Genomic DNA, 53,106 nt, shown 5'->3' on the forward strand with positions numbered 1-53,106 from the left:
GCTTTCCGCGCGCATCAGGTCGGGGTAGGCCTGGCCCATCTCGCGGACCAGCGCCCAGACCAGACGATGCATCAGCGGCTCCTTGGCACCGAGCAACTGCGCATGGCGCATCGCGCGGCGCATGATCCGGCGCAGCACGTAGCCGCGGCCCTCGTTCGAGGGCAGCACGCCGTCCGCGACCAGGAACGCCGAGGAGCGCAAATGGTCGGCGATGACGCGGAACGAGGCCACGGTCTGCTCATTCGGCCCGCTCCCGAGCGCGGACGAGGTCGCATCGATCAAATGACGGAACAGGTCGGTCTCGAACACGCTGTCGACGCCCTGCATGATGCAGGCCATGCGCTCGAGGCCCATGCCGGTGTCGATCGAGGGACGCGGCAGATCCACGCGCTCCTCCTTCGTCACCTGCTCGTACTGCATGAACACGAGATTCCAGAATTCGAGGAAGCGGTCGCCATCCTCTTCCGGCGAGCCCGGAGGTCCGCCCCAGATGTGATCACCGCGGTCGATGAAGATCTCCGAGCACGGGCCGCACGGGCCGGTGTCGCCCATCGCCCAGAAATTGTCCGAGGTCGGAATGCGGATGATGCGGTCGTCGGAGAAGCCCGCGATCTTCTTCCAGAGCCCGTGCGCTTCGTCGTCGGTGTGGTAGACGGTGACGAGCAGCTTGTCCTTGTTGAGCCCGAAGTCCTTCGTGATCAGCTTCCAGGCGAGCTCGATCGCGCGCTCCTTGAAATAGTCGCCGAAGGAGAAGTTGCCGAGCATCTCGAAGAAGGTGAGATGGCGCGCGGTGTAGCCGACATTGTCGAGGTCGTTGTGCTTGCCGCCGGCGCGCACGCATTTCTGCGACGTGGTGGCGCGCTGATAGGGCCGCTTCTCGACGCCGGTGAAGACGTTCTTGAACTGCACCATGCCGGCATTGGTGAACATCAACGTCGGATCGTTGCGCGGCACCAATGGCGAGGACGACACGATCTCGTGGCCGTTCTCGGCAAAGAAGTTCAGAAAGGTCGACCTGATCTCGTTGACGCCGCTCATGTTCATCCAATCGGGTGTGCTTGGACCCGCTATAGGCCATCCAAACCTGACATTTAGGCTGATATCTGCGGGCCACAGCGCTTTTAGACAAGGCCAGCTTCGCTGTCCAGAAACTGTGCAAGGAGATCAGAGGGTTGCCGCAGGCGCTCAATCCCCTTTGCAATCCCGTTGATAGGGCAAGCGGACGCGTTGACAGGCTTGGCCGCCCTGTGGTCTGTACCCATCTGTATCGTACGGCCACGTCGGGAGAGACCGGCTTTAGGCAGCCGGCGCCGAAGGAGCAACCGCCCCGGAAACTCTCAGGCAAAAGGACCGCGTGGCTTTGACAGCATCTGGAAAGAGGCGCCGACGGGTTTAGACCCGGATGGCTCCCGCCGACGGGATAATACTCTCAGGCACAGCGACAGATGGGGCTTCGACTGGTGTCCTCAGGGAATCGTCCCGGGGGAACCGCCGAGGGCCCCTGTGATGCTAGCGCGCGACGACCAAGATTCCCTGAAACGTACGCCCCTTCATGGGCTTCATGTCTCCCTGGGCGGCAAGATGGTGCCGTTCGCGGGCTATGACATGCCCGTGCAATACCCCGCAGGCGTCCTGAAGGAGCACCTCCATACCCGCAACGCAGCCGGCCTGTTCGACGTCTCCCATATGGGCCAGATCGCGCTCAGGCCGAAATCCGGCAGGGTCGAGGACGCCGCCCGCGCACTGGAACGGCTGGTGCCACAGGATATCGTGGCGATTGCACCGGGACGGCAACGCTACGCCCAGTTCACCAACGCCGATGGCGGAATTCTGGACGACCTGATGGTCGCCAATTTCGGTGATCACCTCTTCCTGGTCGTCAACGCCGCCTGCAAGGAAGCCGACGAGGCGCATCTGCGCGCGAATCTCTCGGGTGACTGCGGCATCGATTCCCTCACAGACCGTGCGCTGATCGCGCTGCAGGGGCCGAGGGCCGAGGCGGCGCTGGCGAAATTGTGTGCAGAGGCGCCCGCCATGAAGTTCATGGATTCCGGTCCCCGCAAGGTTGCCGGCCTCGACTGTTTCGTCTCACGCTCCGGCTACACCGGCGAGGACGGTTTTGAAATTTCGGTTCCCGCGGCCGATGCCGAACGTCTCGCCAAAGCGCTGCTCGAAAACCCCGACGTGCTGCCGATCGGCCTGGGCGCCCGCGACAGTCTGCGGCTGGAAGCCGGGCTCTGCCTCTACGGCCACGACATCGACACCGCGACCACGCCGGTCGAGGCCGCGCTGGAATGGTCGGTGCAGAAGAGCCGCCGCAGCGGCGGCGCGCGCGCCGGCGGCTTTCCCGGTGCCGAAAAAATCCTCGCCCATTTCGACAACGGCGCGGCCCGCCGCCGCGTCGGCCTGCTCGCCCAGGGACGCGCGCCGGTGCGCGAGGGCGCGCTGCTGTTTGCTGACAGCGCGGGCGGCGAGCCGATCGGACAAGTCACATCGGGCGGTTTCGGCCCAAGCCTGAATGCGCCGGTCGCGATGGGCTATGTGCCCACCGCATCGAGCGCGCTCGGCACACAACTCTTCGCCGAGGTGCGCGGCCAGCGTCTGCCGGTCGCTGTCGCGGCCATGCCCTTCGTCAAGAACACCTACAAACGCTGAGGATTCGAGAATGACCACGACGCTGTACACCTCCGACCATGAATGGCTCGCCATCGAGGGCGACGTCGCCACCGTCGGCATCACCGATTACGCCCAGCAGCAGCTCGGCGACGTCGTGTTCGTCGAACTGCCCAAGGTCGGCCGCGCGCTGAAGAAGGCGGAAGCCGCCGCCGTGGTTGAGTCCGTCAAGGCGGCCTCGGATGTGTACGCACCCGTGACAGGCGAAGTGCTCGAGACCAACGCCGAGCTCGCAGCCGAGCCGGCGCTGGTGAACTCGGACGCGCAAGGCAAGGCGTGGTTCTTCAAGATCAAGATGGCCGACAGAAGCGAACTCGGCGGCCTGATGGACGAAGCCGCCTACAAGGCGCACACGGCTTAAGGACGATGGAGCAAGCGATGACCGCGCACCGCAAGACCAACGGCGACACCGCCGCCAGCTTCGTTCGCCGCCATATCGGCCCGTCGGCGCGCGATGTCACCGCCATGCTCGAAACCGTCAGCGCCAAGAGCGTCGACGCCCTGATGGCGGAGACACTGCCGGCTTCGATCCGGCAGGCCGCCCCGCTCGATCTCGGCAAGCCGCTCAGCGAGACCGAGGCGATCGCGCATATGGGCGAACTCGCAGCCCAGAACCAGGTCTTCACCTCGCTGATCGGCCAAGGCTATTCCGGCACGATTTTGCCCGCGGTGATCCAGCGCAACATCCTGGAGAACCCGGCCTGGTACACGGCGTACACGCCCTACCAGCCCGAGATCAGCCAGGGCCGGCTGGAGGCGCTGCTCAACTTCCAGACCATGATCTGCGACCTCACCGGGCTCGACGTCGCCAACGCCTCGCTGCTCGACGAGGCCACCGCCGCGGCCGAAGCGATGGCGCTCGCGGAGCGGCACTCGCAGGTCAAGGCGCAAGCCTTCTTCGTCGACAAGGACGTGCATCCGCAGACGCTCGCTGTGATGCGCACCCGCGCCGAGCCGCTGGGCTGGACCCTGATCGTCGGCGATCCCCTCACCGATCTCGACAAGGCCGACGTGCTCGGCGCGCTGCTGCAATATCCGGGCTCTTCGGGCGCGGTGCGCGACCTCAGGCCCGCGATCGCAACGCTGAAGGCCAAGGGCGCGCTCGCGATCGTGGCCGCCGACCTGCTGGCCCTGACGCTGCTCGCCTCGCCCGGCGAGCTCGGCGCCGACATCGCGATCGGCTCGGCGCAGCGTTTTGGCGTGCCGATGGGTTATGGCGGACCGCACGCGGCCTATATGGCGGTGCGCGATGCGCTGAAGCGCTCGCTGCCCGGCCGCATCGTCGGCCTCTCCGTGGATTCCCGCGGGATGCCGGCCTATCGCCTCGCGTTGCAGACCCGCGAGCAGCACATCCGCCGCGAGAAGGCGACCTCGAACATCTGCACCGCGCAGGTGCTGCTGGCCGTGATCGCCTCGATGTACGCGGTCTATCATGGCCCCGAAGGGCTGACGCAGATCGCCCGCAATGTGCATCGCCGCGCCGCCGTGCTCGCGAGCGGCTTGCGCAAGCTCGGCTTCGCGCCTGATGGCGAGAACTTCTTCGACACGATCAGCGTCGATGCCGGCGCCAGGCGAGCCGAGATCGTCGCGCGCGCGGCGGCCGAGAAGATCAATCTCGGCGTCGGCGCCACCAGCTTGCGCATCGCGCTCGACGAGACCACGACGCCCGCGACGGTCGAAGCGGTCTGGCGCGCCTTCGGCGGCAAGCTGGCCTATGCCGAGTTAGAGGCGACCACGCGCGAGGCGCTGCCGGAGGCGCTGAAGCGCGCGACCTCATTCCTCACCCATCCCGTCTTCCACGCGCATCGCTCGGAGACCGAGATGCTGCGCTACATGCGCAAGCTCAGTGACCGCGACCTCGCACTCGACCGTGCGATGATCCCGCTGGGATCCTGCACCATGAAGCTGAACGCGACCACCGAGATGATGCCCCTGACCTGGCCGGAGTTCGGCTCGCTGCATCCGTTCGTCCCGCGCGAGCAGGCCAAGGGCTATCACGCGCTGTTCGCGCGGCTGGAAAAATGGCTGTGCGACATCACCGGCTATGACGCCATCTCGCTGCAGCCGAATTCGGGCGCGCAGGGCGAATATGCGGGACTTCTTGCCATTCGTGGCTACCATGCCGCGCGCGGCGAAAGCCATCGCAAGATCTGCCTGATCCCCTCCTCCGCCCACGGCACCAATCCGGCCTCGGCCGCGATGGTCGGCATGGACGTGGTGGTGGTCGCCTGCGAGAAGAACGGCGACGTCGACGTCAATGATCTCCGCGCAAAGGCCGAGAAGCATTCCAATGATCTCGCTGCGGTCATGATCACCTATCCCTCGACGCACGGCGTGTTCGAGGAGCACATCCGCGAGATCTGCGACATCGTGCACGGCCATGGCGGCCAGGTGTATCTGGACGGCGCCAACCTCAACGCGCAGGTCGGCCTTAGCAGGCCCGGCGATTACGGCGCCGATGTCAGCCATCTCAACCTGCACAAGACCTTCTGCATCCCGCATGGCGGCGGCGGCCCCGGCATGGGCCCGATCGGCGTGAAGGCGCATCTGGCGCCGTTCCTGCCGGGTCATCCGGCGACCCAAGGCGACGCACCGGTCGGCCCGGTCTCGGCCGCGCCGTTCGGTTCGGCCTCGATCCTCACCATCTCCTACATCTACATCCTGATGATGGGCGGTGAAGGCCTGAAGCGCGCCACCGAGATCGCGATCCTCAACGCCAACTACATCGCAGCGCGGCTCGATCCCCACTTCCCGGTGCTCTACAAGAATGCGAAGGGCCGCGTCGCGCATGAGTGCATCGTCGATCCCCGTCCGCTGAAGAATACGAGCGGCGTCACTGTCGACGACATCGCCAAGCGCCTGATCGACTACGGCTTCCACGCGCCGACCATGAGCTTCCCGGTGCCGGGCACGCTGATGATCGAGCCGACCGAATCGGAATCCAAGGCCGAGCTGGATCGTTTTTGTGATGCCATGATCGCGATCCGGAAAGAAATCGCCGAGGTCGAGGCCAGCCGCTTCAAGATCGAGGCGTCACCGCTGCGCCATGCTCCGCACACCGTGCACGACATCGCGGATGACGATTGGAAGCGCGCCTATACCCGCGCCGAAGGCTGCTTCCCCGCGGGCACCTCGCGCACCGACAAATACTGGAGCCCGGTGGGGCGCGTCGACAACGTCTATGGCGACCGCAACCTGGTATGCTCCTGCCCGCCGGTGAGCGATTACGCGGAGGCGGCAGAGTAAGACGCGACGGAGGTCTCGTAGGGTGGGCAAAGCGAAGCGTGCCCACCGCCTGCATGATGTGAAAGATCGTGGGCACGGCGCTTACGCGCCTTTGCCCACCCTACGGCTCCTGACCTAAGGCGCGATCAACGAGCGACTCTCCGCCTCCCACCGCCACAGTCGATCATTGGTCAGCAACGTACCGCCCCACCAGCGCCGAATCGGATTGTGACGGCGAAAATCCTCCCGACCATCCAGAACTGCTTTGCCAAACTCCGTCAGCGACAGCCGGCTCCGGCGAAAGGCGGCGTTGCGACCGCGCGCGTTGTCCGGATCGAGTGTCGCCAGCTTGCCGTCCAGACCCGCAACCGCTGGCGCAGGGCCGAATGCGAGCCCTTCGAGCAGCGCGCCCAACTCCCACGGATCGAACACACGAGCCTCAGAGGTGCCTGACCGAAACAGCTCATCGGTGCGACTGCGTCCGCTTGCGATGAGTTCGAGAAGCCGCGTCTCGGTCGCCCCGGCGACGGCAGTTCTGAGAGCAGGTCTTCCATGGCCGGTTTCAGGAAAGACAGCTTGCCGAGCGGCCTATCGAGCAGCCCAACGCAGAGCTCGGGCGTCGGCGCGCGATAGGCCTCCCACGCGAGGGTCGCGCTTTCAAGATCGCTTTCCGCGATATCGAACTGCTTCACGTCACGATGGCGAAGCTCTGAGGGATCTGCTCCGCGCAGATCGAAATCGACGAGTCGTAGTCTCAGACTCTCAGTAAGTGACGGCTCGAAACGCAGGTAATTGAGGATCCAGATCAGCTGCAATTGACTGTTGGGTTCGGGGTCGAACCACAGTTCAATGAGATCGACCCCGTAATTCTTGCAGACCCAGAGCAGGGCACCGGCTCGATCCTGGCGCCTGATGAGGGGCGACTGACGCACGGGGACGCAATCCGACCAGTGCATTTGGTCGACCCACGTCCTGGACTCCCGCCAGCCGAGATAGCGGATGAGGTGGTCAGCCGTCGGAAGTGGCCCCGAAACGAAGCGATAGATGAACGGGATGACCATGTCGGCGCGATCGGCGAGGGCAAGACCGACGCCCGCCGAACTGGTCAGGATCACACGCTTCATCGTCGGCGCACCTCACCCTTACGCAAAACGAAACGGGCACTGACGACGTCGGCAACTCAACGTCTTCAGCGCCCGCTCCTCGCGAAAAACTTTCGCGTTAGGTCTTACTCGTCCGCCGGCTCCTCGCCGTCGGCGTCGCGCTCCGGCGTGCCGGCGAGAATTTGCTCGGCGATCAGGCCGGAGTTCTGGCGGATCGAGGTCTCGATCTTGGCGGTGATGTCGGGGTTGGCCTTCAGGAACGCTTTCGAGTTCTCGCGGCCCTGGCCGAGACGCTGGCTGTCATAGGAGAACCAGGCGCCTGACTTCTCGACGATGCCGGCCTTGACGCCGAGATCGAGGATCTCACCCATCTTGGAGACGCCCTCGCCGTACATGATGTCGAACTCGACCTGCTTGAAGGGCGGCGCCAGCTTGTTCTTGACGACCTTGACGCGCGTGGTGTTGCCGACAACTTCGTCGCGCTCCTTGATCGCGCCGATGCGGCGGATGTCGAGGCGGACCGAGGCATAGAACTTCAGCGCGTTGCCGCCGGTGGTGGTTTCCGGCGAGCCGTACATCACACCGATCTTCATGCGGATCTGGTTGATGAAGATCACCATGGTGTTGGACTTGTTGATGGAGGCCGTCAGCTTGCGCAGCGCCTGGCTCATCAGGCGGGCCTGCAGACCCGGCAGCGCATCGCCCATCTCGCCCTCGAGCTCGGCCTTCGGCACCAGCGCCGCGACCGAATCGATCACCAGCACGTCCACCGCACCCGACCGCACCAGCGTGTCGCAGATCTCCAGCGCCTGCTCACCGGTGTCGGGCTGCGAGATCAGGAGCTCGTCGATGTTGACGCCCAGCTTCCTCGCATAGACCGGGTCGAGCGCGTGCTCGGCGTCGATGAAGGCGCAGATGCCGCCCTTCTTCTGCGCTTCGGCCACCGTATGCAGCGCCAGCGTGGTTTTTCCTGAGGATTCCGGCCCGTAGATCTCGACGATGCGCCCCTTCGGCAGGCCGCCGATGCCGAGCGCGATATCGAGCCCGAGCGAGCCTGACGACACCGCCTCGATGTCCATGGACCGGTCGTTCTTGCCGAGCTTCATCACCGAGCCCTTGCCGAACTGGCGCTCGATCTGAGAGAGCGCGGCGGCCAGAGCTTTACTCTTGTCCATGGAAGATCCTTCGACGATACGCAGGGCAGTGGCGGACATTGGGTCGTGCTCCTTATGGCGAGGATTCGCGTGAGGGACAAACGATTGGCGAGGCGGCTCGTCGATAAAAGCAACGTACCCTATTTGTTCTAGGTTCGCAATATGTTCTTTTGCGGATTTGAGGCTTTGTCCGTGAGCATCGCCACGTCCCCCTCCCCATTCGCGTTGTGCACACAACTGGACAGACGCGGCTCCCGTTAATGGTCCTCAATGGGCCATCACCGCCCCAACCGTGGCCACTATCGGTGACGAGAACGCCGATTGCGCTCCCGCCTTCATCGCATGAAAAGGAGCGCGCCATGCTCAAGCGGCGACGTTTCAAGCAGCAGTTGACCCTTCAAGACCGGCTCTCCGCATGGGTGAAGCAGGTCCAGGAAGAGGCCGCCAGGCTTCCGCCCGGGCCCGAGCGGGACGCCCTGCTCAAGAAGGCCCGCCAGGCCGATGTCGCCAATCATCTGCACGACTGGGTCATATCCCCCGGGCTGCAACCGCCGAAATAGCAGGGCTGTCGCAACGTCATTCCCCGGCCGAAGCTGACGCTCATCAAAGACGCAGCCGCCGGCCGCCGTCAGAATTCCGCAATCCTGCGGCACCGAACCTTTTCGCGGTCTCGAGCCTTCTCCAGGATGGGACCGCAACTCTGGGGACCTCAGTCATGACGGACACCACGAACCGCGATACGATCAGGCGCAATCCCCTGCTGGAGGCGGCGCATGAGGAGCTGATGAAGTTCGAGCGCCAGGAAAACGAATTCCGCAAGAAGGACCGCCAAGAGCGCGCCGCCGAGCTCCACCTTCCCCTGAATGTAATCAAGATCCACTAGACCCAACCGGGGGCTTCCGAAGCCGACAAGAGAGCGTAGCGCGTTGACGGTATCGCCAAGTTTAAGCCATTGAAAGCACAACGGAACTTCCATGCAGCCTACTGTGCATGGGGTTGTTTTCCAGTTTTGCGGCATGCCCTGTACCCCCGTCATCCAGGGAAAGGCTGCCGCTCGCGTGCCTGTCCTTAAAGCAGCGCCAGCAGCACGAGGCCGATCACCAGCACCACGAAGCCAGCCGCTGTCGCGGCGGCGAATGACCGCTCTACGTTATCCATGATGCCACCCCGTGGTCGGCGTGCCACGTTTCCCCCATGGCTGCGCCGAACGCTGTGGAATCTTGCCGACCGGTGTGTCCGCAGTTGTGCGAACGGATGTCGAAATTGGGACCGGTGCGGGGCCAGTCTGCGGCCTCGGCGTTGAGTCCGGAAATCTGACGCCTGTCAGGCTGCCGTAAGCGGAGCCGGCTAGGATGATGCCGCTATGGTGTTGCAGCCCAGCACCTCAGCCTCCAATAACTTTTTGCCCCGTCTGGCTCTCCCCAGGCGGGGCTTTTTCATGCCTGCCGGGCGGTTCGCGGGTCCCGCTCCTCCTGCGTCAGGAGCAGCGAGAAGGCGCGGATCGCGGGCGCAGCCAGCAGCACGATCGGCAACATCGCGGCCCATGCGATCAGCCACGACACCATCCAGTGCCCGACGAAGCTCATCGCGCTGCCTGCGGGCAAGCTGGCGATCCCCGCCGCGATCAGCGACGTCAGCCCGGACTGGATGATGCCGAAGACGAAATGACTGTAGCGGCGGGGAATGCCCAGCATGACGACCCTTGCTGTTTTTGCCATCGCCAGACCAAGCAAGGCATATGCCGCCGCTTGCAGGGAAACCGGTAACCCCTCCGCGGGCCCCCGCGGCCCGTCCGATCGGCGTACCGACGCAGCCGGGTGCAGCCCAGGAACTTTGTTCATGGTCGGAGAACCACGGGTATGCGACAGCCTCACTGTCTCACGGACCGGCGTCTTTCGAGAGCCGGCTTCGCCTGTTTCGGGGCAGGCGCGCTTTCGAGATACCCCCGAACTATCTAGGGCTTACCGACAAAATTTGCTTGTCTCCGGAATATTGGCACGTCGAACATGTTTGCAGTCATGGAGAGTGAATCGTGGGAGGTCGCCATGAATCACAGGGGCATCGAGTTCACCGTCGCCAAGACGGCGATTCCCGGAATCTGGCAGTGGCAGTTCCGCATTGGCGAGCAGGTCAAGACCGGCGAGACCGAGACGAAAATCGACCTGTTGGCGATCCGGCGCGTGCAGCTGCGTATCGACCGTGAGCTGAAGCGATCGGCCGGGCGGCGTGAACCGGCCGGATGAAAGTCGGCATCGGATGGCGCCTTCTGCGCCCGCTGCACCACGGCTGGCGGTTGCGGCGGAACATCATCCGTAGCCGCCCGGAATTGATCTGACGGTCGTTTGGGATTGGACTGCGCGCGCCCATGGCCTTGGGGGCGAGGCCATCACGCGCGCGATCGGTGCCAGCTATGCCGTTGTATTTCTTTCGGATCCGGAATGGAAGTTACTCCGGCTGCGCCGATCAGGCGACGGAATTTGCCGATCGCAATTCGGCCTGGAAAGAGATGACCAATGTCTGCGCCGACATGACCGCAGGCATTGCCCGCAAGCTCCAGGAAAATTCCGAATGGCACATGGAGCTGCTGGACGAGACCAAGGAGCCCGTGTTCCGGATCCGCATCGTTGCCGAAACCCTCGACTAGCAAGCTCTCCGGATCAAGCTTTAGATTGTTGTTTGAGCATGATCTTTTCGGAAAACCGCTGAGCACTTTTCCGGATCATGCTCTAGTCCGCGCTGGGCAGCCGCCGCATGGTGAATTCGATATCGCCGCCGGGCAGCTCGCGCCAGCTCTCGACAACGCTCATATAGCCGGCCTTGGGGTAGCGGGCGAAGAAGGCCTGCGCCCTTTCCCGCGCCGCCGCGCGCGGCAGCGTGAAGGTCTCGCGCAGATAGCCGTCCCGAACCGCTTGGCCCGGCTTGCCGGCGATCTTGCGCCGGCGCGCCATCCGCTCGGCGAGATCCCGCGGACGGTCGGCCATGTCCTCCTCCTCTACGCACTACGCTCAGCCCAATGTAGGGCGTGAGCCGGGTGAAGAGGAGTCCCGTCCGAAAAGCGTTGCACCGCCTCCCGAACGGAGCTGGGTCAGTTGGCGGCCGTGCCGCTCGTCAGTTGGCGGCCGTGCCGCTCGTCAGTTGGCGGCCGTGCCGCTCTTGGACTTCTTCGGCGCGCTGGTTGCGGCCGAGGCCTTCGGCGCCGCCGGCTGCTTCGGCGGATCGGAGCGCATGCCGCCCCAGGGATCGTTGGAGGTCTTGGAATCCGGGATCTTCTTCAGCGTTTCCTTGTAGGCCTTGTCACGCTCGGCTTCCGCGGCCTTTTCCTCGGGGGTCTTGCTCGGGGCGTCCTGCAGCAAATTCAGATTGGGCATTTGCGCATAGGCAGGTCCCGCCAGCACGGCCAGCACCGCGGCCAAACGGAAAAGCTTCATCGTCTACTCCTTGATCATCCATGGAGGCACGGATCGCCCGTGCCTGGTCATCCTTGTCGCGGCCGGTCGCGACCGCCGAGGCCGTCCGGGCCCGCTAGAGCCGATCCGATCTGCACGATTTCGGCGCGTGCAGCCAGTCGTCCCAGATCGGACCGCATTTGGTGCAGCCGCTCAGCGCCAGGCCGAGCGCGGCCATGCAAAAGACGAGGACACACCGACGCAACATCAGCCACCCATACCCCGAGCAAGCCATCATATCGGGCCAAGTCAGGCATTTTCAAGCCGACGGGACCGGCGCCAGACCGGGTGACTTTGCCGCGCCGATGCGCGCACAATGGGCCGAAACATCCGGCAATACAGGAGAGCGCGCCAGCAATGCAAATGCAGCCAGACACCGAATTCGGCCTCTCCGACGCCAGACGCATCCTCGGCGAGGTTTTTGCGCCCTGGGTCCAGGATCTCAATCTCGCCGTCGAGCGCCTCGAGCACGTGCAGCCGGCGGATGCGCCGGACTGGCAGCCGGGCGCGCTGCTGCGCATGCCGTTCTCGGAGCGGCTGTGCCGGAACGGCGGCGTGGTCTGCGGCCAGGCCCTGATGGCGCTCGCCGACACCGCGATGGTGATCGCGATCCTGGCTGCCAATCGCGGCTACCGCCCGATGACCACGGTCGACCAGACCACGCATTTCATGCGCGCAGTGTCCTCGTCGGACGTGCTGGCGGACGCGCGCGTGGTGCGGCTCGGGCGCACCATGAGCTTTGGCCGCGTCACGCTGCTCTCGGCCGCCGACAACAAGCCGGTCGCGATGGTATCGAGCGCGTTCGCGATGCTGCCGGGCTGAGCAGCATCTCAAAAGAAGAGAGCCGCGTGGGCGTAAAGCGCACCGCGGCTCTCCATCACGATCGTGTCGAAGCAAGAGACCGAAGCGCGATTGCATCCTCGCTTCGGTCCGCACGCTTCATGACTTGCCGGGATTATTTTCCGAGCACTTCGTCGGCCGCGGTGACGATGCTGGCTGTCGGATTCTTTCCGCAATAGGCACCGAACTTCTTGGCGTTCTCGATGAACACGTCGGTGTCGATGATCGCGTTGTCCTCGTCGCCCTTGTACCAGCCGTCCATCCAGGTCAGCACGACCTGGATATTGTCTTCGCCGCTCTCGAGGAACTGCTTGCAGCTCATGGTCGAGAGGTCCCACTTGACGGCGTGGGCGGGCATCGACGACAGCGAGAACGCGGCGGCGAGCAAAATCGAAAGCGTGGTCTTCATCAGTATCTCCATTGGCGCGTAGCGCCACAAAAGAAAAGCGTGTGAGGAAAGTCGGCGGAGAGACTCTCCGCGTCAACGTCGTAAACGAAGTCTGAAGCGCTGTGCAAGTAGCGCCAGTATTGAGTTTAGTTCAACGTAATTTCTATGCACTACTTCACAATCAACATGATGGACCAATGCGGATGATCGAGAAGCGTGAAGCGCAGCGGTACCGTGTTTTCAAGGGTGGAACGATCACCTTTGAAAGCAGCGGCATTCCCTGCACTGTGCGAAACATGTCAGCGGGCGGCGCGGCGATCGACCTCGACACCCCCGTCACATTGCCGCAATCGTTCACGCTATCGATCGCGCGCGACGATTTCGTCCGGAATTGTCGCACAGTTTGGCGCAGTGACAAGCGCGTCGGCCTCGCCTTCGTGCAATAGCGCGCTCGATGTGAACGAACGTTCGCATCGCATCCACAACACGATTATGATTGCGTGATACGACGACGGCGACGCCAGCGCAGGCTTGCGATCACGAGCGCGGCGATCCCGATTCCGATCACTGCGGATGCCCCAAAAAATCGTCCACCGGGACGATCGATGGTGCGCGACCACAATGTCGGCGCCTCGCCCGGCCGCGCCAGGCGGAACGCAACCACGCTGTCGCCGATCGAGGTGCCAGCTTCGGAGTGGCCGCCGGCGCCGATCGCGACATATTGCTCGCCCTTCCACAGATAGGTCATGGGATTGGCGACGCCGGGCACCGGCAGCCGTCCCTGCCACAGCTCCTTGCCGCTTCGCGCATCGAAGGCACGCAGATAAGCATCCATCGCGCCGGTGAAGACGAGACCGCCCGCCGTGACCGCCAGTCCGTTGACGAGAGGCGCGCCCCAGGGCAGCGGCGCGCCGAGCGGTGCCAGATCTTCGGTGGTGCCGACCGTCGAGCGCCAGAGGATCTTGCCGGCCTTCAGATCGACCGCAACCATCTCGCCCCAGGGCGGCTTGTTGCAGAGCAGACCGAGCGGCGACATCGCCACCGCGCGCGACATCGCAAACGGCGCGCCGCGCTGCTGGCCGAAATCATGACCCGGCGGCGGGTTGTACCCGGCGGCCTCCGCGCGCGGGATCAGCCTGATGAGATGAACGGCGCGCCCGGTGTTGGCGTAGAGAATCTGCCGGACCGGATCGAAGGCCGCGCTGCCCCAGTTCACGCCGCCGCCGGTGAAGGGAAACTCCAGCGTGCCCCGCACGGAAGGCGGCGTGAACAGACCCTCGTTGCGCGCCTCCGTGAACTGGCGCTCGCAGGACGAGCGGCGCAGTTCCGGCAACGGCGAGAGCGCGTCGTCGGTCGAGATCGTCTGCGACGTCAGCGCCGGCATATGCGTCGGAAACGGCTGCGTCGGCGACAACGCCTCCCCGTCCGCGCCGCCCTGCGGCACCGCGCGTTCTTCCACCGGCCAGACCGGCTTGCCGGTATCGCGGTCGAGCACGAAGACAAAACCCTGCTTGGTCGGCTGGATCACGACGTCGCGCTGGCCGTCACCGGCATCGAGGCGCGCGAGCGTCGGCTGCGCCGCCAGATCGTAATCCCAGACGTCGTGATGCACGGTCTGGAATGCCCATGCGAGCTCGCCGGTCTCGATACGCAAAGCGACCACCGAATTGGCATGTTCATTGTTGCCCGGCCGCTTGCCGCCCCAGAAATCCGGCGACGGCGAGGACGTCGGCAGGAACACCAGGCCGCGCGCCGCGTCGACCGACATCGGCGCCCAGACGTTGGCGTGCCCGGCTTCGATGCCGTCACGCTTGAGCGGCTCGAAGGTCCAGCGCGCCCGGCCGCTGCGCGCGTCGAACGCACGTACGACGCCGCTCGGCGCATCGACGCGTCGGTTGTCGGAGATCGAGGAGCCGACCACGACGACACCCCGGCCAACGGCGGGCGGCGAGGTGATCTGGAACTCGCCGGGCCATTCCAGGGCCATGCCGATATCGAGCTTCACCTCGCCGCCATTGCCGAAACCGGCACAGGGAATTCCCGTCTTCGCGTCCAGCGCGATCAGGCGGACGTCGTTCGTGCCCATGAAGATGCGCGATCGGCAGGCGGCATTCGCGGGCGCCTCATCGTCGGTCCAGTGGGTGACGCCGCGGCAGACGTAACGATTGGCGGGACGCTGATTGGTCGCGATCTTCGGATCGTAACGCCATTTCTGCGCGCCTGTGCCGGGATCGAGCGCAATCACCTCGTTGAAGGGCGAGCAGAAGATCAGGCTGTCCTCGACGAACAGCGGCGTTGCCTGGAATTTGGTTCGCCGCATCACCTCCGGCGGACGCACCGTGAGATCGCCGGTGCGGAATTCGAAGGCCCGAACCAGATTGCCGACATTGTCGGGCGTGATCTGTTGCAGTGGCGAGAAGCGCGAGCCGCCGGCATCGCCGCCCCAACTCTCCCAGGCCGCGCTTGGCCGCACGGCAATCAGCAGCAGCGCAACGAGCCCGATCCGAATTCGCAGGCTGCTCCGCAACGCTTCCCTCGCTCTATTTCGGCTTCTTGGCGGGCTCACTCGGCCGGGCCCCGCCCCAAGGGTCGTACTTGTCCTTGGGCTCGGGAATGCGCTCGAGCGCGGCCTTGTAGGCTTTCTCGTCGACCTTGGGCTTGTTGTCCGCCGGTTTAGCTCCGTCATTGGGTGGCCGTCGGCCCTGCGCCTGCGCCGAGGCAACCGTCAGCGCCATGAGCGCAGCCGCGATGACCAAAATCCTCATTGGTGCAATCCCCCTCGTCTGGGGTACAAACTTAGCCTGCAATTCCGGAATATGAAATGCCGCGAGTTCCAAGGATTCCATCAAGGCTTCCATAAAGACTTCAGCAAATCTTGATCGCCGGGGACTTCGCCGGATCGCATTCCTGCCTATCTGTTGGCCCGCAGGGGACCTCCACGGATGTTGCGGATCATTGCTCATGCGGCGTTGCTCGCCGGCGCGCTCGCGCTCGGCGCCTGCGGCGTTGCCGACAGCCGCGCCCCAGTGCCGGAATTCATGCGCATGAAGGAAACCGAGCAGCCGCCGCCCGAAGCGCCTCCCGACGTCAAGCGCGTGGTGCGCGAGCAGATCGACGTCGTCTTCCTCGCCACCTCCTATCCGCGCGAGGTGCACGTCGCTTCGCCCCATCGCGAGGTACGAGGGCCCGGCTGGACCGCCTGCGTCCGCGCCCAGCTCACCTCCGCGACCGGCACCTCGCTCGGCGCCCAGACCTACATCGTGACGATATCGGGCGGAAAGGTGGTCGACCGCCGCCGGGCGGAAGCCGACGATATCTGCGGAACGGAGACCTACGAGCCGATCTAGCAGCGAATCCGCGCAACAAAGCTCCGGTTCCGGGAAAAACCAGCATCGCAATCGGGAACGATCGCCGCCTCCCCTTCTTGTTACCGCCGAGGGCAGTTTCGGTGGAGGACAGGATGAAGACGTTTACGATTGCGCTTTTGGCGGGCGTCGGTGCTTTGGCGGCGGCGTCGAGTGCGAAGGCTTCCGATATCTACACGAGCAGCGAGTACACCAATTCGGATCTCGTCCAGCAGGTCCGGCTTGTCTGCGACGACGCCGGCCGCTGCTATCGCACGCGCGGTGGTTCGCGCGTGATCGTGCGCGATTCCTACAATTCCATGCCGCGCGATCGCTATTATGAGCGACGCACCTATCGCGACTGGGATGACGGGCCGCGCGGCGGCGTCGGCATTCGCGCGCCCGGCGTCAGCGTGGGCGTCGGTGTCGGCGACCGCTGGTAGTTGCTAGATCCAGCATGGGCGGGACCGGGCGAGACAATCGCCCGGTCCCGTCACGTGATTGAATCGGATCAGGCGGCGACGGATTGCTGCTGGAACTGCTCGTAGGCCGCGATCGCGTCCGCCGCGTACATCAGCGACGGTCCGCCGCCCATGTAGACGGCCATGCCGAGCGTCTCCTCGACCTCCTGACGCGTCGCGCGGAGCTTGACGAGGGCTTCGGTGTGAAAGCCGATGCAGCCGTCACAACGCGCGGCGACACCGAGCGCCAGCGCCATCAGCTCCTTGGTCTTCTTGTCCAGTGCACCCTCGTGCGTGGCGGCCTGGGCGAGTGCGGAAAATCCCTTCATCGTCTCGGGAATGTCGCTCCGCAGCTTGCGCATATTGGCGGAGATTTGCCTGACGATGTCGGGATAGTTCTTGTCCATGGTCTTTACTCTCTGCAGTGACTTCAGGTTTCGAGCGGATCGGCCGGCGCGACGAAGCGCGTCAGCGACGGCAGGTGAGCGACAAAGCGTGCCAGCACCATGCCGGCACACATCGCCGCGACGAAGATGAAGGCCGAAGAAGACCCGAACCCGAGCGCGGTCAGCGCCGGCCCCGGACAGAAGCCGGCCAGTCCCCAGCCGATACCGAAGATCGCCGGGCCTGCGACGATTCTGAGATCGATATCGTTTCGCGTCGGGAGGAAAAATCGTTCGGCAAAGAACGGACGCGCGCGCCGCAGGACGCGATTGAAGCCGATGAAGGTCACTGCCACCGCGCCGGCCATCACGAAGGCAAGGCTCGCATCCCACGTCCCCGCCGGAATGCCGCCGACGTCGAGGAAGTTCAGAACCTTCGCCGGGTCGGACATTCCGGAGACGATCAGGCCGAGACCGAAGACCAGGCCGATCACGAATTGAACGAGAATGGCCATCGGCGTCAGCTCCAATGCCGCATCACGAAGACGGTCGCCATGCCGGCTGCCATGAAGGTCACGGTCGCGACCAGCGAACGCGTGGAGAGCCGCGACAGGCCGCAGACGCCGTGGCCCGAGGTGCAGCCGCTGCCCCACACCGAGCCAAAGCCGGTGAGCAGGCCGCCGACAACCAGGATTGCCGTGCCCGCCTCGATCGTCTGCGACGGCAGGCTTCCGGTGGCGAGCCGCACCAGCACGGGTGCGGCGACAAGACCGGCGACGAAGGCCAGCCGTCCGGCGAACTCGCCGTCCTCATAGGGCGGAAACAACCTTGCCGCGATGCCGCTGACGCCGGCGACCCGTCCCTTCGCCCACATCAGCAGAACGGCGGACAGGCCGATCAGCGCGCCGCCCACGAGCGAAGCCATTGGCGTGAAAGACGTTGCAACCATTCGACCCTCCGGACCGAGAGTGCCCTTCACGGGCGGCGATACCCTTATTTCAGTTGTTTCTTATTTTCGAATATACTAATATACTAGCCGACCATGAATCGCAAGCCCCGCAATCAGGAATTGCTCGCTCTGGAGGAGAAGGCCGAAGAGGCCTCCCGCCTCCTCACCGCTATGGGCAATCCCAAGCGCCTGCTGGTTCTCTGCAACATGCTGGACGGCGAAAAGTCCGTCGGCGAACTCGCCGAGATCGCGGGCCTGTCCTCGGCGGCGCTATCGCAGCATCTCGGCAAGATGCGCGCATTGAGCCTGGTCAAACCCAGGCGGGACGGCCAGACGATATACTACAGCATCGCGAGCCGGGAAGTCCGCGCGGTGCTGGAGACGCTGTACCGCCTCTTCTGCGCACCCTAGGACTTCGCCGGCGCAAACGCGGGAGCGCGGCATGACCGACGACACCTTCATCGAAGGACCTCTCTACGAGAAGCGCAGGAAGGTCTATCCTCAATCGGTCCACGGCCCGTTCCGCCGCATCAAATGGGCGATCCTGTGCGTCACGCTCGGGATCTATTATCTCTTGCCATTCATGCGCTGGAATCGCGGACCCGGCCTGCCCGACCAGGCCGTGCTGATCGACTTGCCGCATCGCCGCTTCTATTTCTTCTTCATCGAGCTGTGGCCGCAGGAGGTGTATTACTTCACCGGTCTGCTCATCATCGCGGCGATGGCCCTGTTCCTGATGAATGCAGTCGCGGGGCGACTGTGGTGCGGCTATTTGTGCCCGCAGACGGTGTGGACCGACCTGTTCTACGCCGTCGAGCGCTGGGTCGAAGGCGACCGGCGCGAGCGCATGCAGGGCGACAAGCGCTACTGGACGTTCGACCACATCCGGAAGGTGGCGCTGAAGCACTTTCTCTGGATCATGATCGCCTGGTGGACCGGCGGCGCCTGGGTGCTGTATTTCGACGACGCGCCGACGCTGGTGAAGGAGCTCGCCACCTTCCAGGCCCCGTTCATCGCCTATCTCTGGATCGGCATCCTGACCGCGACGACCTATGTCTTCGCCGGCCACGCCCGTGAGCAGATGTGCATCTACATGTGCCCGTGGCCGCGCATCCAGGCGGCATTGACCGACGAATGGGCGCTCAACGTCACCTATCGCCGCGACCGCGGAGAGCCGCGCATGTCGGTGAAGAAGGCGGAAGCTGCCCGCGCCCATGGCGATTTCGCCGGCGATTGCGTCGACTGCCACCAATGCATCAACGTCTGCCCGACTGGCGTCGACATCCGCCACGGCATCCAGCTCGGCTGCATCCAGTGCGGCCTCTGCATCGATGCCTGCGACAACGTCATGCGCGAGATCGGCCGGCCCAAGGGCCTGATCGGCTACGATACCGATATCAACATGCAGCGCCGGCGCGACGGCAAGCCGCCGATCTATCGCATCGTCCGCGCGCGCACGCTGATCTATACCGCAGCCATTGCCATCGTCGGCACCATCATGGTCTACACCCTCGCCACGCGCGCGACCATGGACGTCAACGTGCTGCACGAGCGCAATCCACTGTTCGTTCAGCTCTCGGACGGCGGGGTCCGCAACGATTACACCGTGCGCATTCTCAACAAGGGCGCACAGCGATCGTTTGCGATCGAGGTCTCCGGACTGCCCGGCGCGAACATCCGGGTCGCAGGCGTTGAAGTCGCTCCGGATGGCAAGCCCGTCGTAGAAGTCGGGCAGGACCAGACCCGCGAGGTCAGGCTGTCGGTGCAGGTCGGGCCTGCCGATCTGCCGAAGAGCTCGCGCGATCTCGAGGTTGCGATCACCGATACCGCCAGCGGGGGGCGGGCGAGCGCCCGTGATCACTTCCTGCCCGGCGACAAATAGGGATCTGCGTTGAGCATCCGGCACCGGATGCTCAACGAGACGTTAACATTACCGGTCGAATTGGAGCCGCGTCCCAACGGTATTTTCCAATCTTTGGGCTAAGCATGGCCACGTGACGCGGCATTTGCCCGCGTGAACGGGACGAGGGGACGTGGTCGACATCGCGCAGCAGGCAGCGATCCATGCGGCATCGAGAAAGGATGCCATGGCGGCGCGCGTCCCGCTTACAGCGATCGATCCCGGCCAATGGCGCGCGCTCGCGCAGCGCGCGATCGAGCCGAACGGATATTACCTGCCCGCCTGGGAGCTCGCCGTCAGCGCCACCGCGCGCGGCCGCACCGCAGCTTCGGCATTGCCCGCTTTCGACGGAGCGTCGACCCGGCTGATCGGGCTGATGCCGGTGATCTCGCTGTGGCGCGCCCTGAAGATTCCCCTGCCCGCGCTGGTGAGCGCGCATCCCTACGGCACCCTGTGCAGTCCGCTGATCGACCGCGACGCCCCGATCGAGGCGGCGACGCAACTGTTGCGGCGGGCGCGCGAGGCCGGCGCGCATGCGCTCGTGCTCAACGACGTCGCGCTCGACGGCGCTGCGATGACTGCGCTTAAGCAGGTCCTGACCCGCGACGGCCTGAAGCCGCGCGTGCTTTCCTCCTACATCCGCGCCAGCCTCGATGCGACGCAGGATGACGAAACGCTACTGCGCGACGCACTCGGCACCAAGAAGCTCAAGGAGCTGCGCCGACAAAGCCATCGCCTCGAAGAGCACGGCCCTGTTACGTTCGACGTCGCACGCCGGCCTGACGAGATCGGGCCCGCACTCGAAACATTCCTGCAGCTCGAAGCCAGCGGCTGGAAAGGCAAGCGCGGCACCGCGCTGGTGCAGCATGTCGGCGATGCGACCTTCATTCGCCGCGCGGTGCCGGCGCTGGCGGAGACCGCGCAGTGCGAAATCATCACGCTTCGCGCCGGGACGACCCCGGTCGCCGCCGGCATCGTGCTGCGCCATCAGGACCGCGCTTTCTTCTTCAAGCTCGGCATTGACGAACGCTTTGCGAAATATTCGCCGGGCGTGCAGCTCACAATCGAGCTCACCCGCCATCTCTGCGCCGATCCCGCCATCGCAAGCGCGGATTCCACCGCGAGCGCCGATCACCCCATGATCAACCCGATCTGGCGCGGGCGTTTTGCAGTCGGCGACGTGCTGATCCCGCTGCGGCGGCACGATCCGGTCGTGGCCCTGATTCACGCAGCACTGGCCGGACTCAATGCCGCGCACGAGGGCGCGCGACACGTGGTCCGCCGGCTCCGCAAATCAGCGAAAGCTACTCCGCCGCCTGCGCGTTGATCTCCTCCGAGACCTGGCGGATGGCGCGCGCGAGCAGGGTCGGGTCCTGCGCACCGGAGACGGCGTATTTCTGCGCGAACACGTAGGTCGGCACGCCGGAGATGCCCTTCTCGGCGGCCTCCTGCGCATCGGCCGAGACGCGCGCGACGTCTTCGTCGGTGGCAAGGCGCCGGCGCACGTCCTCGGCGTCGAGGCCGATATCGGCGGCCGCCTGCACCAGCACGTTCACATCGGTGAGATCGCCCCCGTCGCGGAAATACAGCTCCATCAGGCGCTGCTTCATCTCGGGCGCCTTGCCGATCGCTTCCGCCCACAGGATGAGGCGATGGCAGTCGGTCGTGTTGGGCTGACGCGCGACCAGCTCGGGCTTGTAGAGGAGGCCCTCCTCGCTTGCGGCCGTAACGACGCGCCCCGCGATTCCTTTATAGGCTTCGACCGAGCCGAACTTCTGGGTGAGATAGGCCTCGCGGCTGATGCCCTCGCGCGGCACCCAGGGATTGAGGAAGAACGGGCGGAAATTGAGCTTGACGGGAACGTCCGGCACGAGCGCCAGCGCACTCTCGATCCGGTGCTTGCCGATATAGCACCAGGGGCACACCACATCGGAGACGACATCGATCTGGAGCGGTTTCAGCGTGCTCATGTCAGGCGCCTCCTTCGGGCGATCAAGGTTGGCCCAAAGATAAGCCGAAGCCGCTCGGAGGCAAGGGTGCCAAGGAGCTCTAGGTCAAGGGCTCTAGGTCATGGCTGCCGCGATCTGCTTCAGCCGCTCTGCGGTGCGCTCGTCGGCCGGGAAGAACGTCTCCAGCGCCAGCTCCGACAGGGTGATATCGACGGGCGTGCCGAACACCATGGTGGTGGAGAAGAAACTTAGTATCTCCCCGCCGTGGCGCAGCTTGAACGGGATCGCGACATTGTCGCTCGACAGCGGCCCCGCGCGCGCCGGGATGGGGTAGCTCTTGAGGTCGTTGTAGAGCTTGATCAGCTCAGGATCGGCCGTCACCTCGCATTGCCGGTGCAGACGCTCCAGAAGGTGGCCGCACCACTCCGCGAGATTGACCGTGCGCGGCGCCAACGCCTCGGGATGAAAGGCGAGCCGCAGCACGTTGAAGGGCTGGCCAAGCAGCCGCTGCGGAATGCCATCGAGCAGCGGCGCCACCATGCGGTTGGCCGACACCAGGTTCCAGTGCCGGTCCACCGCGAGCGCGGGATTGGGCTCGTGCGCCCTCAGCACGAGATCGATCGCCTGGCGGGCTGATTTCAAGGCGGGATCCTCCAGCGGGCGCTGCTGGAACGCGGGCGCATAGCCGGCGGCGACCAGCAGCACGTTGCGCTCGCGCAAGGGCACGTCGAGACGCTCGGCGAGCCGCAGCACCATGTCGCGCGAGGGCGCGGCGCGGCCAGTCTCGACGAAGCTGAGATGACGCGCCGAGATTTCGGCTTCGCCCGCGAGATCGAGCTGGCTCATGCGGCGGCGCTGCCGCCATTCGCGCAAATGGTCGCCGATGTGAACCGGCTGGCTGCGGTCGGCCTGTGCCGTGGATGCATGTGCGTTCATGACCAGAACCTAGCATGCGGATTTCGGCCCTTCCATTACCCGCGAGGTAATCGAATTGGCGCGCCGGCGCGCGCATCTTCAGTGGCGACAGGAGATGACCATGATCGCGCTGCTGCTCTACCGGACCGTCGCAGACCACCTTGTTCCCTGGGCCATGGCCTTCGCAACGCGGATGCTGGCGCGCAGCCTCAACATGCCGGAGCCGCTGGTGCATTCGACCGGCGACTATGTGCTCGCGCAGGTCACGGCCTTCGAGCACGGCGTCGGCAGGAGCCTCTGTCCGTTCCGCCTCGCCCGCCTGCTTCGCGCCTGGTGGCGCGGACGGCACTGAGTTTCACCCCCGAGCCCACCCCAACCATGGAGACCTCTGATGATCGACGCTTCCACCTTCCTGCGCCGCGCGCTGCTCGCCGATGCCATCTTCAGCGGCGTCGCCGCCCTCGGCTTCACTTTCGGCGCGAGCGCGTTCGCAGCTCTGTTCAATTTGCCGGAGGCGCTGCTGCGCGAGGCCGGCCTGTTCCTGATCGCCTACGTCGCGCTGGTCGGCTGGCTGGCGTCACGCGCCTCGGTGGCGAAGGCGCTCGTGCTGCTGGTCGTGATCGGCAATGCGGCCTGGACAGTCGGCAGCATTGCGCTGCTGCTCTCGGGCGCGGTGTCGCCGAACCTTGCCGGCGCGCTCATGGTCGTGGCGCAGGCGATCGCCACCGGCGTGTTTGCCGAGCTGCAATATGTGGGATTGCGGAGAAGTGCGAGCGCGTTGGCGGCGTAAGGCCCGGCCTGGCCGCGCACCAATCGCGGCCATCGCCTGCGACTACGCCCTCGCCCGGCCGACCTTGCCGGCGAAGTGCTTGCCGTTCAGCTTCTTCTTTTTCGCCGTGCTTTTCGTGCCCGCCTTCTTGGCCTTGGCTTCCGTGCGCGCCTTCACCTTGGCGGCTTCCGCCCGCGCCTCGGCTCGCAGCTTCTTGCGCTTCTTCTCGCACGACTCGCACTTGCAACCGATCGGCTTCAGATAGGCTTTGAAATAGTCGGTACCGTAATCATAGTTGATCTCGTCACCCGGCTCGATGTTCCTGATGGCGCGGATGAAGACCTTGCGCTCGCGCGGCCGGACGTCGGACTCGGCGTTGGGCCGGCAGGAATGGTTGATGTAGCGGGCCAGATTCTTGCGCACCGAGCCGTCGATAGTCCAGCGGCCGTTGAGCTCGAACAGGTACTTGTTCTCGATGTCGTCCTGCTCGGGAATCCGCGAATCCAGGATCGGTCCGAAATAGCGGATGATCCGGGTGCCCTTCTTGATCGGCTTGGTGGCGAAGAGGCCGAGCCCGGTCTTGGAGCGGCCGACGCGATAGGGTTTTTGCGAGGAGATGGCTGGCATGATCAAGTAAAGGAGGACGCGAACGAGGCTGGAGGAGCCCAAGCGAAGCCGCTCTTCTAGAACGATTCCGCGCCGCTGTCAGGTCTATCCCACCCCTGTTTGAACCTTGCCCACAATGAAGACGTCTGATGGTGCGGAGTTCCCTGCGATCGAAGCCCTCATGATGAACCGCATCACCTGCACAGGCCTGGCCGTCTTGATGATCTGCATCGGCCTGCACAGCGCCGCCGCCCAAACCGTGGGCAGCACCTACACCTCGACCGCGCCCAAGGATTGCCGCCAGATCGGCAAGCCCAGCGAGCTCGACGGCAGCACGACGCGCATCTGTCCGGGCAAGGACGGCCTCCTGGTGCTGATCGCCGAGGACGATCTTCGCGAAATCGTCTCGGTCGGTCGCAATCGCAAGCAGGCGGCCGAGGAACCGGCAGCCAAGGTCTGGTTCGCACCGTTCAATTCGTCGGAGACCACGATCGAATGGCGTGCCGTGGGCGCAAAGCCGTTCGCGATCATCCAGCGCTGGCACATCGCCGACAATGCCGATCCCGACAAGCAGGGCCGGCCGAACACCAAGGCCATGCTGGTCGTGACCCGGCTACCGCCGGGCCCGGTCTGTCACGTTGCTTATGTCGATGCGATCGCAAACCCCACCACCAACGAGCTTGCGCGCAAGGCCGCGGACGATTTCGCCCGCGGCTTCGCTTGCGGCAAGGACGAGGTGAAGATCATCGGCACGCGCGGCCGCGCCGTCGAGCTTGCGACGATGCGCTAAGGCGCGATGCGATTAGGACGAATCGTCATCGCGCTTTAGGTTGTTGTTTAAGCATGATCTTTTCGGAAAACCGCTGCGCACTTTTCCGGATCATGCTTTAGGCCTTGGCGGCCCACGACCGCTATGCGGGGTGTTTGGTGGCCACCGGCGCCATCAGCATCGCCTCCATTAGCCGCTCGGCCGTCGTTCCCTCGGGCAGACGTCCCAAGATATCCTCGAGCCGTCCGTCGAGCAGCAGCATGGTGAAGCCATGCACCATCGACCAGGCACGTGCGATCGCGGCACCCTGGCTCAGCGTCAGCGCGTCACCGCTGATCTGCTCCTGCCGCATCATGCCGATCGCATTCGCCAGCCCGGCGAAGGAGGCTTCGGCCGCCTCGTGCAGCGAGGGCCTGGAATAGTCCAGGCGCTCGGTACGGAACATGATGCTGTACATGCCGGGATGGGCTTGCGCGTAGGCGACGTAGGCCTTGGGCCGCGCCAGCGCGGCTTCGAGCGGCGTGGTGGCGGCACCGCAAGATGCCGCCATCGCCGCGTTGAACTGGCGGAAGCCGACGGCCGCGAGCTCGCTGAGCAGGCCGGTGAGATCACCGAAATGGTGGGTGGGTGCGGCATGGGAGACGCCCGCCTCCCGCGCCACCGCGCGCAAGGTGAGGCCGGCGAGTCCGTCGCGCTCCAGCACCCGTTCGGCAGCCTGCAGCAGCGCCTCGCGCAAGGCACCGTGGTGATAGGGCGTCTCGGACTTCGCGCTCGCCGCGCCACGCCTTGGGCGCGATGCCGCAGTCGACGTCGTCTTTCTGGGGGCACGCGCGCGTCGCGCCGTTTCGCTCTTGGTATCGGTCTTGGTGTCGATCTTGGCCATTTGCAAGCTATATGACGCAATATTGACAGTGTAAAGATTTCGCTTGACCGATGCGGCAATCGACGCTATCCGATCTTTACGATGTAAAGATAGGGAGTGTACGCCGTGCAGCACGACGCCATCGCCGAGCGCCGCAACAACATCGCGCCGATCCCGTTCGAAGCGGACGCGCCATTCCTGAAGATCATCGGCGAATTGCCGCGCGAGCTGAACGGCGTACTCTATCGCAACGGCCCCAATCCGCAGTTCGATTCCCCCGGCGCGCATTGGTTCGTCGGCGACGGCATGCTGCACGCGTTCCATCTCGACAACGGCCGCGCCAGCTATCGCAACCGCTGGGTCCGCACGCCGAAATGGCTCGCCGAGCACGATGCCGGCCGCGCTTTGTTCGGCGGCTTCGGCCGCAAGCTGCCGGATGCGCCGGCCGATCTCACCGACGGCGGCGTCGCCAACACCAACATCATCTTCCATGCCGGCAAGCTGCTGGCGCTGGAAGAGGCGCATCTGCCGACCGAGATCGAGCCCGGCACGCTGGCGACGCGCGGCTATCACAACTACCAGGGCCGTGTCGCCGGCAGTTTTACCGCGCACCCGAAGATCGATCCCGTCACCGGCGAGCTCGTGTTCTTCGGCTACAACGCCGCAGGACCGTTGACGCCTGCCCTCTCCTACGGCTCGATCGACGCCTCCGGCAAGGCGACCCGCTTCGAGCGGTTCGAGGCGCCCTATGCCAGCATGGTCCATGACTTCATCGTCACCGCGAACCATGTGCTGTTTCCGATCCTGCCGATCACCGGCAGCATGGAGCGCGCGATGCGCGGGCAGCCGCCCTACGCCTGGGAGCCGGACAAGGGCGCCTATGTCGGCGTGATGAAGCGGAGCGGCACCGCAAAGGACATCGTCTGGTTTCGCGGTGAAGCCTGCTACGTCTTCCACATCATGAACGCGTGGGAGGACGAGAACCGCATCATCGCCGACGTCATGCAGTTCGAGGAAGCGCCGCTGTTTCCGCATTCCGACGGCCGGCCGACCGATCCGGACAAGTCGCGCGCCCGGCACTGCCGCTGGACCTTCGATCTCTCCGGCAATACCGATCGCTTCCAGCAGACCTATCTCGACGATCTCACCGGCGAATTTCCGCGCATCGACGACCGCCACGCCGGGCTGAAGAACCGTCATGGCTGGTACGCCTGCGCCAATCCGAAACTGCCGATGTTCGGCGCGCTCTCCGGCGTCGTCCATGTCGACGGCAACGGAAGACGTCTCGGCCATTACCTGCTGCCCGCCGGCGACACCATCTCCGAGCCGGTGTTCGTCGAGCGATCGAAGGATGCGACTGAGGGCGATGGCTGGCTGCTCGCCGTGGTCTGGCGGGCGCGGGAGAACCGCAGCGACCTCGCCGTGTTCAACGCCACCGATGTCGAAGCGGGTCCCGTCGCGCTGGTGCAGCTCGGCCATCGCGTGCCGGATGGTTTTCACGGCAATTGGGTGGGGGCGCAGTAGCTCCCGTCATTCCGGGGCGCGCCACTTGGCGCCCGCCCGGAGCCACAGCACGGACGTGTCACCAAAGAGGCCCGTATGCAGATGCCCTCCATCACCGCAGACCTCCTCGCCATCCTCGCCATGGTCTGCGCCGCGCTCACACTCGAGGTGGTCCATCTGCGGCGGAGCGGCCAAGTCCTCTTCAACGGCGGCATCCTGCTCGCCCTCGGCCTCGCGATCGCCTGCGCGCTCCCCATTCTGTCGCGCCTGCCCTGGGCGGAATTGGCTGACGAGGCGTCCGACCAAGCCGTTGCGGCACTTCAACTTTTACATGCCGCCTACATCATTTTGACACTGTAAAGATTTCGCTTGACCCGGTCTCGCCTCTGACCTATTTATCTTTACATCGTAAAGATCGGCCTGACCGAGGTAGGTAATGGCGATTTTCCTGATCCTTGCGCCCTACGGCGCCTACAGCTTCCTGATGCTGGTAACGTCGGCCGCGATCAGCGTGTTCGTGGCCTCCGCGATCTGCCTCGCCACCGTCGCAATCGATGTGGCGCGCGGGCGCTCGGTGAAGACCCTGGCCGCGGGCTCGGCGATCGTGTTCGCCGCAATCGGCCTCTACCTGGCGCTGCTCGACCCGCAGCTCGGAACGCTCGGCGTCAAGCTGTCGGTCGATATCGGCATCTTCGTCATCGCGCTCGGCTCGCTGCTGGTCCGCCGTCCCTTCACGCTGCAATATGCGCTGGAATCAGTGCCGGCCGAGACCGCGGCGATGCCCGGCTTTCTCACCGCCAATTACGTCATCACCGGCGCCTGGACCGTGGCCGCGCTGTTGATGGCGGCCGGCAATCTCGTGCTGCTCTACGTCCCCGGCCTGCCGCTCTGGTCGAGCCTTGCAGTCGCCTTCGCCGCCCGCAACAGCGCGATTTACTTCACAAAATGGTATCCCGAGTATCGCCAGATCAAGTACGGTACGCCCGCCCGCGCATTGCCCACCGCCCGCTGAACAGGATTGACGATGAAGGACGTATTCGCCCGCCTCGGCTCCGACCTCTTCTCCGCCATCGTCTTCCTGGTCGTCTATCTCGCCACCGACAACGTCATCCTCGCGACGTCAGTGGCGATCGCCGGCGCGATCGCGCAGGTGATCCACGCCCGCATCAAGGGGCAGCAACTCAACTACATGACCTATGCGAGCCTCGCGCTCGTCGTCGGACTGGGCGGGATCACTCTGCTGACCAATGATCCCCGCTTCATGATGGCAAAGCCTTCGATCGCGCATTTCGCCATCGGCGCGATCATGCTCAAGCGCGGCTGGATGCTGCGCTACATGCCGCCGATCGTCGTCGAGACCGTTCCGGAATATGTGACGGCTGCAGGCTATGCCTGGGCGGCGCTGATGTTCGTGATCGGCGTCGGCATGATCCTCGTCGCCTCCACGGGCGATCTGAAGCTGTGGGCGTTCTACCTCACGGTGGTCGCCGGCGGCGCCAAGATCCTCGCCTTTGCCGTGCAGTATGTCGTTCTAAGGCTCATCGTCACCAGCCGCAGGCGCGCTGCAGCCCGCGCCTAAAGCGCGATGTGATCGCTTTAGGTTGTTGTCTGAGCATGATCTTTTCCGAAAACCGCTACGCACTTTTCGGGACATGCTTCCATGCCTCAAATGGAGCGTTAGGCAGGAGCTGCGAGTTGGGCTATAGGCTCGTCCGGGACTGGCCGCGGATCGTCGCGGTCCGCCGGGATTTGTTCGGGAGACGGGAATGGCCGTAGACGGCAACTGGAATCTGACCATGACGACGCCGATGGGCGAGCGCCAGGCGACGCTGAGCCTCAAGGCCGCCGGCGGCACGCTCACGGGCACGCAAGGCGCGGAAGGTAATACCGCCGAGATCTTCGACGGCACCGTCGCTGGCGACAACGTCTCCTGGAAGGTCTCGATCACCAACCCGATGCCGCTCACGCTCGAATTCGCCGGCACCGTCTCCGGCGACAGCATGAACGGCGAGATGGGCATCGGCCCGATGGGCAGCTTCCCGTTCACGGGCGCCCGCGCGTAAGGCGGCGCAGCATCATGCGCGTGCTTCGTCTCATCGCGACGACGATGCTGTGCGTCGCGACACTAGCGGCGCGCGCGGATGACACCGAACCGGCGTGGCGCGCAAGCGCGCTCGCCCTGGTCCCGGCAGGTTATGTCGCCGGCGCCGCTTATCGAACCGACGGCTCGATGGGATATCTCGCCGTCTATCCCGCGCCATCGAACGATCCAAAAACACCGGCAAGCGTGTTCGCTGCGCGCGAGGCCCTCGTGGTCAAGCTGACACCGGATGCGACACGCGCGGTTTCAGCCGAGTTGAAGCCGCGCACAGAGCCCGATCCGGACAATGACGACACCGATTTCTCTAAGCTGCACGCCGATCTCGCCGCCGGACGAACAAAGCTGCCCGAGGGCACCGAGCCCTGCAGTCTCGGCGCCTGGTCCATCGACAAGGACCCCGCTGGCCTCAACGTGCGCGCCGAGCCGTCGGCGACGGCGCGCGTGCTCGGCACGCTGCCGCCGCCTTACCGCTTGAAGTTAGGCGGCGCCGAGAACACGCCCGACGGCGGCTGGCTCACCGAATTCCGCATCATCGGCTTCAAGAGCGGCTGGTTTCTGATCGAAGGCGCCAAGCCGCCGGGCAAGGACTACGAGGACGAGAAGAGATATCCGCGGAGCGCGCCCAAACCCTATGCCGGGCGCGGCTGGGTTGCGTCCAACAAGGTCGGCGCGAGCTACGCCAATGGCTATACGCGCGCAGGCGGGCTGTTCCAGGCTCCCTTCGTCGATGCCAAATGGATGCCGGCGCAGCGTGAGCTCGGCGGCCCGATCGACGGTGACGGCGGCCCGAAGCGCCTGTTCGCCTGCAGCGGCTTCTGGGGTCTGGTCGAGAGCCATGACGGCGTCCGCGGCTGGTGGCGCGCGCTCTGCTCGAACCAGGTCACGAATTGCAGCTGAGAAGAGAGCGCTCCGCGACATTCTCGCTCTTGTCTTCTTAACAATTCAGGATTGTATTTGAGCATTGCACCCGGGAGGGAAGAATGCCGTACAGCATCATGCATGCATTTCATCGATCACTGACAGCCGCGTTCGTTTGCATTCTGCTCGGAGCAGCGATGTCGACCGGGCACGGCGAACAATTGCCGCCGAAGATTGCCCCGGAGGCAACCGCCTGGAAGCCCGCCTCGATCTTCGAGAAAGACGACAAGGACGACAAGTTCAAGGATCAGCCACGCATGAATTTGAGCGGAGCGGCGTGCGTGCCCACCACGCCGAAGTTCACGTCATGCCTGATCGCCAATGATGAGAAGAAATACGCACAGTTCTTCTCGATCGAAGGCAACGTCCTAGTTCCCCGGAAGCTCATCCGGCTTTCGGATGACGACAAGGACCCCGATGCCGAAGGCGTCGCGTATGAAAAGGGCTTCTTCTATGTAACCGGCTCGCACGGCCGAAGCCGCAAGAGCGACAAGGAGAATCTGTCGAGCTATGTCGTGTTTCGGATTGCCGTGGATCCGCAAACCGGCGCACCCAAGACCGAACCCAACGCCAAGAAGGTCGAAGGCGTCGAGCCGAGCCCGCGGCTGCGCGAAGTGATTGAAAAGAGTAACGACGTCGGATCGAAGTTCAACAAGCCGCTCGCGGAAGGCGGTGTCAACGTCGAAGGGATTGCAGTCAGGAACGACCGCATTTACTTCGGGCTGCGAGGTCCATCGCTGAACCGTCAGGCCTTTGTGCTCAGCGTCGATGCAAGCGCGCTCTTTACCAAGGACGACGATCTCAAACCCGCCTCGACGCCGCTCGATCTCGGGGAGAATACCGGCATCCGCGACCTTGCCGTGGTGAACAACGGCATCTTGATCCTCGCAGGGCCGACGCGTGACGAAGACGTTCCCTATAGCGTCTGGCTGTGGGACGGCAGCAGCAAGACTGCCAAATCCCTGGCGACGCTCGATTTGAGCACAGCCCCAAAAGAGGCGAAAGCGGAAATTCTGCTTCCCCTCGAGGAAGACGCAGCCAACATCCGTGTGCTTGTCATGTTCGATAGCGCCGAAAATGGCGGCGCGATGTCGTTCACAATAAAGCGCTGAGCGCGCGCTGCGTAAATCGTCCGCCGGTTCGAGAACCGGCGGACGACGCAGGACTGGCTAGCCCAGGTTCAGCTCCTTGAAGAAGTCGTTGCCCTTGTCATCGATGATGATGAACGCGGGGAAGTCGACGACTTCGATGCGCCAGATCGCTTCCATGCCGAGCTCGGGATATTCGAGCACCTCGACCTTCTTGATGCAGTGCTCGGCAAGGTTCGCCGCGGCGCCGCCGATCGAGCCGAGATAGAAGCCGCCATACTTCTTGCAGGCCTCGCGCACGGCCGGCGCGCGGTTGCCCTTGGCCACCATCACCATCGAGCCGCCGGCGGCCTGGAACTGGTCGACGAAGGAATCCATGCGGCCCGCCGTGGTCGGACCGAACGCGCCGGAGGCGTAGCCCTCGGGTGTCTTGGCCGGGCCGGCGTAATAGACCGGGTGGTTCTTGAAATAGTCCGGCAGCGGCTCGCCCTTCTCCAGTCGCTCGCGCAGCTTGGCGTGGGCGCTATCGCGCGCGACGATCATGGTGCCGGTCATCGAGACGCGGGTCTTGATCGGATGCTTGGAGAACGTCGCCAGGATGTCCTTCATCGGCTGGTTGAGATCGATCTTGACGACCTCGCCGCCGAGCGCCTGCTCGACCTGCGGCAGATATTGCGCCGGGTTGTGCTCGAGCTCCTCGAGATAGACGCCGTCCCTGGTGATCTTGCCGAGCACCTGGCGGTCGGCAGAACACGAAACGCCGAGCCCGATCGGCAGCGATGCGCCATGACGCGGCATGCGGATCACGCGGACGTCGTGGCAGAAGTACTTGCCGCCGAACTGCGCGCCGACGCCGAGCGATTGCGTCATCTTGTGGATTTCCTTCTCCATCTCGACGTCGCGGAAGGCGTTGCCGTCGGGCGAGCCGTGGGTCGGCAGCGCATCGAGATAGCGGGCGGAAGCGAGCTTCACCGTCTTCATGCAGAGCTCGGCCGAAGTGCCGCCGATCACGATCGCGAGGTGGTAGGGCGGGCACGCCGCGGTGCCCAGCGTCAGGATCTTCTCCTTGAGAAACGCGAGCAGCCGGTCCTTGGTCAGCACCGAGGGCGTCGCCTGGAACAGGAAGCTCTTGTTGGCGCTGCCGCCGCCCTTCGCCATGAACATGAACTTGTAGGCGTCATCGCCCTCGGCGTAGATCTCGCACTGCGCCGGCATGTTGTTGGCGGTGTTCTTCTCCTCGTACATCGAGAGCGGCGCGACCTGCGAGTAGCGCAGATTGCGGCGCAGATACGCGTCGCGCGCACCTTCCGACAGCGCCGCCTCGTCGTCGCCGTCGGTGATGACGTTGCAACCCTTCTTGCCCATGATGATCGCGGTGCCGGTGTCCTGGCACATCGGCAGCACGCCGCCGGCGGCGATGTTGGCGTTCTTCAAAAAGTCCAGCGCGACGAACTTGTCGTTCGGGCTGGCCTCGCCGTCCTCCAGGATGGCGCGGAGCTGCTTCAGATGGCCGGGGCGCAAATAATGGTTGATGTCGCCGAAAGCCGCCTCCGACAGCGCCCGCAGCGCCTCGCGCGACACCACCAGCATGTCCTTGCCCAGGACCTTCTCGACCCTGACACCCTCGGCCGTGATCTTCTTGTAGGGCGTCTCGTCCTTGCCCAGCGGGAATAGCGGGGTGTGCTTGTAGGGCGGAACGGGCTTTGACGGGTCGGGGAAGGCGGTCGGAGCGTTCATGGAGCGAATCTCGGGTTTTTGGAGCCCTGGCGGGCCTCTCAGCATAGAAGCGTTCTAAGCTTTTTTGCTGCAAAGGGAAGTGAGCGGAGCGCATGGAAGAGACCCCATTCTGTCTCCCGGCAAGGGGCAGGCGCCCACTCAAGAATCTCGGGCCTGTGCGCCGTGAAATACTGCAGTTACGACAACTCGTGCGCGTAACACATCGACCTCATAGGGGAGCCGGGGCACAACCACTCAAATGTCTGGGGATCATGCCCGACGTGCCCCATAAAGGGGAAGGACGTCAACTGCCCGATACTCTTGAGCAGCCGATCGGTCACCTTCCGGGCAGCGGCCGGACTATCCTGTGAAATCCAGTTGAAGATACCTTCGAGATCAGCAACCGCCTGATCATCGAAGATCAGCTCCATGGCCCCTCAGGACCCAAAGCGCTCGACGCGCGCACGCACTTCATCCAGGGAGAGGAATTTGCGGTTTGGATCGGCTCGGCGACGGCGCACTTCGGCGATCTGCTCCTCGGTCAGCTGGATGTCCCGCATGTGTTTGACATAGTCGAGCAACGCCCCCGCGGCGGCATCCTGCTCGCCTTCGGGAAGCTGCACGACCTGACGGATAGCCTCGTCCAGGAGCTTGGTCATACAATCAAGTATAGCAGATTGCAGGCGAGAGAACAGCCAAGCCGCACGGGGAAATGCCCGTTCCCACTCTTGCGCTTCGCGCCCGACGACGCTTGAATGCGCGCCCTAAGGGGCTTTTCATCATGACATTGAACTTGAACGTCCGCGGCGCGATCCTGGTCGCCGCCGCCATCACCGGCCTTGTGACCCTCATTTCGCCCGCACGCGCCGACCGCTGCGACGACAGTGCCAAGGAGCTGGCGAACCAGGTCGATCGCCTCAAGGTGAACTTCCGCGCTGCGAACACCGTCTACCTGACGCACCCGGCGGCCAAGGAGCTGTCCGTGGGTTGCCGCGGCGACAAATATTCCATCGAGCTCTATGCCAAAGGTGATCGCAAGCCGACGCCGGAATTCTATGCGCTGGTGGGATCGATGGCGGCGATCGTCTTCACCGTGACCAAGGACGACACCACGACGGGCGCGACACGCTGCCTGAAGCGGATGGGTCTGCTGCGCGGCGACAAGATCAGCATGCGCTATCGGCGACTCAACATGGAATGCACCCGCACCAAGAAGGACGCGTCCATCGCGATCACGCGCGGCAAGGACGAATAGGCGGAGGCCCTCTTCCGCACTTGCTGCGGACAAGGTGCAATTGCGACGCGACGCAGGTCGCCACGTACTCCGTCATTGCGAGCGGAGCGACTTGTCCGCCGAAGCCTTGGCGAAGGCGGAAGCAATCCAGAATCCTTCCGCGGTGACGGTCTGGATTGCTTCGTCGCAAAAGCTCCTCGCAATGACGAGGAGGGTTTAGTCGTCGCTCGCATAAGGCACGGTGCGGGGCACGAACAGCGCCTCCTACCACACCAATCGCTCGCATTTTAACGATTGCCTTGAAGGAATTTTCGCTCCTCGCAGCGCAGGGTCAATTGTTTCCATGTGTGAGGATTTGCGGATGAAGGTTTCCACCGTTGCGCCGCCGCCGATCGCGATCGTGGTTCCGAGCTACGACACGACCAAGCAGCAGGACGATCAGACCAAGACCAAGGACGCCGACCCCACCTACAAGCCGCAGCCGCCCGCACCGCTGCCGCCGGGTCAGGGCACGCGGATCGATCAGCTCGCCTGATCGATCTTCTCGAAGGACGAATCGCCCGATCCGGTCGATCGGGCCTGTTTCGTGTCCGGCGCATCTTCGCCGGATAGCGGGAACATCATGCGCGGCCACCCCGGGACCTGCGCATGATCGCAAGACGGCCGTTGCTTGACACCACGCTCGTTGCCGCCATGGGCGCGCGATTGTTCGCATCCACGCGAACCTTGCACCCGGCCCGCCTGCCCCACCGCGGCCATTTTCCCTACGCGCACGATTGGGCCGAAAACCACCGCTCCGGCTCGGCGCGGCCTTCAAGTGTGATCCGGCTCATCAAATTTCCGCATGCGGCGTGCTCATCTGCGAGGCCGAATGAGCATGCGTCGATGGGACAAACCATGGAACTGAATGAAGAGCTGCTGTCGCTGGTGGCGGGCATCTACGATGCAGCGCTCGACGATTCCCGATGGTCGGCGACGCTTCGTTGCATCGTCGACCTGGCGGGCGGCCAAAGCGGCGGTCTGGTCCGGATCGGAGCAGACGGCGAGGCCGTGATCGCGCATGCCGTTGGTGTCGAGCCGGCCTATGTTCAGTCCTACATCGAAACCTATGAACCGTTCGATCCGTCGCGCAGCGTGCTCCACGCGCCGGTCGGCCAGATCCAGACCATCAGGGACTGGATCGACGTCGACGAATTCCGCACCACCATGTTCTACAACGAATGGACGCGGCCGCAGGGCCTCGAGGACGCCGCCAATATCCTGCTCGACAAATCGCCTGAGGGAATATCCCGCCTCTCGATCATGAAGGCCGGCGGCCCCGTCGACCGCAGGATGTACCAGGTGATCTCCCACCTCACGCCGCACCTGCAACGGGCCATGGTCGTCAGGCAGAAGCTGCAGCAGCAGAACGCATTGGAGACGACGTCGATGCGCACGCTCGACGCCCTGCGAACCGCCATCCTGCTGCTCGATGCCGAGGCTCGTATCACGCACGCCAATGCCAGCGCGCGCGACATCCTGGACGAGGCCGACGTGCTTCGTTCGGTCCGTGGCCGGCTGGTGACGTCCGAGCCGAATGCCGATCGCGTGCTGCGGCAGGCGCTGGCGGGCACGGTTGTCGGCGACCGCGCGATGACGAGCGCGAGCATCTCGCTGCATCTGACGGCCCGCGACGGCGCGCATTTTGTCGCGCATCTCCTGCCGCTGACCGCCGGGCGCCGGCAAAGGTTCGCAGCGAGCTACGACGCCTGCGCCGTCCTGTTCGTCAGCAAGGCAGCGCTCGATACGATCGTCGCGCCCGACCTCATCCGCAAGCTGTTCAGGCTGACGCCGACCGAGCTGCGCGTCTTCCTGTCCATCGTCGAGATCGGCGGGGTTCCCGACGTGGCCAGGAGCATGGGCATCGCCGAATCCACGATCAAGACCCATCTCGCCCGGATCTTCGCCAAGACCGGAACCAAACGACAGGCGGATCTGGTTCGGCTCATCGCGGCCTTTACACCGCCGATCAAGGTCTGAACCCGGTCCCTGTCGCCTCGCGCCGCATGTTTGCCGGAAAGCAGGCTATCAATACGCCGGCGTGGGACAGAACAAGATCGCCAATGATCTCCAGACTGCTGCTGCAGAACACGATCACCACCGCCGCGATGGGCGCGCTGCTGTTCGCCTCCGCAGGGACGCTGCGCTGGCCTTCGGCCTGGGTGTTCCTCGCGACATGCACCCTGCTCGGCCCGCTCTGCGGCTGGTGGCTCTACCGGATCGATCCGGCGCTGCTGGCCGAGCGGCTGCGGCCGGTGCTGCAGAAGGATCAGCCAGCAGCCGACAAATTGTTCATGAGCGTCTTCGTCGTCGCGATGCTGGCCTGGCTGGTGCTGATCGGCGTCGACCGGCGCCTTCAATCGTCCGACATGCCGGTCGCACTCCAGGCGTTCGGCCTTGCGCTGTTCCTGGCCTCGACACTGTCCACGATGTGGGTGTTCCGCGAAAACTCGTTCGCTGCGCCGGTGGTGAAACTGCAGGCTGAGCGCGCCCAGCGCGTGATCTCGAGCGGTCCCTACGCCCATGTGCGTCATCCCATGTATAGCGGCATGGTCCTGTTCTTCGCCGGCGTGCCGCTGCTGCTGGGCTCGTGGTGGGGACTCGTGATGGTCCCGCTCCTGGTCCTCCTGTTCGCGATCCGAATCGGAATCGAGGAGCGCACCTTGCGCGAGGGCCTGCCGGGCTATGCCGATTATGCGGCGCGGGTGCGCTATCGCCTGATGCCCGGCGTTTGGTGAGCGCGCATTGCGCTGCCTCCTCCGAACGGCTGACGCCGCCGAAAGCGGACTTCGCTAGACAGCGGCGGCACGCAACGCAACGAAAGACGCGACGATGTTCTGCAAGCCGCCCTGCCCCGACCAGCCAGAGCTTTCTTCCGCTCCCGATGCTTCAGACGGTCATCCTGGTCCGGCGCACGCGCAGCCCGGCGGCAGCCATGACGTTTTCGGGCGATTGATCGCGCCCGAAGCGGCCGGTCCGGAACGGGGGCTGCCGCCAGCCTCCCTCCGGACCGGCTAAGTTTCTATTTTTTGACGCGTTTCTTGACGCGAACCGGTATCCACTTCGCTCGAAAACGCTCTAGCTGGAGCGCAGTCGAGAAGGGTTGAGAGGCCCGCAATATTGACGAAGATCTGGACCCGGCCGCACGCCGCGGATCATAACGCAGGCCTGTTCGCCTCCGCAGCCAAGGTGCGCCGCCACTCTCCAGGCGCCAGTCCCTCGACACGCCGGAAGGCGCGGCTTAGCGCGGTATCGGAGTCATACCCGACCCTGACCGCCACTTCCGCCAAGGCCGCGCCCTTCCGCATCAGGGTTTTGGCGCGATACATCCGCCACCGCGTCACATAGCTCAGCGGCGTCTCTCCGAGAACCGAACGGAAGTTCTGAGCGAAGGTGGAGCGCGAGACGCCTGCGACACGAGCCATCTCCTCGACCGTCCAGTCGCGTGCGATGTCCGCATGAACGGAGCGAATAACCTTGGCCAAGGATCTGTGCCTCAGCGCAGCAAGCCACCCGCCGGCCCGTGTCCCGTCCGCCGCAACCCACGCGCGGATCGTTTGAATGAACAACACGTCCGTCAGTCGCTCTACCACTAAGTCCGCGCCGAGCCCATCTGCGCGGCTTTCCAGGCCAATCAGGCCTAGGGTGGTCTCGAGCAGATCGAGGTCACCATGCGCCAAGCGAACGTGGAGCAGATCGGGCAACAAGGCGAGCAAGGGCTCGGCCGCGATCGGATCGAATGAAAGACGCGCCGATACCATTTCCATCAGCGCGCCGTTACCGCCATAGTTGACCGTGCGGTCAGGGATGGTGGTGAAGCCGGTCCCTTCCGAGAAGCCGGGCAGGTCCGCAAACAGGTTCACACAATCCACGAGGGCACTGTCGGGCCGATCCGCCAGCGCGAACCGCGTGCCTTCCTTGACGATGAGACAATCGCCCTTGGCCACTGGTAGGGGAACCTCACCCTCGGACAGCAACCAGCCCACACCTTCTGCGATCATCACCAGCCGGGCCTGATAGCCGGTATCGAATGCCACACCCCACGGCGCGGTAAAGCGGAATCGCACATAGAGCGAACTCGCCACGCTCATCGCGCTCACAACGTCGTCGAAGGGATCCATCCCGATTCGATATCGGACGATCGGTCAGGAATCAAGGCGCTTGGGCCATTACTCATACGATCGAGCCAGTCTATCTATCCCACCTCATCGATTGGAGAGGGACATGCGAAGCTACAGAGCTAATAAGATTGGATCGCTCGACGACCTGAAGATCATCGAGGAGGATCTTCCCGTTCCCGGACCTGGACAAGTTCGGGTCAGGGTCCGCGCCACGGCCCTTAACTTTCGCGACCTCGCCCTTCTCACCGGGATATTCCCTGCTCCCGCCAAGGCGGACGTCGTTCCGCTGTCTGATGCGGCTGGTGAAATCGAGGCGGTAGGATCGGATGTAACCCGCTTTGCAATCGGCGACCGCGTTGTCAGCAGCTTCTTTCCGACCTGGTTCGGTGGCGCGTTCGAGGCTGGTGCAGAGCAATATTCGGTCGAACGGGATGGCTGGCTGACCGAGTATAAGGTCGTCGACGCCGAAGCCCTGGTCGCCGCGCCCAATACTTTGTCGTTCGCAGAGGCCGCTGCTCTGACCTGCGCGGGCGTCACTGCTTGGTCGGCTCTTGCCGGCGTCCGGGCGGGCGACATCGTGCTGACGCAAGGCACGGGCGGCGTTTCAATCTTCGCAGTGCAATTGGCCAAAGCGTTGGGTGCGCGTGTCATCGCCACCACCTCAAGCGCGGAAAAGGCCGATCGTCTGCGAGCGCTGGGCGCTGACGAGGTCATCGATTATCGCGCCGATCAGGACTGGGGCTCCACGGCACGCGCAATGACCGATCGTGGGATTGACCGTATCGTGGAGACGGGCGGTGCGACCTCGCTTGCGCAGTCCATCAAGGCAATCGCTCCCAGCGGACAGATTTCGCTGGTCGGCGTGCTCGGCGGCTTTGCGGGCAGCGTCGATTACAAGGCGATGTTTTTTAGCTTTGCTCGCTTCCAGACGATCACGACCGGCAGCCGCCGCGATCTTGAGGAGCTCACGCGCTTCGTCGCTCGAACTGGCCTGAAACCCGTCATCGACAGTACCTTCATCTTCGAGGAGGCGCGAGCGGCGATCGAACACCTGGGTCGACGCCAAGTCTTCGGCAAGATCGTCGTTCAGCACTGATTTCATCTTGAACCCTCAACGGAGATTTTAATCGATGAGCGTCTATGCCATCTTCATTCGCGAACGCACCCGCAACGCGGGTGAACTGGAGACCTATGCCGAAATGGTCACCCCCCTACTGGGGAATTCGGGAGCGACGGTTCTCGCGGCCTACGGCGCTCAGGACGTTCTGGAGGGGCCTTCGCCTGAAGGCGTGGTGATGGTCAGCTTCCCGACCATGGAGACCGCGCGCACCTTCTATGACAGCCCCCAATACCAAGCTGCCGTCCGACACCGCTTTTTGGGCGCGGACTATCGATCGATCATCGTTCAGGGGGTCGATGGCTGAGACGGACTGTCCACTTTCGGCGACGTTCTCGAAGAAGGGAAAATCGCGCCGCGATCGATCGCTTCTCGCGCAACACGCTAGGTGCCGCTCTTCAACTCGCTGATCTGCTTGCGTGCCTCGTCGCGCTCCGGAATCGGACGTCCGCTGTCGCGCCACTCGATCGCGGCCTTGAAGCCGTGCTTCTGGGCGTACCGCCTGAACCACAGACCCTCGGGATTGTGACGCGTGATGCCGTCGAACAGGGTGGCGAGCGACTGCGTCTGCTCCAATCCCATATTCAGCATGACTTGGTTGACCACCATTTTATGCATGGCAAGGTGGCTCTTCGGCACCCCGGCGATCCGGTCCGCAAGCTTCCTGGTCGCGTTCTCGAGCTGCTCCATCGGCACGCAGGCGTTGGCCAGACCCCACTCGGCCGCCGTCCGGCCGTCGATCATGTTGCCGGTGAACATGAGCTCTTTCGCGCGCGACGGGCCGAGCTTGAATGTCCACATTGCGGTGGTGGGACATCCCCAGACCCGCGTCGGCATGTAGCCGATCCGGGCGTCCTCTGCCATTACGATCAGGTCGCAGCACAGCGCGATATCACTACCGCCAGCTACCGCCGCGCCGTGGATTTTTGCGATCGTCGGCTTGGAGCATTTCCATAGGCTCATGAAGTTTTCGGTGTTATTCTTCATGACTGCGTAATCGACGAGCGGATCCCAAGGCTCGCTCTCCTGCTGGCATGGATGCTCGATCTCGCTTTCCGCATAGGCGACGAGATCGTACCCGCCGCAGAAGCCCTTGCCGGCGCCCTCGATAACGAGGACATGCACGTCGTCATTCTTCTCGGCCCACTCCACGGCGGCGCGGATTTCGGCCGGCATCGCATCGTCGATGGCATTGAAGCGTTCCGGGCGGTTGAGGACGAGGCGAGCGATGCGCGGAGCGTCCTCGCGGGTCACGATGCTTAGCGTCGAAAAATTCGGCATAGTATCCTCCGGGCATAAACAGTCATCATTGACTGTAGCACATCTCATGCTACAGTCAACGCTGACTGTCGATAGGAGGAAGTGCATGTCCAGAGCGGCGAAGTCCGTGCGCGGGTCTGAAGGCTCCGAGACCATGCGATCGAGAGTGCTCGACGCCGCGGTCGAATGTCTGATCGAACACGGCGTAGCCGGCACGACCACCCTCGCTGTCCAGCATCGGGCAGAAGTTAGCCGGGGCGCCCTGCTGCATTATTTCCCCAACCATGCATCGCTTCTGGCCGCGACCGTCGCGGAGCTTGTCCGCCGCAATGAGCGGGCGGTGTCGCAATCCCGCGCGGCGAGCGGCGCATCGTCGGATTCCCTGCAGTCGGCCATCGAGGCCTTGGCCTTCGCCGCCCATCAGCCCGCCTATCTCGCCGAGCTTGAACTCTGGGCCGTCGCACGCACGGACGCGGCTTTGAAGCAGGCGCTCATCGCGGCCGAGCGCGGCGCGCGTCGTGATCTCGAACGAGTCTATTTGCAGCTCTTTGGCAAATGGACGGAATCGGAAGCCTACGATGAATTCGTGGCGCTGACGCTCCATTTCATCAGGGGGTTGGCGATCTCGGACAACCTCCGAAGCTCGGCGCGAAAGCGCGAGCGCCTCATCGCCGCCTGGGCAGAAGCGATGCGGACGGTTCTCGAGACGAAATCCAACGTCCGAAACAGACAAAAGAGTCAGGGGGCTTAGACATGGACGAAACGAGGCTTCGCAATTCCTACTATCCCGCCGATCCGTCGCGGCCGATCCTCGACGTCAGCATCGGTCGTGCTCTCACGTCCGCTGCCGGCACCGTGCCTGATCGCGAAGCGCTGGTCGAAGTCGTTCCGTCATCGATGGCCTCCCCAGTCGGGGCCTCACGCACTGACCGTCGGTGGACGTACGCTCAATTGTACAACGATGCGCAGCGTTGCGCGAGTTGGCTGCTACAACGGGTCGAGAGCGGAGACCGCATCTGCGTCTGGGCCCCGAACGTGCCGGAGTGGGTTGTCTTGCAGTACGGGGCGGCGCTTGCCGGCGTGATCCTGGTCACCGCCAATCCCGCGTTCAAGCCGAGCGAGCTCGAATTCGTTCTTCGGCAGTCCAGATCATCAGCTCTCTTTCATCTATCGAGTTTCCGCGAAGTCGATACAGGTGCCATCGCCCGCGAGTTGGAAGGTCTCGGCATCCACCGCTATTGCTTCGAAGGCTGGCTTGACGAGATCCGCAACACGCCGGAAGCGGCGTTGCCGGAGATCGATTCGCAGCATCCGGCGCAGATCCAGTACACTTCCGGGACCACGGGCAAGCCTAAAGGGGCGCTCCTCCATCACCGCGGCTTGGTGACGAACGCGAGCTATGTGGCGGCCAGAGCAGGTCTAGAAGACAGCGTACTGCTGAGTCCGATGCCGCTCTTTCACACCGCCGGGTCGGTCATGAGCGTGCTCGGCTGCATGACCTCACGCGCGACACTGGTGCTCCCGCTCTTTTTCGATCCGCCAACGGTCCTGCAGGCCATCGAAGCGTCCAGGGCGCAGGTCCTCTTCGGCGTTCCTACGATGCTGCTCGCGCTGATCGAGGCGATGAAGGCCACCCCGCACGATCTGTCGTCCTTGCGTGTGGCGCTGTCCGGGGGCGCTCCGGTCTCGCCGGAGATACACCGTCGCGTGAAAGATGCGCTTGGTCTTCCGGTCGTCACCGTCTTCGGTCAGACCGAGCTCAGCCCGATCGTCGCGCAGACGAGCGACGACGATCCGGAGTTTGAACGGCTTCATACGGTAGGAAAGCCGCTATGGAACGTCGAGGTGCGCATCGCGGATCCCGGCGATTTTCGTGTCTTGCCGACGGGTACAGAGGGCGAAATTCAAGTCCGCGGGTACCAGACGATGATCGGCTATTTCGACGCACCGGACGACACCCAACAGGCTATCACGTCCGACGGATGGCTGCGTACCGGCGATCTGGGAACGATCGACGAGGGCGGCTATATCCGCGTTACCGGTCGCCTCAAGGACATGATCATCCGCGGTGGAGAGAACATCTATCCCGTCGAGATCGAAGCCTGCCTCTTGCGCCATCCGGAGGTCGCCGACGTCGCCGTGTTCGGGGCGCCGGACGAGAAATGGGGCGAAGTCGTCGCAGCAGCCGTTCGCCTGTCGTCAAGCGCTTCAGGATGCGCCGAGCGACTGACTGCGCATTGCCGCGACGCAATGGCCCCACATAAAACGCCGATATTGTGGTTCGCCTGCTCCGAATTTCCGTTGACGGCCTCCGGTAAGGTTCAGAAGTTCCGCCTGCGGGAAGCGCTGGCTGCGGGCTCGCTCGAGCGGATGGACTAGACTAGCCATCCAGCTCGCGATAGCGGCGGAAGATGCCCTGCTCGTTGAAGGGAATGCGGCGCTCGCTTGCCAGATAGGCCTCGATGTTCGGCCGCGCGGCGATGCGGTCGTGCAGGGAAACGAGGCCCGGAATGTCTGTCTCGAACGCCTTCATGCGCCTGGGGAAGGCATAGCGCAGCCCCGCGACGATCTGGAACAGCGAGAGATCGACGTAAGTCAGCCGCCGGCCGGTGACATAGGCGCCGCCATTCCCGGTGAGAAGCTGCTCGAAATAGCCGAGATATTTCGGCACCCGCTCCTCCCAGAAATCGGCCGTGCGTTTCTTCGCCGGCGGCTTCTGGTCCTCGTAATAGAGCGAGGGTCCGAGCGGATGATGGGTGTCGTGGATCTCGACCACGAGGTCGGTGATGGTGAGCTGAAGCTGGTGCACCCAGAGTCTGCCGGCTTCCGTCTTCGGCGCGAGCGCATGGCGGCTACCGAGATAGAGCAGGATATTGGCGGTCTGGCCGATGACGAGCTTGCCGGCTTTCAGGAACGGCGGCGCAAAGGGCGGCGTGCCTTTCTGTGCATCCATCATCTTCATCATCGCAGCTGTGCCACGTGGTCCGCGCGCGACGTCGACATAAGCGGCCCCCGCCTCCTCCAACGCCAACCGCACATATTCGCCGCGGCCCTGGATCTCGGGCCAGTAGTAGAGCTCGTATTTCATGGGAGAGGTCCTTTGAGACGCAGGCAGGACAAGCCTAGCATGCGGCGCAAGTTCCGTCGTGGGGAGGCGGAACGTCGGCCCCACACGTCATTGCGGGCGTTAGCGAAGCAATCCAGAGCTTTTCCGCGGAGATAGTCTGGATTGCTACGCTCGCAATGACGAGCCGAGGGAGCTCGGCCTCTCAATTCGCAGCGAAACAGTACAGCAGGCCGTCGCCGCCCGTGCTCTTCAGATCGGCCTGCGAGCAGCCACCATCGGGACCGCGCGAGGGGTGCGAGCTATTCCAGGATTTTGACGGCTCGTCATCGCGCAGGCCCTTGCGATCGAAATGGCCGACCATCGCGGTGCCTTGCGTGCTCGACGTCCAGTTCTTGCACGTGCGATCGTCCGGACCGGCAAACGCGGTGCCGTCTGGTTGCGATCCCGTGAGGACGTCGTGCCGGTTCGGCTGGTCACCCATACCGTTGATACCCTCGCCCTTCTCGCTGAGCGCCGTCTGCTTGGTGAGGTTGTTGGCGGGGCCGTGCAGCTCGGCAACATCCTTGGCAATGACCGCGCCCTTGGCATTCTGCCACGGTCCCTTGCCGATGCGATCGCGCGCGTTGACGGCCGGCTTGCCGTCGGCGGCCTGCATCGAGAGATAGGCGCGCCAGGTCTTCGCACCGGCGCCGGCGGTCTGGGCGAGCCTCGTGCACTGCGCATCGGCTCCCTCCAGGCCGCCGAGATCGGCGCCCTTGCCCGGGCCGTTGGACGTCACGAAGAACGTCATGTCGGCCGACTGCGCCTGCACGGCTGGCGCCCCAAGCAATGCAAGCGAGGCCGCAGCGAGCGCTGAAATCGTCACGGATCTCTTGATACGGATCATCTTGTCCTCCCGTTGTGTTTGTCGTTGGCCGCCTGATTTCAACCCGATGCGCCCCCACTTATTCCGATGCCGCGATGAAGGGGCACAAAAGAAAAGGGCGCCGTGCTTGAGCACGACGCCCTTTGTTCTCCATCGCTTTGCGATCAGTTGGTCTGCTGGATCGCCGACAATTCCCAGCCGCTGCCGGGCCGTCGGGCAAAGGTCCAGACTTCGGTGACTTCGCCCGGCTGCTCGCTGCCGGCGACGACCGTGCCGCTGTTGCGATCCAGCGTCTTGTCGGTGAGCGCGAAGCGCAGCGCCACCGTGGCGTAGTCGGTCTCGCCTTCGCGCCAGGCTTCCGCGAGATCGCCCTGCAGCAGCTTGACGCCAGTCACCTTGTTGACGACGTTGCGCGCGCGGTTCTGGGCGAGGTCCTGCTCGAAATAGGAGACCATCTCCGGCGTCGCGAGCGTGTGCAGCTTGGCCACGTCCTCGTTCGACCAGGCGGTCTGGACATCGCCGAGCAGGCGCTCGAACGCCTCGTAATCGTCCGGCTTGATCTCGAGCGGCGCGTTATTGGCATTCGCGCCGAAGCCGAAGCCGCCAAGACCACCACCAAGGCCGCCGCGCTGGTTCGGCTGCGGTCCGGAACCTGCGCCCGCCTCCGCATTGGCATAGGCCGCCTGCGGCGTGTGACGGCGCTGCCACCAGGACATCGCCAGCCGCACCACCAGCACCACGAGCGCGATCTGGATGATCAGGCCCAGGATCGAGGACAGGCCGCCGAGGCCGCCGAACAGGCCGCCGCCGAAAAGCATGCCAAGCAGGCCGGCGCCGAGGAAGCCGGCCGCAAGGCCGCCCATGAAGCCGCCGGCGCGGCCGAACAGGCCGCCGCGCGCGGGCGCGGAAGCAGCCGAGTTCATGCCTGCACCCGGCTGGGTGTAGGTGCGGTTGAACTGCGAGGCCGAGCCGGGCGCCGTCGTGGTCGAGGGCGGGGCCGAATAGGTGCGCGAGCCGCGTGAACCCGACGAGCCGCCACCGCCGACGCGCGCGTCGGCAGACGAGATCGCCAGCGCAGTCGGCAGCGCAAGCGCCAGCACGACAGCGATGGTCTTGAAGAGACTGCGGGAGCGTAGCGAGAAATTCATGTGCGTTTCCCAAATCCCCGGCATGGGGACGTGCGCCTAAGATGGGCAGACTTCCCGAAAAGTGAAGCCGGTTTCGGGACCTATGGCTGCGGCCCTCAGTCGCGGGGATGTGGCAAAAGCCCATATTTGGCGGGGGCTTGGCCGGGCGCGCCAAGGAACCGTGGTCGCGGGATACCGGCGGTTTGGGCCGAGATTTCCGCTCTTTCCCCGTCATGCGAGCGTAGCGACTTGTCCGCCGAAGCCTCGGCGAAGGCGGAAGCAATCCAGACTGCCTCAGCGGAAAGACTCTAAATTGCCTCGTCGCACCAGCGCAAAATTGCTACGCAATTTTGTCGCGGGCTCCTCGCAATGACGGAGGGGCGAACGGCGTGCGCCGCCTATCCTCACCCCTGCTTCGCCATCGTCTCCTTGACCGCCGCCACGAGCTGGCTGAGCGTGAACGGCTTCGGCAGGAAGTCGAACTGCTGGCCTTCGGGCAGGCTCTTCTCGAAGGCGTCCTCGGCATAGCCGGAGACGAAGATGAACTTGATGTCGGGATTTTTCTCCCGCATCGCCTTCAAAAGCGTCGGGCCGTCCATCTCGGGCATGACGACGTCTGAGACGACGAGATCGATCGCGCCGCTCTGCTCCTCCAGCACTTCCATGGCCTCGACGCCGTTCTCGGCCTCGACCACGGTGTAGCCGCGCGAGCGCAGGCCGCGTGCGTTCAGCGCGCGCAGGCCCTCTTCGTCCTCGACCAGCAGGATGGTGCCCTGCCCCGTGAGATCGGTGCGCGGCTTGACCTCGGCCGCCGCGGCGTCCTTCCCGGCGCCGCTGGTCGCGCTCACCAGAGCCGCCGGCTGCTCGACCTGCGCTTCAGGCTCGGCATGGTGACGCGGCAGGAAGATGTGGAACGAGGTGCCCTGGCCCGGCTCGGAATCGACGTAGATGAAGCCGCCGGTCTGCTTGACGATGCCGTAGACCGTGGAAAGGCCAAGACCCGTACCTTTGCCGACTTCCTTGGTCGAGAAGAACGGCTCGAAAATCTTGTCGCGGATGTCGGCGGGAATGCCGGTGCCGGTGTCGGCGACCTCGATCCGGACATAATCCGCGGCCGGCATGCCCTTGTAGGCGAGCTTGGCCGCTTGTTCCGCGGTGACGTTGGCGGTGCGGATGATCAGCTTGCCGCCGTCGGGCATGGCATCGCGCGCGTTCACCGCGAGATTGACGATCACCTGCTCGAACTGGGAGACGTCGACCTTGACCGGCCAGAGATCGCGGCCGTGGATGGTCTCGTGCTTGACCTTCTCGCCGATCAGGCGGCGCAGCAACATGGCGAGATCCGACAGCGCGTCGCCGAGATCGAGCACCTGCGGCCGCAGCGTCTGCCGCCGCGAGAACGCCAGCAGCTGCCGCACCAAGGTCGCGGCCCGCGTCGCGTTCTGCTTGATCTGCATGATGTCCTGGAACGACGGGTCGGTCGGCTTGTGCGCGTTCAGCAGGAAGTCGTTCGCCATCATGATGGCGGAGAGCACGTTGTTGAAGTCGTGGGCGATGCCGCCGGCGAGCTGGCCGACCGTCTCCATCTTCTGCGACTGGTTGATCTGGTTCTCCAGCGCGCGCCGCTCGGTGGTCTCGAGCATGTGCACGATGGCGGCTTCCGCCTCGTTCTCGGCGGCATCGACCGGCGTGACGAAGAACTGGCCCCAGCGCTCCTTGGTCCCTTCCAGCGCCACCTCGACCGGGGCGATGTCGGCCTGGCCGTCGGCGGCCTGGTTGATGGCCGCGATCAGGAGGTGCCGGTCGCGCGCATTGACCGCGCGGAAGATCGACTTGGAGGCGCTGTCGAGCCCGAGCGCCTGGCCGAGCTTGGCGTAGCGGGCATTGGCGCGCACCACGTTGCCGCCGCGATCGACGGTCGCGATCGCCATCGGCGTATGGTCGAAGAAGCGCATGAAGCGCACTTCGGCGGCGCGGTCGGGATCGCTGCGCTCGTCGCGGGCGCGGCTGATGACGAGCGTGCGCGACGGCCCCGGCGCGCCGTCGGCGCCGAAGGCGAGCTTGTGATAGAGCCGCACCGGCATGGTCTTGCCGGTGCGCATGCGCAGATCGATGTCGAAGACCTCGGTCTTCACCTCGCCCGGCACCGCCACGATCGACGTCAGCAGCGAGGCGCCGTCGCCGGAGACGATGTCGGTCAGCTTCAGGCCGCCCGAGCCGATCTCGGCGAGGTCGTAGTCGAGCCAGTTCGCCAGCGTCGCGTTGACATAAGCGAGCTCGCCGGCCGGATTGACCGAGAAGAAGCCGCACGGCGCGTGGTCGAGATATTCGATCGCGTGCTGGAGCTCCTGGAACACGTCCTCCTGGCGCTCGCGGTCACGGGTGATGTCGGCGATCGACCACACCGCGTATTTCGCCTCGCGCTTGCCGGTGCCGAGCGGGCGCACCCGCATGCGCAACCAACGGCCCTGGCTGCCGTCCTGGCCGGAGATGCGGACCTCTTCCTGCTGCCGTTTGCCTTCGCGCGCGGCCTTGAGCAGGCGGAACACGGCTTCGGAGACGTCGGGATTGCCGATGAAGACACGCTCGACCGGGCGCACGTCCTGCGGCCCGGTCGCGCCCGTCAGCGTCAGATAGGCGGCGTTGGAATAGACCACGTGGCCGCGGGCATCAGTAACCGCTAGCCCGTCGAATCCATGATCGGCGATGCGGCCCACGACCGGATCATCGAGACTGCGGTCGGCGAAGCGGATGATCCCGGCGGCGAAGGCGAACAGGTTGAACAGGCCGACCATGGCCAGCACGGCGAGGATGCCGAGGATATAGGGCTGCGCCTGCGCGCGCCCGAGCGTCATCAGCCCGACGGCGACGGCGACGAGGCCGGCGGCCACCAGCAGCACCAACGCAATGCTACCCGAGCGCGGCGACGGCTCGTGCGTCGCAACGGGCTCGCGGGTGAGGTCGTGGTCGGTCTCGGCGGTCATTCTCGAGCTGGCGCAGCCTGTCGGCAGAGAATCAACGCGCTACGGGGCGCGTGGGGTCCTCCCTGCCTGAATCGGACCCTGAGGTGCAAGGGCAGCAGGGGCGAAAGGTACGCTGATTCCCAGATTACGGCCATTTCCGGTACTTTTCGGGTGTTTTATTCTCGCCCGGCGCTGAATCCGCGCTTCAGCCGCATGACGTAGCCGATGACTTCGGCGACCGCATGGTAGTGCTCGGTCGGGATTTCCTGGTCGATCTCGACGGTGGCATAGAGCGCGCGGGCGAGCGGCACGTTCTCCACGATCGGGATGTCGTGCTCGCGCGCGATCTCCCTGATCTTGAAGGCGAGATTGTCGACGCCCTTGGCGACGCAGATCGGAGCCGTCATGCCGCGCTCGTAGGACAGCGCCACCGAATAGTGGGTCGGGTTGGTGATGATCACCGAGGCCTTGGGAACCGCCGCCATCATGCGCTTCTTGGCGCGCTGCTGCCGCAACTGCCTGAGCTTGCCCTTGATGTGCGGATCGCCTTCGGACTGCTTGAACTCTTCCTTGATCTCCTGGAGCGACATCTTCTGCCGCTGGAACCAGCTGCGGTACTGGAAAAAATAGTCGGCAATGGCGACGATCGCGAGCGCTGCGACCACCGCACCCAGCAGATGGATCGTCATGCTGGTGCTGGCGCCGAGCATGGCAGCCGGATCGAGCCTGACCATCGCTTCCATGCGGTGCCGCTCCGGCCAGAGGATCATGGTCATGACCACGCCGAGCAGCACGAGCTTGCCGATGCCCTTGAGAAAATTGGCCGCCGCCTGCTTACCGAAGATGCGCTTGAAGCCGGCGCCGGGCGAGATCTTGCTGAACTTCGGCGTCAGGGATTCGGTCGACCAGACCAGGCGGTGCTGGAGCATGTTTCCGGCGATCGCCGCCAGCATCAGCATCAAGAGAGGCACGCCGATCGCCGCAAGCAGGGCGAATTCGATCTGCTGCATCAGCGCGAGCAGGGCCTTGCCGTCGGTCTTGATCATCCAGGAATTGGCGAGCAGGCCCCGCATCGGCGCCAGCAGCCCGCTGCCCACCGAGCCCGAGAAGGTCGAGACCACGAGCGTGCCGCCCGCCATCATGAACCAGGTGTTGATCTCCTGGCTCTTGGCGACGTCGCCGCGTTCGAGCGCGTCGTCCAGACGCTTTTGCGTCGGGTCTTCGGTTTGACTCTCTGGGTCCTTGTCTTCTGACATCGATCTACCGTGACCTCAGCGGCATCAACTGGTGCATGACACCGATGAAGTAATCCAGATAGGTGCCCATCATCGCCGTGAGCACCACGGCGAGCACCAGGAAGCCCGCGAAGATCGAGAGCGGCACACCGACGAAATAGACCTGCATCTGCGGCATCAGCCGCGCCAGCACGCCAAGGCCGATGTTGAAGACCAGGCCGAACACCAGAAACGGCCCCGACAGCTGCAGGCCGAGGCGGAACGCGGCGGCAAAGGCGCGCGTTGCGAGCGAGGCCACATCGCCGCTCGATACGGTCTCGCCCGGCGAGAAGATCGTGTAACTGTCGTTCAGCGCCGCGATCACCAGATGATGGCTGTCGGTGGCGAACAGCAGCGTTACCCCGAGGATGGTCAGGAAGTTGCCGACCAGCACGCCCTGCTGGCCCTGCGTCGGGTCGACCGAGGTGACGAAACCGAGTCCCATCTGCTGTGCGATCACGGATCCCGCGACCTGGAGCGCCGAGAGCGTCACGCGCGCGGTCGCGCCCAGCACGATTCCGATCGCGATCTCATGCAGCATCAGGACCAGGAGCGGCGCGAGCGATCCCATGTCGACCTGGTAGGCGTTACGATGCAGCGGCAGGATGATCAGCGTCAGCACCAGCGCGATCGACAGCTTGATCCGCGTCGGAATGTTGGTCTCGCCCAGCCCCGGCAACAGCATCACCATCGCGCCGACCCGGGCGAAGGCGAGCATGAAGGAAGCGGCGAGCGCCGGCAGTAGCGAGACGTCGATGCGCATGATTGACGCATCTTGCCTCAGCCGCCGATGATTCGCGACGAGATCCGCAGCATGTGGGCGTGGAGCGCGTCCGCCATGAACGGCAGCGCCAGCAGCATCGTGGCAAAGATGGCGAGGATCTTCGGCACGTAGATCAGCGTCTGCTCCTGGATCTGCGTCAGCGCCTGGAACAGCGACACGATGACGCCGACCACCAGACCGACCACCATCAGGGGGGAGGACACGATCACGATCGTCCAGATCGCATCGCGCGCAACGTCGAGGGTTTCGGGTCCGGTCATTTGAATTCCTACTCTGAATTGTTTGTCGTCATTCCGGGGCTCGCGAAGCGAGAACCCGGAATCCATCGGGCCGCAGCGTTGGTCGCACCATGATTCCGGGCTCGCGACTTCGTCGCGCCCCGGAATGACAGTGCGCGTCAGATCGGCATCTTCATGATGTCTTCATACGCCGCGATCACGCGGTCGCGGACCGAGACGAGCGTGGACACCGCGACGTCGGTGTCCGCCACCGCCGTCACCACGTCCATCACGTTGGCCTTGCCGGAGGCCATCGCCACGGTCTGCGCATCCGACTTGCGGCCGGACTCCATGACGCTGCCGACGGCGTCCTTCAGCATCGAGGCAAAGGATTGCCCGCCTGCCTCGGTGGCTTTGCCGGCACCGCTGTTCTCCAGCACCCGGGCGAGGTTGGCATAAGCGTTGGCCGCGATTGTCGGTGATGCCATGGCTCAATTGTCCTGTTCAGCTCTTGAGGATGTCGAGCGTGCGCTGGATCATCCGGCGCGTCGCACTGATGATGTTGAGATTGGCCTCGTAGGACCGCTGCGCGTCGCGCATGTCGGTCATCTCGACCACCGAGTTCACGTTCGGATATTTGACGTTGCCGCTGGCGTCAGCGACCGGATTGTTCGGCTCGTATTTGACGCGGAAGTTCGACTGGTCCGGCTTGATCCTGCCGAGGGTGACGACCTGCGCGTCGAGCGTGCGGTCGAGCGCGGAGGAGAAGGTCGGAACCTTGCGCCGGTAGGGATCTCCGCCTGCGGTCTGCGAGGTCGAATCCGCGTTCGCGATGTTTTCCGAGATCACCCGCATGCGGCCGGCTTGCGCCCGCAGACCGGAGGTCGCGATCGCCATCGAGCGGGCAAAGTCGCTGCTGTCATTGGCCATGATGCGCCTCCTCTAGCTCTTCTGTTCCCGGATCATGCGGCTAGCCCTTGCCGATCGCGGTCTTGAGCAGATGCAGGCTCTTCGAATAGAGCGAGGTCGCCGCCGCGTAGTCCATCTGGTTGCTGGCCGCCTTCATCATCTCCTCTTCGAGATTGACGGCGTTGCCCGCGGGGCGGGTCTCGAACCCCGCATTCTTGTTCTGGTCGAATCCGGAAGCAGCCCCTGACGGCGTCATGTGAGAACCGCTGGTGCGGGCGAGCGCGAGGGGGCCCATCGAGCCTGTGACGGCCCCGGACTTGTCGAGCTTCGGCTCGACCAGGTCGCGCGGCCGGAATTTGGGCGTGTCGGAATTGGAGACGTTCTCGGACAGGACGCGCTGGCGCTCCTGGTGCCACTGCATCTTGGTGCGAAGCGCCGACAGCACCGGGAGGTCGTTGATGGACATCGTCGCGGCTCCTTCCGCCTCTTGCGAACCTTGAGGTCCGCAACTAGGCAGAATTTGCCGCGTGTATGGTTAACAGCTGGTTAAGGACGCCCTCGAGGCGTGTCCCCGGGCGGGACACTATTTTGCGCCCCGTGATTCTACGCCTCCAAAAATGGCATTAACCCAACCATTTGGCGGCGCATTCACGGGCCAAGAAGTCGTTTTGGATCGAGCGATTCATAGGTTATTAAGAGTTGGGGACGGCAAAACTTGCCGTGGGACGTTAAGAGATCGCAGTTTGGGGCATCGTTAAGCCGGTGGTTGGCGCGTCTGACCACGGGCACGAGAACAGCGCCATTTGTCGGGGACAAGTATGCAAGGCAGCCCTATCACCTTCATCGTCGCGTTCATCGTCGTTCTGGCGTTGATCGGCGTCGCTGCCTGGCTGGTTCGCCGATTCGCCGGCAGCCGGGTCGGCGCCAACACCCAGCGCGGCAGGATGCCCCGGCTCGCGGTGATCGACGCTGCCGCGGTCGACGGTCGGCGCCGCCTGGTGCTGGTCCGGCGTGACAATGTCGAGCATCTCCTGATGATCGGCGGGCCGACCGATATCGTCGTCGA

At 64.3% G+C, this 53,106-nt stretch carries 64 protein-coding genes and 1 riboswitch (2 of these 65 running past the window's edge); of the genes, 33 read left to right on the plus strand and 31 right to left on the minus strand.

The genetic code is table 11. The features are described from left to right. Positions 1-1,038 carry the 5' end (the start) of an alanine--tRNA ligase gene (gene alaS / locus XI04_RS20300; RefSeq protein WP_271611140.1) on the minus strand. Its footprint begins 1,644 nt before the window's first position, so the window shows 1,038 of its 2,682 coding nt (coding positions 1-1,038); it begins with the start codon at positions 1,036-1,038; its stop codon lies off the left edge, out of view. Between the two features lie 233 nt (positions 1,039-1,271). After that, a riboswitch (glycine riboswitch) is annotated at positions 1,272-1,362 on the plus strand. 144 nt (positions 1,363-1,506) lie between these two features. Here alaS and gcvT point away from each other — a divergent pair. From gcvT to gcvP, 3 genes are read left to right on the plus strand one after another with little or no spacing between them, the layout of a single operon-like run. After that, on the plus strand, positions 1,507-2,655 hold the full coding sequence (gcvT, locus tag XI04_RS20305) for a glycine cleavage system aminomethyltransferase GcvT (RefSeq protein ID WP_095425255.1): 1,149 nt from the start codon (positions 1,507-1,509) through the stop codon (positions 2,653-2,655). Positions 2,656-2,665: 10 nt separating this feature from the next. Beyond that, on the plus strand, positions 2,666-3,034 hold the full coding sequence (gene gcvH / locus XI04_RS20310; RefSeq protein WP_038948077.1) for a glycine cleavage system protein GcvH: 369 nt from the start codon (positions 2,666-2,668) through the stop codon (positions 3,032-3,034). A gap of 17 nt (positions 3,035-3,051) precedes the next feature. Beyond that, a complete protein-coding gene (gene gcvP, locus XI04_RS20315) occupies positions 3,052-5,919 on the plus strand; it encodes an aminomethyl-transferring glycine dehydrogenase (RefSeq protein WP_095425280.1) in 2,868 nt (955 codons plus the stop codon). A 257-nt stretch (positions 5,920-6,176) separates the two neighbouring features. Here gcvP and XI04_RS20320 read toward each other — a convergent pair whose 3' ends face one another. Further along, complete coding sequence (locus XI04_RS20320) at positions 6,177-7,022, minus strand: hypothetical protein (protein ID WP_246554666.1); 846 nt, start codon at positions 7,020-7,022, stop codon at positions 6,177-6,179. A 104-nt stretch (positions 7,023-7,126) separates the two neighbouring features. Continuing rightward, positions 7,127-8,215 (minus strand): recombinase RecA, encoded by a 1,089-nt coding sequence (gene recA / locus XI04_RS20325; RefSeq protein ID WP_028142816.1) that lies wholly within the window; start codon positions 8,213-8,215, stop codon positions 7,127-7,129. 299 nt (positions 8,216-8,514) lie between these two features. On the opposite strand from recA, the gene XI04_RS20330 reads away from it, so the two are divergent. Next, entirely contained in the window at positions 8,515-8,715 is a 201-nt protein-coding gene (locus tag XI04_RS20330) for a hypothetical protein (RefSeq protein WP_028142815.1), read from the plus strand. A 155-nt stretch (positions 8,716-8,870) separates the two neighbouring features. Continuing rightward, on the plus strand, positions 8,871-9,038 hold the full coding sequence (locus XI04_RS20335; RefSeq protein WP_167456565.1) for a hypothetical protein: 168 nt from the start codon (positions 8,871-8,873) through the stop codon (positions 9,036-9,038). A 553-nt stretch (positions 9,039-9,591) separates the two neighbouring features. Here the strand turns inward: XI04_RS20335 and XI04_RS20340 are convergent. Then, positions 9,592-9,849, minus strand: coding sequence for a DUF2798 domain-containing protein (locus tag XI04_RS20340; RefSeq protein WP_028142814.1), 258 nt, complete (start codon positions 9,847-9,849; stop codon positions 9,592-9,594). A gap of 351 nt (positions 9,850-10,200) precedes the next feature. Between XI04_RS20340 and XI04_RS20345 the strand changes: the two genes are divergently transcribed. Together XI04_RS20345 and XI04_RS20350 are read left to right on the plus strand one after the other, a co-directional pair. Further along, positions 10,201-10,398 (plus strand): hypothetical protein, encoded by a 198-nt coding sequence (locus XI04_RS20345; protein ID WP_271623752.1) that lies wholly within the window; start codon positions 10,201-10,203, stop codon positions 10,396-10,398. Between the two features lie 167 nt (positions 10,399-10,565). Continuing rightward, the gene (locus XI04_RS20350) at positions 10,566-10,799 is read left to right on the plus strand and encodes a DUF6894 family protein (RefSeq protein ID WP_028142812.1); all 234 of its coding nucleotides are present in this window, start codon (positions 10,566-10,568) and stop codon (positions 10,797-10,799) included. An 82-nt stretch (positions 10,800-10,881) separates the two neighbouring features. On the opposite strand, the gene XI04_RS20355 is transcribed toward XI04_RS20350, so the two are convergent. Both XI04_RS20355 and XI04_RS20360 read right to left on the minus strand, forming a co-directional pair. After that, positions 10,882-11,136, minus strand: a complete 255-nt coding sequence (locus XI04_RS20355; RefSeq protein WP_028142811.1) for a hypothetical protein — start codon at positions 11,134-11,136, stop codon at positions 10,882-10,884. A gap of 150 nt (positions 11,137-11,286) precedes the next feature. Next, complete coding sequence (locus XI04_RS20360; protein WP_018316631.1) at positions 11,287-11,583, minus strand: hypothetical protein; 297 nt, start codon at positions 11,581-11,583, stop codon at positions 11,287-11,289. Between the two features lie 375 nt (positions 11,584-11,958). Between XI04_RS20360 and XI04_RS20365 the strand changes: the two genes are divergently transcribed. Continuing rightward, entirely contained in the window at positions 11,959-12,423 is a 465-nt protein-coding gene (locus tag XI04_RS20365; protein WP_028142810.1) for a PaaI family thioesterase, read from the plus strand. A gap of 133 nt (positions 12,424-12,556) precedes the next feature. On the opposite strand, the gene XI04_RS20370 is transcribed toward XI04_RS20365, so the two are convergent. After that, on the minus strand, positions 12,557-12,850 hold the full coding sequence (locus tag XI04_RS20370) for an HdeA family protein (protein WP_026201704.1): 294 nt from the start codon (positions 12,848-12,850) through the stop codon (positions 12,557-12,559). Between the two features lie 176 nt (positions 12,851-13,026). Between XI04_RS20370 and XI04_RS20375 the strand changes: the two genes are divergently transcribed. Next, the gene (locus XI04_RS20375; RefSeq protein ID WP_370092662.1) at positions 13,027-13,275 is read left to right on the plus strand and encodes a PilZ domain-containing protein; all 249 of its coding nucleotides are present in this window, start codon (positions 13,027-13,029) and stop codon (positions 13,273-13,275) included. 44 nt (positions 13,276-13,319) lie between these two features. Here the strand turns inward: XI04_RS20375 and XI04_RS20380 are convergent, their stop codons facing one another. Further along, entirely contained in the window at positions 13,320-15,356 is a 2,037-nt protein-coding gene (locus XI04_RS20380) for a pyrroloquinoline quinone-dependent dehydrogenase (protein ID WP_271610343.1), read from the minus strand. Between the two features lie 13 nt (positions 15,357-15,369). Further along, a complete protein-coding gene (locus XI04_RS20385) occupies positions 15,370-15,594 on the minus strand; it encodes a hypothetical protein (protein WP_212428672.1) in 225 nt (74 codons plus the stop codon). Between the two features lie 177 nt (positions 15,595-15,771). Here XI04_RS20385 and XI04_RS20390 point away from each other — a divergent pair, with 177 nt between their 5' ends. Together XI04_RS20390 and XI04_RS20395 are read left to right on the plus strand one after the other, a co-directional pair. Further along, the gene (locus XI04_RS20390) at positions 15,772-16,176 is read left to right on the plus strand and encodes a hypothetical protein (RefSeq protein ID WP_271610342.1); all 405 of its coding nucleotides are present in this window, start codon (positions 15,772-15,774) and stop codon (positions 16,174-16,176) included. Positions 16,177-16,289: 113 nt separating this feature from the next. Beyond that, a complete protein-coding gene (locus tag XI04_RS20395; protein WP_028142805.1) occupies positions 16,290-16,616 on the plus strand; it encodes a hypothetical protein in 327 nt (108 codons plus the stop codon). Positions 16,617-16,684: 68 nt separating this feature from the next. On the opposite strand, the gene XI04_RS20400 is transcribed toward XI04_RS20395, so the two are convergent. The 3 genes from XI04_RS20400 to XI04_RS20410 are packed head-to-tail and all read right to left on the minus strand — an operon-like array spanning position 16,685 to position 17,966. Next, positions 16,685-17,041, minus strand: coding sequence for a carboxymuconolactone decarboxylase family protein (locus XI04_RS20400; protein ID WP_271610341.1), 357 nt, complete (start codon positions 17,039-17,041; stop codon positions 16,685-16,687). Positions 17,042-17,064: 23 nt separating this feature from the next. Continuing rightward, positions 17,065-17,532: a DUF6691 family protein gene (locus XI04_RS20405; RefSeq protein ID WP_038948084.1), complete on the minus strand. Its 468-nt coding sequence runs from the start codon at positions 17,530-17,532 to the stop codon at positions 17,065-17,067. 5 nt (positions 17,533-17,537) lie between these two features. Continuing rightward, positions 17,538-17,966, minus strand: coding sequence for a YeeE/YedE family protein (locus XI04_RS20410; protein ID WP_028142802.1), 429 nt, complete (start codon positions 17,964-17,966; stop codon positions 17,538-17,540). A gap of 93 nt (positions 17,967-18,059) precedes the next feature. On the opposite strand from XI04_RS20410, the gene XI04_RS20415 reads away from it, so the two are divergent. The 3 genes from XI04_RS20415 (at position 18,060) to XI04_RS20425 (ending at position 21,193) form a co-directional block, all read left to right on the plus strand. After that, complete coding sequence (locus tag XI04_RS20415) at positions 18,060-18,377, plus strand: ArsR/SmtB family transcription factor (RefSeq protein ID WP_038948085.1); 318 nt, start codon at positions 18,060-18,062, stop codon at positions 18,375-18,377. A gap of 31 nt (positions 18,378-18,408) precedes the next feature. Further along, positions 18,409-19,848, plus strand: coding sequence for a cytochrome c oxidase accessory protein CcoG (gene ccoG / locus XI04_RS20420; protein WP_271611141.1), 1,440 nt, complete (start codon positions 18,409-18,411; stop codon positions 19,846-19,848). A 151-nt stretch (positions 19,849-19,999) separates the two neighbouring features. Further along, on the plus strand, positions 20,000-21,193 hold the full coding sequence (locus XI04_RS20425; RefSeq protein ID WP_038971632.1) for a GNAT family N-acetyltransferase: 1,194 nt from the start codon (positions 20,000-20,002) through the stop codon (positions 21,191-21,193). On the opposite strand, the gene XI04_RS20430 is transcribed toward XI04_RS20425, so the two are convergent. Together XI04_RS20430 and XI04_RS20435 are read right to left on the minus strand one after the other, a co-directional pair. Further along, a complete protein-coding gene (locus XI04_RS20430; RefSeq protein ID WP_028142798.1) occupies positions 21,171-21,836 on the minus strand; it encodes a DsbA family oxidoreductase in 666 nt (221 codons plus the stop codon). The genes XI04_RS20425 and XI04_RS20430 overlap by 23 nt on opposite strands. Before the next feature lie 93 nt (positions 21,837-21,929). After that, positions 21,930-22,751: a helix-turn-helix domain-containing protein gene (locus XI04_RS20435; protein ID WP_028142797.1), complete on the minus strand. Its 822-nt coding sequence runs from the start codon at positions 22,749-22,751 to the stop codon at positions 21,930-21,932. Positions 22,752-22,851: 100 nt separating this feature from the next. Between XI04_RS20435 and XI04_RS20440 the strand changes: the two genes are divergently transcribed. Together XI04_RS20440 and XI04_RS20445 are read left to right on the plus strand one after the other, a co-directional pair. Beyond that, positions 22,852-23,082 (plus strand): hypothetical protein, encoded by a 231-nt coding sequence (locus XI04_RS20440; protein WP_080670194.1) that lies wholly within the window; start codon positions 22,852-22,854, stop codon positions 23,080-23,082. A gap of 39 nt (positions 23,083-23,121) precedes the next feature. Further along, positions 23,122-23,520 carry a hypothetical protein gene (locus tag XI04_RS20445; RefSeq protein ID WP_271610340.1) on the plus strand — a complete coding sequence of 133 codons (399 nt, stop codon included), beginning with the start codon at positions 23,122-23,124 and terminating at the stop codon, positions 23,518-23,520. A gap of 42 nt (positions 23,521-23,562) precedes the next feature. Here the strand turns inward: XI04_RS20445 and XI04_RS20450 are convergent, their stop codons facing one another. After that, positions 23,563-24,126, minus strand: coding sequence for an SET domain-containing protein (locus XI04_RS20450; RefSeq protein ID WP_038948090.1), 564 nt, complete (start codon positions 24,124-24,126; stop codon positions 23,563-23,565). 163 nt (positions 24,127-24,289) lie between these two features. Between XI04_RS20450 and XI04_RS20455 the strand changes: the two genes are divergently transcribed. Beyond that, positions 24,290-24,895: a hypothetical protein gene (locus tag XI04_RS20455; RefSeq protein WP_038948092.1), complete on the plus strand. Its 606-nt coding sequence runs from the start codon at positions 24,290-24,292 to the stop codon at positions 24,893-24,895. A gap of 121 nt (positions 24,896-25,016) precedes the next feature. Here the strand turns inward: XI04_RS20455 and XI04_RS20460 are convergent, their stop codons facing one another. Continuing rightward, a complete protein-coding gene (locus XI04_RS20460; protein ID WP_038971628.1) occupies positions 25,017-25,757 on the minus strand; it encodes a TetR/AcrR family transcriptional regulator in 741 nt (246 codons plus the stop codon). Positions 25,758-25,862: 105 nt separating this feature from the next. On the opposite strand from XI04_RS20460, the gene XI04_RS20465 reads away from it, so the two are divergent. From XI04_RS20465 to XI04_RS20495, 7 genes are all read left to right on the plus strand, one after another. After that, positions 25,863-27,260 carry a carotenoid oxygenase family protein gene (locus XI04_RS20465; RefSeq protein WP_271610339.1) on the plus strand — a complete coding sequence of 466 codons (1,398 nt, stop codon included), beginning with the start codon at positions 25,863-25,865 and terminating at the stop codon, positions 27,258-27,260. A 75-nt stretch (positions 27,261-27,335) separates the two neighbouring features. Continuing rightward, a complete protein-coding gene (locus XI04_RS20470) occupies positions 27,336-27,599 on the plus strand; it encodes a hypothetical protein (protein WP_028142790.1) in 264 nt (87 codons plus the stop codon). A gap of 76 nt (positions 27,600-27,675) precedes the next feature. Continuing rightward, entirely contained in the window at positions 27,676-28,251 is a 576-nt protein-coding gene (locus XI04_RS20475) for a hypothetical protein (protein ID WP_038948095.1), read from the plus strand. Between the two features lie 12 nt (positions 28,252-28,263). Next, a complete protein-coding gene (locus XI04_RS20480; protein WP_028142788.1) occupies positions 28,264-28,818 on the plus strand; it encodes an inner membrane-spanning protein YciB in 555 nt (184 codons plus the stop codon). 187 nt (positions 28,819-29,005) lie between these two features. Next, entirely contained in the window at positions 29,006-29,302 is a 297-nt protein-coding gene (locus XI04_RS20485; RefSeq protein WP_028142787.1) for a hypothetical protein, read from the plus strand. A gap of 14 nt (positions 29,303-29,316) precedes the next feature. Then, positions 29,317-30,237 carry an SH3 domain-containing protein gene (locus XI04_RS20490; RefSeq protein WP_271610338.1) on the plus strand — a complete coding sequence of 307 codons (921 nt, stop codon included), beginning with the start codon at positions 29,317-29,319 and terminating at the stop codon, positions 30,235-30,237. Between the two features lie 83 nt (positions 30,238-30,320). Beyond that, a complete protein-coding gene (locus tag XI04_RS20495; RefSeq protein WP_038948098.1) occupies positions 30,321-31,370 on the plus strand; it encodes a DUF3616 domain-containing protein in 1,050 nt (349 codons plus the stop codon). 57 nt (positions 31,371-31,427) lie between these two features. Here the strand turns inward: XI04_RS20495 and XI04_RS20500 are convergent, their stop codons facing one another. The 3 genes from XI04_RS20500 to XI04_RS20510 all read right to left on the minus strand — a co-directional run bounded on the left by XI04_RS20500 (position 31,428) and on the right by XI04_RS20510 (position 33,721). Next, positions 31,428-33,083, minus strand: coding sequence for a fumarate hydratase (locus tag XI04_RS20500; protein WP_038948099.1), 1,656 nt, complete (start codon positions 33,081-33,083; stop codon positions 31,428-31,430). Positions 33,084-33,259: 176 nt separating this feature from the next. Then, positions 33,260-33,493, minus strand: a complete 234-nt coding sequence (locus tag XI04_RS20505; protein ID WP_245448835.1) for a type II toxin-antitoxin system RelE/ParE family toxin — start codon at positions 33,491-33,493, stop codon at positions 33,260-33,262. A gap of 6 nt (positions 33,494-33,499) precedes the next feature. Next, entirely contained in the window at positions 33,500-33,721 is a 222-nt protein-coding gene (locus XI04_RS20510; protein WP_028142783.1) for a hypothetical protein, read from the minus strand. A gap of 122 nt (positions 33,722-33,843) precedes the next feature. On the opposite strand from XI04_RS20510, the gene XI04_RS20515 reads away from it, so the two are divergent. The 4 genes from XI04_RS20515 (at position 33,844) to XI04_RS20530 (ending at position 37,073) form a co-directional block, all read left to right on the plus strand. Then, positions 33,844-34,317 (plus strand): hypothetical protein, encoded by a 474-nt coding sequence (locus XI04_RS20515; RefSeq protein WP_028142782.1) that lies wholly within the window; start codon positions 33,844-33,846, stop codon positions 34,315-34,317. A 340-nt stretch (positions 34,318-34,657) separates the two neighbouring features. After that, positions 34,658-34,831, plus strand: coding sequence for a hypothetical protein (locus XI04_RS20520; RefSeq protein WP_018321873.1), 174 nt, complete (start codon positions 34,658-34,660; stop codon positions 34,829-34,831). A gap of 362 nt (positions 34,832-35,193) precedes the next feature. Then, positions 35,194-36,315, plus strand: coding sequence for a helix-turn-helix transcriptional regulator (locus XI04_RS20525; protein WP_095425270.1), 1,122 nt, complete (start codon positions 35,194-35,196; stop codon positions 36,313-36,315). An 83-nt stretch (positions 36,316-36,398) separates the two neighbouring features. Then, positions 36,399-37,073, plus strand: a complete 675-nt coding sequence (locus XI04_RS20530; RefSeq protein WP_271610336.1) for a methyltransferase family protein — start codon at positions 36,399-36,401, stop codon at positions 37,071-37,073. Positions 37,074-37,490: 417 nt separating this feature from the next. On the opposite strand, the gene XI04_RS20535 is transcribed toward XI04_RS20530, so the two are convergent. Beyond that, positions 37,491-38,456 carry an AraC family transcriptional regulator gene (locus tag XI04_RS20535; RefSeq protein ID WP_038971620.1) on the minus strand — a complete coding sequence of 322 codons (966 nt, stop codon included), beginning with the start codon at positions 38,454-38,456 and terminating at the stop codon, positions 37,491-37,493. A 103-nt stretch (positions 38,457-38,559) separates the two neighbouring features. On the opposite strand from XI04_RS20535, the gene XI04_RS20540 reads away from it, so the two are divergent. Both XI04_RS20540 and XI04_RS20545 read left to right on the plus strand, forming a co-directional pair. Beyond that, the gene (locus XI04_RS20540) at positions 38,560-39,552 is read left to right on the plus strand and encodes a zinc-dependent alcohol dehydrogenase family protein (RefSeq protein WP_028142778.1); all 993 of its coding nucleotides are present in this window, start codon (positions 38,560-38,562) and stop codon (positions 39,550-39,552) included. 34 nt (positions 39,553-39,586) lie between these two features. Next, complete coding sequence (locus tag XI04_RS20545) at positions 39,587-39,880, plus strand: DUF1330 domain-containing protein (RefSeq protein WP_152102706.1); 294 nt, start codon at positions 39,587-39,589, stop codon at positions 39,878-39,880. Positions 39,881-39,957: 77 nt separating this feature from the next. Here XI04_RS20545 and XI04_RS20550 read toward each other — a convergent pair whose 3' ends face one another. Beyond that, positions 39,958-40,902: a crotonase/enoyl-CoA hydratase family protein gene (locus XI04_RS20550; RefSeq protein ID WP_333915798.1), complete on the minus strand. Its 945-nt coding sequence runs from the start codon at positions 40,900-40,902 to the stop codon at positions 39,958-39,960. 37 nt (positions 40,903-40,939) lie between these two features. On the opposite strand from XI04_RS20550, the gene XI04_RS20555 reads away from it, so the two are divergent. Both XI04_RS20555 and XI04_RS20560 read left to right on the plus strand, forming a co-directional pair. After that, positions 40,940-41,584, plus strand: a complete 645-nt coding sequence (locus XI04_RS20555) for a TetR/AcrR family transcriptional regulator (protein WP_028142775.1) — start codon at positions 40,940-40,942, stop codon at positions 41,582-41,584. A gap of 2 nt (positions 41,585-41,586) precedes the next feature. Beyond that, on the plus strand, positions 41,587-43,212 hold the full coding sequence (locus XI04_RS20560; protein ID WP_095425273.1) for an AMP-binding protein: 1,626 nt from the start codon (positions 41,587-41,589) through the stop codon (positions 43,210-43,212). A gap of 1 nt (position 43,213) precedes the next feature. Here the strand turns inward: XI04_RS20560 and XI04_RS20565 are convergent, their stop codons facing one another. From XI04_RS20565 to flgB, 10 genes are all read right to left on the minus strand, one after another. After that, entirely contained in the window at positions 43,214-43,921 is a 708-nt protein-coding gene (locus tag XI04_RS20565) for a glutathione S-transferase (protein ID WP_038971618.1), read from the minus strand. A 181-nt stretch (positions 43,922-44,102) separates the two neighbouring features. Beyond that, positions 44,103-44,786 (minus strand): lectin, encoded by a 684-nt coding sequence (locus XI04_RS20570; protein WP_271610335.1) that lies wholly within the window; start codon positions 44,784-44,786, stop codon positions 44,103-44,105. Between the two features lie 143 nt (positions 44,787-44,929). Continuing rightward, complete coding sequence (locus tag XI04_RS20575) at positions 44,930-45,937, minus strand: Tim44 domain-containing protein (protein WP_097668917.1); 1,008 nt, start codon at positions 45,935-45,937, stop codon at positions 44,930-44,932. A 359-nt stretch (positions 45,938-46,296) separates the two neighbouring features. Beyond that, positions 46,297-48,876: a cell cycle histidine kinase CckA gene (cckA, locus tag XI04_RS20580; RefSeq protein ID WP_271610334.1), complete on the minus strand. Its 2,580-nt coding sequence runs from the start codon at positions 48,874-48,876 to the stop codon at positions 46,297-46,299. Between the two features lie 155 nt (positions 48,877-49,031). After that, the gene (gene flhB / locus XI04_RS20585; RefSeq protein WP_028142769.1) at positions 49,032-50,111 is read right to left on the minus strand and encodes a flagellar biosynthesis protein FlhB; all 1,080 of its coding nucleotides are present in this window, start codon (positions 50,109-50,111) and stop codon (positions 49,032-49,034) included. A 4-nt stretch (positions 50,112-50,115) separates the two neighbouring features. Continuing rightward, on the minus strand, positions 50,116-50,892 hold the full coding sequence (gene fliR / locus XI04_RS20590; protein ID WP_028142768.1) for a flagellar biosynthetic protein FliR: 777 nt from the start codon (positions 50,890-50,892) through the stop codon (positions 50,116-50,118). Between the two features lie 17 nt (positions 50,893-50,909). Beyond that, positions 50,910-51,173 carry a flagellar biosynthesis protein FliQ gene (gene fliQ / locus XI04_RS20595; protein WP_018321865.1) on the minus strand — a complete coding sequence of 88 codons (264 nt, stop codon included), beginning with the start codon at positions 51,171-51,173 and terminating at the stop codon, positions 50,910-50,912. Between the two features lie 137 nt (positions 51,174-51,310). Continuing rightward, on the minus strand, positions 51,311-51,619 hold the full coding sequence (gene fliE, locus XI04_RS20600; RefSeq protein ID WP_018321864.1) for a flagellar hook-basal body complex protein FliE: 309 nt from the start codon (positions 51,617-51,619) through the stop codon (positions 51,311-51,313). Positions 51,620-51,635: 16 nt separating this feature from the next. Further along, the gene (gene flgC, locus XI04_RS20605; protein ID WP_018321863.1) at positions 51,636-52,061 is read right to left on the minus strand and encodes a flagellar basal body rod protein FlgC; all 426 of its coding nucleotides are present in this window, start codon (positions 52,059-52,061) and stop codon (positions 51,636-51,638) included. A 40-nt stretch (positions 52,062-52,101) separates the two neighbouring features. Further along, the gene (gene flgB, locus XI04_RS20610; RefSeq protein WP_028142767.1) at positions 52,102-52,506 is read right to left on the minus strand and encodes a flagellar basal body rod protein FlgB; all 405 of its coding nucleotides are present in this window, start codon (positions 52,504-52,506) and stop codon (positions 52,102-52,104) included. A gap of 352 nt (positions 52,507-52,858) precedes the next feature. Between flgB and XI04_RS20615 the strand changes: the two genes are divergently transcribed. Beyond that, the coding region annotated (locus XI04_RS20615) for a flagellar biosynthetic protein FliO (RefSeq protein ID WP_271623753.1) crosses the window boundary (this coding region is incomplete at its 3' end): on the plus strand, positions 52,859-53,106 show 248 of its 437 nt. The annotated region continues 189 nt past the right edge of the window.

This window comes from Bradyrhizobium sp. CCBAU 11430 (genome assembly GCF_028128855.1).
GTDB classification, from domain to species: Bacteria; Pseudomonadota; Alphaproteobacteria; order Rhizobiales; family Xanthobacteraceae; genus Bradyrhizobium; species Bradyrhizobium ottawaense.

Excerpts from the sequence above, each read along its gene's own strand:
- cckA (WP_271610334.1), bottom strand. The coding sequence starts at position 48,876 with ATGACCGCCGAGACCGACCACGACCTCACCCGCGAGCCCGTTGCGACG.
- gcvT (WP_095425255.1), top strand. The coding sequence starts at position 1,507 with ATGCTAGCGCGCGACGACCAAGATTCCCTGAAACGTACGCCCCTTCAT.
- fliR (WP_028142768.1), bottom strand. The coding sequence starts at position 50,892 with ATGCGCATCGACGTCTCGCTACTGCCGGCGCTCGCCGCTTCCTTCATG.
- XI04_RS20545 (WP_152102706.1), top strand. The coding sequence starts at position 39,587 with ATGAGCGTCTATGCCATCTTCATTCGCGAACGCACCCGCAACGCGGGT.
- XI04_RS20475 (WP_038948095.1), top strand. The coding sequence starts at position 27,676 with ATGGCGATTTTCCTGATCCTTGCGCCCTACGGCGCCTACAGCTTCCTG.
- XI04_RS20435 (WP_028142797.1), bottom strand. The coding sequence starts at position 22,751 with ATGAACGCACATGCATCCACGGCACAGGCCGACCGCAGCCAGCCGGTT.
- XI04_RS20370 (WP_026201704.1), bottom strand. The coding sequence starts at position 12,850 with ATGAAGACCACGCTTTCGATTTTGCTCGCCGCCGCGTTCTCGCTGTCG.
- XI04_RS20515 (WP_028142782.1), top strand. The coding sequence starts at position 33,844 with ATGACATTGAACTTGAACGTCCGCGGCGCGATCCTGGTCGCCGCCGCC.
- XI04_RS20530 (WP_271610336.1), top strand. The coding sequence starts at position 36,399 with ATGATCTCCAGACTGCTGCTGCAGAACACGATCACCACCGCCGCGATG.
- XI04_RS20350 (WP_028142812.1), top strand. The coding sequence starts at position 10,566 with ATGCCGTTGTATTTCTTTCGGATCCGGAATGGAAGTTACTCCGGCTGC.
- XI04_RS20540 (WP_028142778.1), top strand. The coding sequence starts at position 38,560 with ATGCGAAGCTACAGAGCTAATAAGATTGGATCGCTCGACGACCTGAAG.
- XI04_RS20365 (WP_028142810.1), top strand. The coding sequence starts at position 11,959 with ATGCAAATGCAGCCAGACACCGAATTCGGCCTCTCCGACGCCAGACGC.
- XI04_RS20525 (WP_095425270.1), top strand. The coding sequence starts at position 35,194 with ATGGAACTGAATGAAGAGCTGCTGTCGCTGGTGGCGGGCATCTACGAT.
- XI04_RS20405 (WP_038948084.1), bottom strand. The coding sequence starts at position 17,532 with ATGGCCATTCTCGTTCAATTCGTGATCGGCCTGGTCTTCGGTCTCGGC.
- XI04_RS20400 (WP_271610341.1), bottom strand. The coding sequence starts at position 17,041 with ATGGACAAGAACTATCCCGACATCGTCAGGCAAATCTCCGCCAATATG.
- XI04_RS20395 (WP_028142805.1), top strand. The coding sequence starts at position 16,290 with ATGAAGACGTTTACGATTGCGCTTTTGGCGGGCGTCGGTGCTTTGGCG.
- XI04_RS20495 (WP_038948098.1), top strand. The coding sequence starts at position 30,321 with ATGCCGTACAGCATCATGCATGCATTTCATCGATCACTGACAGCCGCG.
- XI04_RS20385 (WP_212428672.1), bottom strand. The coding sequence starts at position 15,594 with ATGAGGATTTTGGTCATCGCGGCTGCGCTCATGGCGCTGACGGTTGCC.
- XI04_RS20330 (WP_028142815.1), top strand. The coding sequence starts at position 8,515 with ATGCTCAAGCGGCGACGTTTCAAGCAGCAGTTGACCCTTCAAGACCGG.
- XI04_RS20565 (WP_038971618.1), bottom strand. The coding sequence starts at position 43,921 with ATGAAATACGAGCTCTACTACTGGCCCGAGATCCAGGGCCGCGGCGAA.
- XI04_RS20455 (WP_038948092.1), top strand. The coding sequence starts at position 24,290 with ATGAACCGCATCACCTGCACAGGCCTGGCCGTCTTGATGATCTGCATC.
- XI04_RS20480 (WP_028142788.1), top strand. The coding sequence starts at position 28,264 with ATGAAGGACGTATTCGCCCGCCTCGGCTCCGACCTCTTCTCCGCCATC.
- XI04_RS20500 (WP_038948099.1), bottom strand. The coding sequence starts at position 33,083 with ATGAACGCTCCGACCGCCTTCCCCGACCCGTCAAAGCCCGTTCCGCCC.
- gcvH (WP_038948077.1), top strand. The coding sequence starts at position 2,666 with ATGACCACGACGCTGTACACCTCCGACCATGAATGGCTCGCCATCGAG.
- XI04_RS20355 (WP_028142811.1), bottom strand. The coding sequence starts at position 11,136 with ATGGCCGACCGTCCGCGGGATCTCGCCGAGCGGATGGCGCGCCGGCGC.
- XI04_RS20510 (WP_028142783.1), bottom strand. The coding sequence starts at position 33,721 with ATGACCAAGCTCCTGGACGAGGCTATCCGTCAGGTCGTGCAGCTTCCC.
- XI04_RS20340 (WP_028142814.1), bottom strand. The coding sequence starts at position 9,849 with ATGCTGGGCATTCCCCGCCGCTACAGTCATTTCGTCTTCGGCATCATC.
- XI04_RS20430 (WP_028142798.1), bottom strand. The coding sequence starts at position 21,836 with ATGAGCACGCTGAAACCGCTCCAGATCGATGTCGTCTCCGATGTGGTG.
- XI04_RS20570 (WP_271610335.1), bottom strand. The coding sequence starts at position 44,786 with ATGATCCGTATCAAGAGATCCGTGACGATTTCAGCGCTCGCTGCGGCC.
- XI04_RS20410 (WP_028142802.1), bottom strand. The coding sequence starts at position 17,966 with ATGGTTGCAACGTCTTTCACGCCAATGGCTTCGCTCGTGGGCGGCGCG.
- XI04_RS20345 (WP_271623752.1), top strand. The coding sequence starts at position 10,201 with ATGAATCACAGGGGCATCGAGTTCACCGTCGCCAAGACGGCGATTCCC.
- XI04_RS20320 (WP_246554666.1), bottom strand. The coding sequence starts at position 7,022 with ATGAAGCGTGTGATCCTGACCAGTTCGGCGGGCGTCGGTCTTGCCCTC.
- XI04_RS20450 (WP_038948090.1), bottom strand. The coding sequence starts at position 24,126 with ATGCCAGCCATCTCCTCGCAAAAACCCTATCGCGTCGGCCGCTCCAAG.
- XI04_RS20505 (WP_245448835.1), bottom strand. The coding sequence starts at position 33,493 with ATGGAGCTGATCTTCGATGATCAGGCGGTTGCTGATCTCGAAGGTATC.
- XI04_RS20415 (WP_038948085.1), top strand. The coding sequence starts at position 18,060 with ATGAATCGCAAGCCCCGCAATCAGGAATTGCTCGCTCTGGAGGAGAAG.
- XI04_RS20445 (WP_271610340.1), top strand. The coding sequence starts at position 23,122 with ATGATCGACGCTTCCACCTTCCTGCGCCGCGCGCTGCTCGCCGATGCC.
- fliE (WP_018321864.1), bottom strand. The coding sequence starts at position 51,619 with ATGGCATCACCGACAATCGCGGCCAACGCTTATGCCAACCTCGCCCGG.
- XI04_RS20375 (WP_370092662.1), top strand. The coding sequence starts at position 13,027 with ATGCGGATGATCGAGAAGCGTGAAGCGCAGCGGTACCGTGTTTTCAAG.
- flgC (WP_018321863.1), bottom strand. The coding sequence starts at position 52,061 with ATGGCCAATGACAGCAGCGACTTTGCCCGCTCGATGGCGATCGCGACC.
- XI04_RS20470 (WP_028142790.1), top strand. The coding sequence starts at position 27,336 with ATGCAGATGCCCTCCATCACCGCAGACCTCCTCGCCATCCTCGCCATG.
- flhB (WP_028142769.1), bottom strand. The coding sequence starts at position 50,111 with ATGTCAGAAGACAAGGACCCAGAGAGTCAAACCGAAGACCCGACGCAA.
- gcvP (WP_095425280.1), top strand. The coding sequence starts at position 3,052 with ATGACCGCGCACCGCAAGACCAACGGCGACACCGCCGCCAGCTTCGTT.
- fliQ (WP_018321865.1), bottom strand. The coding sequence starts at position 51,173 with ATGACCGGACCCGAAACCCTCGACGTTGCGCGCGATGCGATCTGGACG.
- XI04_RS20520 (WP_018321873.1), top strand. The coding sequence starts at position 34,658 with ATGAAGGTTTCCACCGTTGCGCCGCCGCCGATCGCGATCGTGGTTCCG.
- XI04_RS20550 (WP_333915798.1), bottom strand. The coding sequence starts at position 40,902 with ATGAGATGTGCTACAGTCAATGATGACTGTTTATGCCCGGAGGATACT.
- XI04_RS20560 (WP_095425273.1), top strand. The coding sequence starts at position 41,587 with ATGGACGAAACGAGGCTTCGCAATTCCTACTATCCCGCCGATCCGTCG.
- flgB (WP_028142767.1), bottom strand. The coding sequence starts at position 52,506 with ATGTCCATCAACGACCTCCCGGTGCTGTCGGCGCTTCGCACCAAGATG.
- XI04_RS20535 (WP_038971620.1), bottom strand. The coding sequence starts at position 38,456 with ATGGATCCCTTCGACGACGTTGTGAGCGCGATGAGCGTGGCGAGTTCG.
- XI04_RS20485 (WP_028142787.1), top strand. The coding sequence starts at position 29,006 with ATGGCCGTAGACGGCAACTGGAATCTGACCATGACGACGCCGATGGGC.
- XI04_RS20390 (WP_271610342.1), top strand. The coding sequence starts at position 15,772 with ATGTTGCGGATCATTGCTCATGCGGCGTTGCTCGCCGGCGCGCTCGCG.
- XI04_RS20460 (WP_038971628.1), bottom strand. The coding sequence starts at position 25,757 with ATGGCCAAGATCGACACCAAGACCGATACCAAGAGCGAAACGGCGCGA.
- XI04_RS20490 (WP_271610338.1), top strand. The coding sequence starts at position 29,317 with ATGCGCGTGCTTCGTCTCATCGCGACGACGATGCTGTGCGTCGCGACA.
- ccoG (WP_271611141.1), top strand. The coding sequence starts at position 18,409 with ATGACCGACGACACCTTCATCGAAGGACCTCTCTACGAGAAGCGCAGG.
- XI04_RS20360 (WP_018316631.1), bottom strand. The coding sequence starts at position 11,583 with ATGAAGCTTTTCCGTTTGGCCGCGGTGCTGGCCGTGCTGGCGGGACCT.
- XI04_RS20440 (WP_080670194.1), top strand. The coding sequence starts at position 22,852 with ATGATCGCGCTGCTGCTCTACCGGACCGTCGCAGACCACCTTGTTCCC.
- XI04_RS20335 (WP_167456565.1), top strand. The coding sequence starts at position 8,871 with ATGACGGACACCACGAACCGCGATACGATCAGGCGCAATCCCCTGCTG.
- recA (WP_028142816.1), bottom strand. The coding sequence starts at position 8,215 with ATGTCCGCCACTGCCCTGCGTATCGTCGAAGGATCTTCCATGGACAAG.
- XI04_RS20555 (WP_028142775.1), top strand. The coding sequence starts at position 40,940 with ATGTCCAGAGCGGCGAAGTCCGTGCGCGGGTCTGAAGGCTCCGAGACC.
- XI04_RS20575 (WP_097668917.1), bottom strand. The coding sequence starts at position 45,937 with ATGCCGGGGATTTGGGAAACGCACATGAATTTCTCGCTACGCTCCCGC.